This is a genomic window from Microcoleus sp. AT8-A3, from assembly GCF_036705675.1.
In the GTDB taxonomy this organism is placed as follows: domain Bacteria; phylum Cyanobacteriota; class Cyanobacteriia; order Cyanobacteriales; family Microcoleaceae; genus Microcoleus.
The window spans coordinates 67,526-125,196 of the sequence record NZ_JAUBVD010000008.1; the positions used below are offsets into that span (position 1 = coordinate 67,526).

Annotated in this window: 50 protein-coding genes and 1 other RNA gene (1 of these 51 cut by a window edge); 19 read left to right on the top strand and 32 right to left on the bottom strand. The window is 45.5% G+C overall.

The annotated features are described in order from the left end of the window. The coding region (locus tag QUB51_RS06910; RefSeq protein WP_333392994.1) for a hypothetical protein at positions 1-187 on the bottom strand (187 nt) is incomplete at its 3' end. A gap of 174 nt (positions 188-361) precedes the next feature. On the opposite strand from QUB51_RS06910, the gene QUB51_RS06915 reads away from it, so the two are divergent. Further along, positions 362-808: a transposase gene (locus tag QUB51_RS06915; RefSeq protein ID WP_333259402.1), complete on the top strand. Its 447-nt coding sequence runs from the start codon at positions 362-364 to the stop codon at positions 806-808. A gap of 669 nt (positions 809-1,477) precedes the next feature. Next, positions 1,478-2,329 (top strand): hypothetical protein, encoded by an 852-nt coding sequence (locus QUB51_RS06920; RefSeq protein ID WP_333057067.1) that lies wholly within the window; start codon positions 1,478-1,480, stop codon positions 2,327-2,329. Between the two features lie 538 nt (positions 2,330-2,867). On the opposite strand, the gene QUB51_RS06925 is transcribed toward QUB51_RS06920, so the two are convergent. Both QUB51_RS06925 and QUB51_RS06930 read right to left on the bottom strand, forming a co-directional pair. After that, positions 2,868-3,812: a glutathione S-transferase C-terminal domain-containing protein gene (locus QUB51_RS06925; RefSeq protein WP_333057075.1), complete on the bottom strand. Its 945-nt coding sequence runs from the start codon at positions 3,810-3,812 to the stop codon at positions 2,868-2,870. A 434-nt stretch (positions 3,813-4,246) separates the two neighbouring features. Further along, positions 4,247-5,146 (bottom strand): hypothetical protein, encoded by a 900-nt coding sequence (locus tag QUB51_RS06930; RefSeq protein WP_333057066.1) that lies wholly within the window; start codon positions 5,144-5,146, stop codon positions 4,247-4,249. Between the two features lie 283 nt (positions 5,147-5,429). Here QUB51_RS06930 and QUB51_RS06935 point away from each other — a divergent pair, with 283 nt between their 5' ends. Together QUB51_RS06935 and QUB51_RS06940 are read left to right on the top strand one after the other, a co-directional pair. Beyond that, positions 5,430-6,365, top strand: a complete 936-nt coding sequence (locus QUB51_RS06935; RefSeq protein WP_333057065.1) for a class I SAM-dependent methyltransferase — start codon at positions 5,430-5,432, stop codon at positions 6,363-6,365. A gap of 404 nt (positions 6,366-6,769) precedes the next feature. Next, a complete protein-coding gene (locus tag QUB51_RS06940) occupies positions 6,770-7,093 on the top strand; it encodes a hypothetical protein (RefSeq protein WP_333259406.1) in 324 nt (107 codons plus the stop codon). Between the two features lie 125 nt (positions 7,094-7,218). On the opposite strand, the gene QUB51_RS06945 is transcribed toward QUB51_RS06940, so the two are convergent. The 8 genes from QUB51_RS06945 to QUB51_RS06980 all read right to left on the bottom strand — a co-directional run bounded on the left by QUB51_RS06945 (position 7,219) and on the right by QUB51_RS06980 (position 17,949). Next, a complete protein-coding gene (locus QUB51_RS06945) occupies positions 7,219-8,571 on the bottom strand; it encodes a cytochrome P450 (protein WP_333232958.1) in 1,353 nt (450 codons plus the stop codon). 343 nt (positions 8,572-8,914) lie between these two features. Next, a complete protein-coding gene (locus QUB51_RS06950; protein WP_333240568.1) occupies positions 8,915-9,421 on the bottom strand; it encodes a MogA/MoaB family molybdenum cofactor biosynthesis protein in 507 nt (168 codons plus the stop codon). Positions 9,422-9,607: 186 nt separating this feature from the next. Next, complete coding sequence (gene psb28, locus QUB51_RS06955; RefSeq protein ID WP_333240570.1) at positions 9,608-9,943, bottom strand: photosystem II reaction center protein Psb28; 336 nt, start codon at positions 9,941-9,943, stop codon at positions 9,608-9,610. Between the two features lie 338 nt (positions 9,944-10,281). Next, on the bottom strand, positions 10,282-11,745 hold the full coding sequence (locus QUB51_RS06960; protein WP_333057053.1) for a DUF1565 domain-containing protein: 1,464 nt from the start codon (positions 11,743-11,745) through the stop codon (positions 10,282-10,284). Positions 11,746-12,198: 453 nt separating this feature from the next. After that, positions 12,199-12,795: a Uma2 family endonuclease gene (locus tag QUB51_RS06965; protein ID WP_333057052.1), complete on the bottom strand. Its 597-nt coding sequence runs from the start codon at positions 12,793-12,795 to the stop codon at positions 12,199-12,201. Positions 12,796-13,089: 294 nt separating this feature from the next. Continuing rightward, the gene (locus tag QUB51_RS06970; protein ID WP_333210238.1) at positions 13,090-14,817 is read right to left on the bottom strand and encodes a hypothetical protein; all 1,728 of its coding nucleotides are present in this window, start codon (positions 14,815-14,817) and stop codon (positions 13,090-13,092) included. A 159-nt stretch (positions 14,818-14,976) separates the two neighbouring features. Continuing rightward, positions 14,977-15,957: an SMP-30/gluconolactonase/LRE family protein gene (locus QUB51_RS06975; RefSeq protein WP_333210240.1), complete on the bottom strand. Its 981-nt coding sequence runs from the start codon at positions 15,955-15,957 to the stop codon at positions 14,977-14,979. 267 nt (positions 15,958-16,224) lie between these two features. Beyond that, the gene (locus QUB51_RS06980) at positions 16,225-17,949 is read right to left on the bottom strand and encodes a zinc metalloprotease HtpX (RefSeq protein ID WP_333057049.1); all 1,725 of its coding nucleotides are present in this window, start codon (positions 17,947-17,949) and stop codon (positions 16,225-16,227) included. A gap of 226 nt (positions 17,950-18,175) precedes the next feature. On the opposite strand from QUB51_RS06980, the gene QUB51_RS06985 reads away from it, so the two are divergent. The 3 genes from QUB51_RS06985 to folB all read left to right on the top strand — a co-directional run bounded on the left by QUB51_RS06985 (position 18,176) and on the right by folB (position 21,741). Continuing rightward, positions 18,176-19,459 carry a glutamate-5-semialdehyde dehydrogenase gene (locus tag QUB51_RS06985; RefSeq protein ID WP_333259411.1) on the top strand — a complete coding sequence of 428 codons (1,284 nt, stop codon included), beginning with the start codon at positions 18,176-18,178 and terminating at the stop codon, positions 19,457-19,459. 396 nt (positions 19,460-19,855) lie between these two features. Next, positions 19,856-21,223, top strand: coding sequence for a serine/threonine-protein kinase (locus QUB51_RS06990; RefSeq protein WP_333259414.1), 1,368 nt, complete (start codon positions 19,856-19,858; stop codon positions 21,221-21,223). Positions 21,224-21,384: 161 nt separating this feature from the next. Beyond that, positions 21,385-21,741, top strand: a complete 357-nt coding sequence (gene folB, locus QUB51_RS06995; RefSeq protein WP_333057046.1) for a dihydroneopterin aldolase — start codon at positions 21,385-21,387, stop codon at positions 21,739-21,741. A gap of 105 nt (positions 21,742-21,846) precedes the next feature. On the opposite strand, the gene nuoK is transcribed toward folB, so the two are convergent. The 11 genes from nuoK to QUB51_RS07050 form a co-directional block, all read right to left on the bottom strand. After that, positions 21,847-22,152, bottom strand: coding sequence for an NADH-quinone oxidoreductase subunit NuoK (gene nuoK, locus QUB51_RS07000; RefSeq protein WP_228042566.1), 306 nt, complete (start codon positions 22,150-22,152; stop codon positions 21,847-21,849). A gap of 79 nt (positions 22,153-22,231) precedes the next feature. After that, positions 22,232-22,855, bottom strand: a complete 624-nt coding sequence (locus tag QUB51_RS07005) for an NADH-quinone oxidoreductase subunit J (protein WP_333057044.1) — start codon at positions 22,853-22,855, stop codon at positions 22,232-22,234. Between the two features lie 116 nt (positions 22,856-22,971). Then, complete coding sequence (gene ndhI, locus QUB51_RS07010) at positions 22,972-23,547, bottom strand: NAD(P)H-quinone oxidoreductase subunit I (RefSeq protein ID WP_193975265.1); 576 nt, start codon at positions 23,545-23,547, stop codon at positions 22,972-22,974. 110 nt (positions 23,548-23,657) lie between these two features. Beyond that, on the bottom strand, positions 23,658-24,776 hold the full coding sequence (gene nuoH, locus QUB51_RS07015; protein ID WP_333057040.1) for an NADH-quinone oxidoreductase subunit NuoH: 1,119 nt from the start codon (positions 24,774-24,776) through the stop codon (positions 23,658-23,660). Positions 24,777-25,228: 452 nt separating this feature from the next. Further along, positions 25,229-25,619: a transfer-messenger RNA gene (gene ssrA, locus QUB51_RS07020) on the bottom strand. A gap of 174 nt (positions 25,620-25,793) precedes the next feature. Further along, complete coding sequence (locus QUB51_RS07025) at positions 25,794-27,554, bottom strand: serine/threonine-protein kinase (RefSeq protein WP_333259418.1); 1,761 nt, start codon at positions 27,552-27,554, stop codon at positions 25,794-25,796. A gap of 60 nt (positions 27,555-27,614) precedes the next feature. Beyond that, positions 27,615-27,851, bottom strand: a complete 237-nt coding sequence (locus QUB51_RS07030; RefSeq protein ID WP_333259421.1) for a type II toxin-antitoxin system Phd/YefM family antitoxin — start codon at positions 27,849-27,851, stop codon at positions 27,615-27,617. Positions 27,852-27,954: 103 nt separating this feature from the next. Then, positions 27,955-28,566, bottom strand: a complete 612-nt coding sequence (locus QUB51_RS07035; RefSeq protein WP_333232970.1) for a hypothetical protein — start codon at positions 28,564-28,566, stop codon at positions 27,955-27,957. 27 nt (positions 28,567-28,593) lie between these two features. Continuing rightward, positions 28,594-28,842 carry a hypothetical protein gene (locus QUB51_RS07040; protein ID WP_333057034.1) on the bottom strand — a complete coding sequence of 83 codons (249 nt, stop codon included), beginning with the start codon at positions 28,840-28,842 and terminating at the stop codon, positions 28,594-28,596. Positions 28,843-28,990: 148 nt separating this feature from the next. Beyond that, entirely contained in the window at positions 28,991-30,991 is a 2,001-nt protein-coding gene (locus QUB51_RS07045; protein ID WP_445243042.1) for an ArnT family glycosyltransferase, read from the bottom strand. Positions 30,992-31,443: 452 nt separating this feature from the next. After that, on the bottom strand, positions 31,444-32,022 hold the full coding sequence (locus QUB51_RS07050) for a hypothetical protein (RefSeq protein ID WP_333057033.1): 579 nt from the start codon (positions 32,020-32,022) through the stop codon (positions 31,444-31,446). 364 nt (positions 32,023-32,386) lie between these two features. On the opposite strand from QUB51_RS07050, the gene QUB51_RS07055 reads away from it, so the two are divergent. Next, positions 32,387-32,719 (top strand): DUF565 domain-containing protein, encoded by a 333-nt coding sequence (locus QUB51_RS07055; protein ID WP_333057032.1) that lies wholly within the window; start codon positions 32,387-32,389, stop codon positions 32,717-32,719. 75 nt (positions 32,720-32,794) lie between these two features. Beyond that, complete coding sequence (locus tag QUB51_RS07060; RefSeq protein ID WP_333057030.1) at positions 32,795-33,955, top strand: glycerate kinase; 1,161 nt, start codon at positions 32,795-32,797, stop codon at positions 33,953-33,955. 226 nt (positions 33,956-34,181) lie between these two features. Here QUB51_RS07060 and QUB51_RS07065 read toward each other — a convergent pair whose 3' ends face one another. Further along, positions 34,182-34,547 (bottom strand): hypothetical protein, encoded by a 366-nt coding sequence (locus QUB51_RS07065; protein ID WP_333057028.1) that lies wholly within the window; start codon positions 34,545-34,547, stop codon positions 34,182-34,184. A 327-nt stretch (positions 34,548-34,874) separates the two neighbouring features. Between QUB51_RS07065 and QUB51_RS07070 the strand changes: the two genes are divergently transcribed. Continuing rightward, a complete protein-coding gene (locus QUB51_RS07070; protein ID WP_333057027.1) occupies positions 34,875-35,402 on the top strand; it encodes an orange carotenoid protein N-terminal domain-containing protein in 528 nt (175 codons plus the stop codon). Positions 35,403-35,708: 306 nt separating this feature from the next. On the opposite strand, the gene QUB51_RS07075 is transcribed toward QUB51_RS07070, so the two are convergent. Further along, on the bottom strand, positions 35,709-37,577 hold the full coding sequence (locus QUB51_RS07075) for a PAS domain-containing sensor histidine kinase (protein WP_333259425.1): 1,869 nt from the start codon (positions 37,575-37,577) through the stop codon (positions 35,709-35,711). Positions 37,578-37,974: 397 nt separating this feature from the next. Here QUB51_RS07075 and QUB51_RS07080 point away from each other — a divergent pair, with 397 nt between their 5' ends. Then, positions 37,975-38,694: a response regulator transcription factor gene (locus QUB51_RS07080; protein ID WP_333259428.1), complete on the top strand. Its 720-nt coding sequence runs from the start codon at positions 37,975-37,977 to the stop codon at positions 38,692-38,694. A gap of 645 nt (positions 38,695-39,339) precedes the next feature. Then, positions 39,340-40,992, top strand: a complete 1,653-nt coding sequence (locus QUB51_RS07085; protein WP_333057023.1) for an alpha-amylase family glycosyl hydrolase — start codon at positions 39,340-39,342, stop codon at positions 40,990-40,992. Between the two features lie 347 nt (positions 40,993-41,339). Here the strand turns inward: QUB51_RS07085 and QUB51_RS07090 are convergent, their stop codons facing one another. Together QUB51_RS07090 and QUB51_RS07095 are read right to left on the bottom strand one after the other, a co-directional pair. After that, entirely contained in the window at positions 41,340-43,991 is a 2,652-nt protein-coding gene (locus tag QUB51_RS07090) for an EAL domain-containing protein (protein WP_333259431.1), read from the bottom strand. Positions 43,992-44,393: 402 nt separating this feature from the next. Beyond that, complete coding sequence (locus tag QUB51_RS07095) at positions 44,394-45,197, bottom strand: DUF2267 domain-containing protein (protein ID WP_333259434.1); 804 nt, start codon at positions 45,195-45,197, stop codon at positions 44,394-44,396. Positions 45,198-45,741: 544 nt separating this feature from the next. Here QUB51_RS07095 and QUB51_RS07100 point away from each other — a divergent pair. Next, complete coding sequence (locus QUB51_RS07100; RefSeq protein ID WP_333259437.1) at positions 45,742-46,200, top strand: response regulator; 459 nt, start codon at positions 45,742-45,744, stop codon at positions 46,198-46,200. On the opposite strand, the gene QUB51_RS07105 is transcribed toward QUB51_RS07100, so the two are convergent. From QUB51_RS07105 to QUB51_RS07120, 4 genes are all read right to left on the bottom strand, one after another. Further along, entirely contained in the window at positions 46,169-46,585 is a 417-nt protein-coding gene (locus QUB51_RS07105) for a DUF2294 domain-containing protein (RefSeq protein WP_333057019.1), read from the bottom strand. The two genes, QUB51_RS07100 and QUB51_RS07105, sit on opposite strands and share 32 nt — an antisense overlap. A 112-nt stretch (positions 46,586-46,697) precedes the next feature. After that, positions 46,698-47,075, bottom strand: coding sequence for a BON domain-containing protein (locus QUB51_RS07110; RefSeq protein WP_333057018.1), 378 nt, complete (start codon positions 47,073-47,075; stop codon positions 46,698-46,700). A gap of 265 nt (positions 47,076-47,340) precedes the next feature. Then, positions 47,341-47,670 (bottom strand): alpha amylase C-terminal domain-containing protein, encoded by a 330-nt coding sequence (locus tag QUB51_RS07115; RefSeq protein WP_333232980.1) that lies wholly within the window; start codon positions 47,668-47,670, stop codon positions 47,341-47,343. An 85-nt stretch (positions 47,671-47,755) separates the two neighbouring features. After that, positions 47,756-48,175 carry an alpha-amylase family glycosyl hydrolase gene (locus QUB51_RS07120; RefSeq protein ID WP_445243041.1) on the bottom strand — a complete coding sequence of 140 codons (420 nt, stop codon included), beginning with the start codon at positions 48,173-48,175 and terminating at the stop codon, positions 47,756-47,758. Between the two features lie 832 nt (positions 48,176-49,007). On the opposite strand from QUB51_RS07120, the gene QUB51_RS07125 reads away from it, so the two are divergent. Next, on the top strand, positions 49,008-49,256 hold the full coding sequence (locus QUB51_RS07125) for a hypothetical protein (protein ID WP_333145102.1): 249 nt from the start codon (positions 49,008-49,010) through the stop codon (positions 49,254-49,256). Between the two features lie 281 nt (positions 49,257-49,537). Here QUB51_RS07125 and QUB51_RS07130 read toward each other — a convergent pair whose 3' ends face one another. Together QUB51_RS07130 and QUB51_RS07135 are read right to left on the bottom strand one after the other, a co-directional pair. After that, entirely contained in the window at positions 49,538-50,383 is an 846-nt protein-coding gene (locus QUB51_RS07130) for a cyanophycinase (RefSeq protein ID WP_333259440.1), read from the bottom strand. Between the two features lie 344 nt (positions 50,384-50,727). Then, a complete protein-coding gene (locus tag QUB51_RS07135; protein WP_333057913.1) occupies positions 50,728-50,925 on the bottom strand; it encodes a hypothetical protein in 198 nt (65 codons plus the stop codon). Between the two features lie 394 nt (positions 50,926-51,319). On the opposite strand from QUB51_RS07135, the gene QUB51_RS07140 reads away from it, so the two are divergent. From QUB51_RS07140 to coaBC, 5 genes are all read left to right on the top strand, one after another. Further along, the gene (locus QUB51_RS07140; RefSeq protein WP_333057914.1) at positions 51,320-53,230 is read left to right on the top strand and encodes an ATP-binding protein; all 1,911 of its coding nucleotides are present in this window, start codon (positions 51,320-51,322) and stop codon (positions 53,228-53,230) included. Positions 53,231-53,707: 477 nt separating this feature from the next. Then, complete coding sequence (locus tag QUB51_RS07145; protein ID WP_333259443.1) at positions 53,708-55,795, top strand: CHASE domain-containing protein; 2,088 nt, start codon at positions 53,708-53,710, stop codon at positions 55,793-55,795. Positions 55,796-56,387: 592 nt separating this feature from the next. Then, the gene (locus QUB51_RS07150) at positions 56,388-57,011 is read left to right on the top strand and encodes an alpha/beta hydrolase (protein ID WP_333057916.1); all 624 of its coding nucleotides are present in this window, start codon (positions 56,388-56,390) and stop codon (positions 57,009-57,011) included. Between the two features lie 45 nt (positions 57,012-57,056). Beyond that, positions 57,057-57,269, top strand: coding sequence for a protein IsiD (gene isiD, locus QUB51_RS07155; protein ID WP_006632739.1), 213 nt, complete (start codon positions 57,057-57,059; stop codon positions 57,267-57,269). 255 nt (positions 57,270-57,524) lie between these two features. Then, on the top strand, positions 57,525-57,671 hold the 5' end (the start) of the coding sequence (gene coaBC / locus QUB51_RS07160; protein WP_333259446.1) for a bifunctional phosphopantothenoylcysteine decarboxylase/phosphopantothenate--cysteine ligase CoaBC. 1,053 nt of this gene lie beyond the right edge of the window; the window shows 147 of its 1,200 coding nt (coding positions 1-147); it begins with the start codon at positions 57,525-57,527; its stop codon lies beyond the right edge, outside the window.

Below are 57,671 nucleotides of genomic sequence, written 5' to 3' on the forward strand. Positions count from 1 at the left end.
GATTTGGGTAAGAAACCCGGTTTCTGACTCCCCGACGCGCGCCCCTCAGCCTCAGCCAAGAAACCGGGTTTCTGCGACAATTTTGGCATCCTACCGAAGATTTGGGTAAGAAACCCGGTTTCTGACTCCCCGACGCGCGCCCCTCAGCCTCAGCCAAGAAACCGGGTTTCTGCGATACTTTTGGCATCCTCACGCCCGATTTGGGTAAGAAACCCGGTTTCTGAACCCCACGCGCGCGCCCCTCAGCCTCAGCCAAGAAACCGGGTTTCTGCGATAATTTTGGCATCCTCACGCCCGATTTGGGTAAGAAACCCGGTTTCTGAACCCTCCCCTTCCGCTAGCCACTCACCTATCCTCTGATATGCCACGTCGCCAAATTATCTTCCAAGCGGGTAATTACTACCATGTTTATAACCGAGGTAATAACCGTCAGCTTATCTTTTTTGAGCGAGAAAACTATATTTATTTTTTACGTCAATTAAGAAACCATCTGATTATTCATGGTGTCGATATTATTGCTTATTGTTTGATGCCGAACCACTATCATTTATTAGTTTACCTGCAAACGGATGATTTTTCCAAGCTGATGCAGTCATTTACTCTGTCTTATGCTAAGGCTCTCAATAAACGCTATCAAAGGGTGGGTTCACTATTTCAGGGACGGTTTCAGGCGATTCATGTGGATGGAGAAGACTATTTATTACACTTAACTCGATATATTTACTTAAACCCAGTCTGTGCTAATATAGTTGAAAAAGCAGAGGATTGGGAGTTTTCCAGCTATCAGGAATATATTGATTTGCGTTAGGGAAGTTTACCTAAAATAGATGGAGTGCGATCGCAATTTTTTTCAGCCGATGCTTATCGTGACTTAACATTTGAAGAATTGAAGGCTTTAAGAAACCGGGTTTCTGGGATAATTTTGACATCCTCACGCCCGATTTGGGTAAGAAACCCGGTTTCTGAATCCCCACGCGTGTTCCCAGAAACTCCAAGAAACCGGGTTTCTGGGATAATTTTGGCATCCTACCCAAGATTTGGGTTTCAAACCCGGTTTCTCAACCCCCCACGCGATCGCGCCTAACCCTGAGCCAAGAAACCGGGTTTCTGTGATAATTTAGGCATCCTACCCAAGATTTGGGTTTCAAACCCGGTTTCTGAGCCCCACGCGCGACTATATCTAGTTGTTATAATAAATAAACCTGAGCATTTTTTCTTCTAATAGAATAGCTTGTATTAATTGCCAGATGAAGATTAAGCGCGATCCCCCCCCGGAGAGTGACAGAAGAGGGATATAGGGTTTAATCTTCAATATTGCGATCGCAATATAAACGCATTCTTAATATTCTGTTTATTCCTTGCTATTGAAACTGTTTCAGAGTAATCTAGTAACCATAAGTCAGTTATAATATTTTCATAAGTTGGATTCACGAAAAATTTCTGCAAGTTTAACTCACATCTCTTGCGCTCAAATCATATGGACACATCTGAAAAGTTTTGTTTTTGTACTCTAGCTGTAGGTGATAGGTATCGTGCTCATGTAAAGATGCTAGCTCAAGATATCCAGACCCATATGCCTTCCACAACTTTATGTATCCTAAGCGATCAACCAGAGCAGTTTAAAAATTTCCCTCATGTTCTGGTGTTCAAGCACCACCTCCAGAGTGTGAAAGGGTATCATGACAAACGTTTCGTTCTTGAAAAAGCTCTCTCACTATTTGAGAGTTGTATGTTTTTAGACTCTGATGTTAGATTGCTAGGCCCTCTAGTAGAAGAAATGAATTGGTCTCCTGGAATTACAGCAAGAGCAGGTACTGATTTGGTCAAACACATACAAAACATTAAAAATCCGAAAGAAATTGAAGTTATAAAAGCAGCAGGGCAAAAACTAAATATCGATCTTCAACAAGTGAAGTGGCTTCACGAGTTTATGTTTGTCATGAAGAGACAGAATGGATTAGAAGGGGAATTTTTTGAACTTTGGCAGACAATTTCTTACTTTTTTGAAATGCAAGAAATCTATCATGGTGAGGGTTATGCTATGGGGCTAGCTGCGGCTCGAATTGGGATGACATTTGATTTTTTCCGCGAAGACAAATTTCCATTCTTTAAGGATAATATTGAACGAGTAAGAATCCAAAATGGACAAGCAATTATTCAGGAGAAACAAATTTACTTCGACATCCATAAACAGATTGAATATCCCAAACGTTCTCTTTGGAAGAAAATCAACAACAAACTAAGTAAACAGGTTGTGTTTTATTATCGATTATTTAGACTGAGAGTTTTTATTAAAAAAGATCCTAATTATTATAAAATCTTTGGATGAGTATACAAAAAATAATGGCTCTTCATTACTTGGTATGCCAAATTGTATAGAAATGTAGTCAAAACCTTTGCGGAGCAAAGGTTTTGACTATTTATTTAGATGAATTGGGCTAGAATGAGCGATATTTCGTTTAATCCTTATTTAATATTGTTTCCGGTTGCATCGGAATGATTTAACCACAGAGAACGCAGAGAACACAGAGGGAGATAAGAGAGATGAATAATTCCGATGCTACCGGATTTGATATAACAAGGTTTACAGCTTGATTTTGGGTTGTTTAGCATACTACGTACTGAAGAACCAAATATTTCAACCTGAAAGCAGATGATGCAGTAATTTGCAGTATAGAAAATGGAAAAATAGTCATAGAGCCTGTAAATCAGAAAGTTTCCAAATATACCCTAGATGAATTATTAGCAGGCGAAATAGAACCGGGCGAAGAAATCTCTTGGGGAAAACCAGAAGGAGAAGAATTTTGCTAAAATATATCCCCGAACGAGGTCATTTTATTCGCTTCAATTTCGATAATCACAGAGATTTATGGAGAAACCCGGTTTCTGAACCCTGCCCGATCGTGAGCTTTGAGCAAACTCGCCGGATCGGGCCCAGCCGGGATAATGCAGCCGGGATTCAGCGGGAACAAATTGCCGTAATAATCGCGCTTGACAGCCTCCAAATCGCAAGTGCCGGCAACTCCCGGTAACTGGTACAAATCGCGCAGATAAGCTCCCAAATGCTCGTAATCTTGAATGCGGCGCAGATTGCATTTGAATAAGCTGTAGTAAACGGCATCAAAACGGAATAGAGTAGTAAAAAGCCGCACGTCTGCTAAAGTCACCCGATCGCCACACAAGTAACGACTCCTCAAGAGCGAGCGATCGATCTCGTCTAAAACAGCAAACAATTCACTGCAAGCCGAGTCATAAGCAGCTTGAGATTGCGCGAAACCGCAGCGATAAACGCCGTTATTCACCGATTGGTAAATCTTCTCATTCCACTCGTCAATTTGTTCTCGCAAATCCAGAGGATAAAGATCCATTTGAGGATTGCTAGCAAACTCGTTAAACTCCGAGTTTAGCATCACAATAATTTCCGAACTCTCATTATTGACGATCGCCTTTTTCGAGTCATCCCACAGCACCGGCACCGTACACCGCCCCTGATAGCCCGGTAAAGCCAACTGGTAAAGTTCCGGCATCGTGTTGCAGCCAAAAGTCTCCGACTCCATCACCCACATTCCCCCTTCCGAGGGATAGACAATAGATACGGATATCGCATCTTCAAGCCCTTTGAGCGCCCTCGTCACCAGAGTGCGGTGCGCCCAAGGGCACCCTTTACCCACGAAGAGGCGATACCGTCCCGTGGCGGGCCCGTGAGGGTTGTCTGGTGCAGTGCTGACAAAGTTCCGGAAACTGCTGCTGGGGCGAATGTATGCTCCCGTGCGATCGGGCGGCGCTAGTTTTGACATCATTAATTGCCACATTGATGTCCAGACAAATTTACCTAGCTTGACTGTTACGGATGAAGGAAGCGATTTGTTTTTCACGGCGGCGATTAAAAGAGGTTTGCTAAACATAATCTGCTTATTTTAACTCACAGCCGAAGGAAGAAGGAAGAAGGAAGAAGGAAGAAGGCAAACTAAGCAATGGTTTCAGCAATTAATAATGCACTCCCGCCTTCCGGGCGGGCTAGGAGCAACGGCCCACAATAAATTTAATTTTTGTAGAACAGGCTTTTCGGCCTGTTCTTTAAAATGATGAGCGACGAGGTTTGTTCCCTTTATATCTTGGATCATTTGCAATAATGCCCTTCAGGGCGGGCTAGAAGCCCAACCCCTACTCCCCACAATAAAATTTAATTTTTGTGGAACAGGCCGGAAAGCCTGTTAAGCGAGAATGATGAGCGACGAGTTTTATACTATCTATCCGAGGCTATTTCGCCATAAGCTCGATCGATCAATCGGCGAGCAACCGTCTGAATTCCGGTATGTTCGTAATAATTGGTACTCATGTCTAAAAACGCCGCCACATAATCCAATTTGTCATCGGTAACATCAATGTATTGCTTGAGATGGCCTAAAACTATGGCGGGAGTTAAGCCGCGAGACTGTACTAAATTGTTCATCCAACCTTGCGCTGAGGCGAAAGTTGTTGTCACGAATCCAAATTTTGCTGCATTATTAGCGCCGGGAATTAGGTTGCTGATATTTTGGAATGTTGAGTTTTGCTGCAAGGTTGAAGGATTCAATCCGCCTAGGGTATTTTGTGCTACTCTAAGGAAGTCCGGGCCAAGGGGAATTAAACCGTCAGCACAAACTAAAGCAGCCATCCGCATCAGAGATTCGTCTTTGTAATGGGATAAATAATTACCAAAGCTTCCCACATTGTTAAGGGAAATATTGTTAAGTTTGCAGTAGGCAATTAGCTCGATCGCCACTTTGACGCACAAGTCGATCGTTTGAGTTGTGTCAGCTTTGGGAGTGAGGCGGTTGAGAAAGGAAAGAAAGCCGATGTTTTCGCCGATTTTATTCGCCATAGCCGTTGCACCTAACGCACTGTCGGCGCTGTCTGCTAACTGGTAAAGCCTGACTACGCCTTGATATGGCTCGTTGGGGTTAGCGTAAAGCTCGATCGCGCGATCGCGAATTTTCTCAACTAATTTGCGCTTTGTTTCCCCTGTCAGCGCTTGAATAGTATTATCAAAACCCGTGAGATTGTTCCACTCCCCCGGAACCACAAAATCGAGAGATTTTAACATCATCACAGTGACGCCACCCGACGGCAAATTGTCAACCAATTCAACAATAGACTTGCTCATCAAAAACTCCTGAATAGCCCGATTTAAAGTGTTCTTCCAAATACTCCAACTTCAGCAAATCCGATTCCCGATTCCCGGTAAATTCCCCAGCACTAACTAGGCAAGCACAAATAAATATTATACCACCCGATCCACTTTTGCCCTACTCCGATCTTTTCTCTCTTCTCGCTCCTCTGCGTTCTCTGCGCCCTCTGCGGTTCATTAAAAAAAGTCTTTATATTGACCAACTCAAAATCGCCCAAACGTGTTAAAATAGAGGGCGCAAAATAGAAAAACCTAAAAAATGACTGTTGCAGTTAACAAAACTCCCGGATTAGCCTCGCGTTTAGTAAATGGCGTACTCTCCATCAAGCCTTTAGCTAATCTAGCCAAGCACCAAGCGCGGGAAATGATGATAACAAGAGCCGAAAAAATTGGAGTGCATTGGCGACAAGAAGCCCAAGCACTTTTAGCTCGAAATTGGGATGCAGAATTGCTCAGCGTTCAAAATCCCGATCTGGTTTACCCGAAATATTATCTAACTTCATTCCACGCTTACGAACAAGGTAATATGAGTTGGGAAGCTGCTACAGAAGTAGAAGTTGCCGCCCGTACAGTTCACGCCACAATTTGGCCGGAAGCGGGTGCAGAAGGCGATGCAAAACTCCGCGCCAGCTATCACGAAGTCATCAAATCTCAAATTGCTTCTTCGCCGCGAGATATTGTTGATTTGGGATGCAGTGTGGGAATGAGTACCTTTGCTCTTGGGGAGGTTTACCCGGAAGCGAAGATGACTGGAGTAGAGTTATCGCCTTATTTCTTAGCAGTGGCTAAATACCGTTCCCAACAGCGAGAATCCCAATCTTTCAATCAAAAATCTCCGACTTGGGTTCATGCTGCTGCTGAATCTACAGGTTTGCCTGCGGCAGCTTTTGATTTAGTTTCTATTTGTTTAGTTTGTCACGAATTGCCGCAGAAAGCTACTAGAGAAATATTCCGGGAAGCGAGGCGTTTGCTGCGTGTTGGCGGACATTTGACAATTATGGATATGAATCCTCAGTCGGAAGTTTATGCCAAAATGCCTCCTTATATTTTAACTTTGCTCAAAAGTACGGAGCCTTATTTGGATCAGTATTTTGGGTTGGATATTGAGCAAGCTTTGGTTGATTCTGGTTTTGCTGCGCCGACGATTACTTGTAATACAGTCCGACACCGAACTATTGTTGCTGAGGCAAGATAGCGGTTTTCAGTAGAGTGAAGTACAGATATAGCAATCCTTGCAGGAGTCGTAAATTTTTGACCCCACCCCAACCCTCCCCTTATCAAGGGGAGGGAGTAAGAAATTCACAAATGATTGAGGATGGCTAGATCGGGTAGGACACGGCACTGCCGTGTCTAAAGTTGTATTTATTTAATTCGATTGAAAACTGCTATAAATGGTAAAGTTGCAGAGATATTATTCGATCCTTGGGGCGGTGCGTGAGTGTAAATAGTCTAATCTGTGGATTTAAAAATTTCTGCGATCGCGCCCCCTACTGATAAATAATTCCGATGCTACCGGATTTGATATTAGACAGCCGTAGAAGCTATTCACAGCGCCATTTGTTAGACATTTTGATAGCACCCTAAAAGAAGGACATCTTCATGAACCCGACAGCCCCCTCTCAAAACGTCATCGATTGTTTGCAGGTTATCTTGGATGCCACTGCATCGAAAAATTACGAGCTTTTTACCACAGTGGGGGATGCAGGCTACAAAGCGAGCATTACACAAAAAATGTTTGACGATGTTAGCGAGCAGCTCGCTTCACGTATGAAAAAGGGATACTCATTTAATTATTTTGGTGAGATCAAACAAGGTAATTGTCCGATTTATTTGTGGAAGCTGAGTTTTGAAGATGGTGGAGATGAATTTGTGGCACACATGACTATGAATGGAGACAAAGTTGCGGGGATTTTCATCGAATGACATACAGCATATTCCATGTATATGTAGTACACACAATCTTGAGATCGCCCGTGTAAGGTGCGTCGCCATCAACAATCTGCAAGTTTTATCCAATATCTCGCAGCGACGCACCCTACAGATTAACACTACAGCCGATCGCCCACAACCGTTAATCGAAACCGATCGGGCGGCACAAAGGTGATTCCCCGGCGCGCCGGACGAATTGGCCGATCGAGATTCGATACAAACTCACGGGAAGACAGCACCGTGGCTAAAACCAGCTTCATTTCAAACATCGATAACGCCATCCCGATGCAGCTTCGACTCCCGCCTCCAAACGGTAAAAATTCAGAGGCGGAAAACTTGCGATCTAAAAAGCGATCAGGGTTGAACCGGGCGGGATTTTCGTAGGTTTCAGGGCGACGGTGGGCCAAATAGACACAGGGGATTAAAATCGTTCCCGGTTGATATGTATAGCCTTCGAGTTCGATCGTCCGTTTCACCTTGCGCGGCTGCGAAATTAAGGCAATTGGATAAACCCGCAGCGCTTCCTTGCAGACTGCTGTTAAGTAGGGCGACTGCGAAAGCGCAATCGGATCGGGATTCTCGCCTAATTCATCCAATTCCTGCCGCAACCTAGCAAGGCATTCGGGAAACTGATGCAGCCAGTAAAACGCCCAAGTCAAGGCCGATCCAGTCGTTTCATGTCCCAATAACAACAGCGTCATCAACTGATCGCGCAATTCTCGATCGCCGAGGGATTCGCCGGTGTCGTCGCGGGCCATCATCAACACCGACAGAATATCCGTGCGAGACGAATCGAGAGATTGCGATCGCCTCTCGGCAATTTCCGCATAAATCAGCGAGTCAATCTGGGCCATCTGCTGCAAAAACTGCCCCCACGGGCTCCAAGATCCCAAATTTTGCTGCAAGGGTTCAAAGAAAAATTGTAGGGAGTACAGCTCAGAGGTAATCGCCTCTAAAAGCCTGCTGAGCAAGTGTTTCAGGCGTTCGTAGCGCTCTCCCGGCACTAATCCAAACACGACTTGCAAGATTACTTGCAGGGAAATTTCTGACATTTCTTCGCGGACTGCGATCGCATCTGGGGCTTTCCAGTCGATCGTCTGCTTTTTCGTCAAATCAACAATCAAATGCCCTTGACTCTGCAACTGTTCCCGATGCAGCGCGGGCATTAATAGCTGTCGCTGTCGCAGATGTCGCGGCCCTTCATTCATAATTAGGGATTCATTTCCCACCAGGGGGCGAAATACGTTGGTCACTTTGCCAAACTCAAAGGCATCGGCTAAGGTCGTAAACACCGCCTGAATCGCTTCTGGAGAGCCCAGAAACACTACGGGGGGCGAAGCGGGCCCCAACACGCGGGCGGTAAATGTATCGCCGTATTTGGCCGAGTTGCGATCGAAAAATGCGATCGGGTCAGCTACCAGCGAAAGCGTTTGGAACAAAGCAGGAGAACGAGATCCGGTAGGCAGCGTCATTCGATTTTAGATTTTAGATTTTAGATTTTGGATTGACTTGCGCGAGATAAATTCGGGGGCGTGAGGATTTTAGATTTTAGATTTTGGATTGATTTGCGCGAGATAAATCACGTGGCGGGTAGCACATGAAGAAATTCGCTTGTCATTGCAAAACTGGCGATACACAATCTTTCTAGTGTATATCGATCGACCTTGCACCCTGAAATTTATCTGCGAGCGATCGACGGTAGGCTAGAAACCGGGTTTCTGAGCGTAAGTCCTGATTAACTTACCAAAAGGCGATCGAGTCAAAGCTCGATCGAGCGCCCATACCGGATGCCAGCACAAAAACCAACTCCCGCCCTCACCCTCCGCGCAACTGCGTCACCAAGTGAACTAATTCCGGTAAAATTAGCTTTTCGACAGCTAGTTTCACGCCATTGCTAGAGCCAGGAAGAGAAAAGACTAACTTGCCTTGATACACGCCTGCAACTGCGCGAGAGGCGATCGCCCTCGAACCAATTTCTTGATAGCTCAAAAACCGAAATATCTCCCCAAATCCTGGTAAAATCCTGTCTAGCAAACTTTCCATCACATCATAGGTCGTATCTCGGGGAGCGATGCCCGTGCCACCGTTAAAAATGATTGCATCCACATCTTCACGTTGGGAAAAAGCCTGCATTTGCAATACAATTTTGGCCGCATCATCTTTAACAACAGTGTAAGCTACCACAGAGTGACCCGAATCTTTTAGCAGCTTCTTGGTTAACAAGCCACTCTTGTCTGTTTCTGCCGATCGCGTGTCGCTAACAGTAATGATAGCACAATTTACGGTTATTTTAGATAAGTCGGGGTGAGGAATTTGCGTCATATAACAGATATTTAAGGAAAAAGAAAGCAGCAAGAACGAAGAGGAAATCAGGAAAAGGGAAGAGGGAAGAAGTCATCAGTTAGTTGTGATTTGTTCGTTGTTAGTTATTCATTATCAAATAACTAATAACCAATAACCCATGCCCCATGCCCCATGCCCCATGCCCCATGCCCTATTCCCCATCAATTATGCCTTGCTAAATCCTAAACCGTTGGCTTCCGAGTAGCGTTCCATGAAACGCATAAATCGATCCCATTCTGCGGAACTTTTCATTAAATAAAGAGCTTCCAAACCCGCAGGCTGACCGTTGATGAACTTAGCCTTAACCTCACGAGTGAGGAGTTCGCCTTCGTCGTCGATCATGTACATTCCAGTAATGTCTTCGGTACTGGTGCTGCTGAGAGCTTTGGGATTTTCAAAGATAAACGTGGCAGTGCCTTGCTCTCCGCTTTTAGAACGGGTTAGGCGCACTTCGGGCACAGCATCTTCGTCTATACCCCGAGAGAATTGAATTTTAGCCATAATCTGACAGTCGAACCTTAAGGATTGCTTAATTTCTTAATGTTTAATCATAAAACGATTCGGGTACTAGCAAATCAAGACTTGGGAGAGGGGAAGCGGGTGAGAGTGGGTGAGAGTGAGGCAATCGGAGACAAGGGGGAGGGGAGATAGGTTGGTTCTTCTGAGATATTGCACCATTCTCCATAATCATTTCAGGGCGGGATCTCCTGCCCAACCCCTACGCCCCACAAGAAAATCTACTCTTTGTGGAACAGGTCGGAAAGCCTGTTGAGCGAGAATGGTGCAAGATTTGAGTTATTTGTACCCCAAGTTATCCTCTCCCTTGTCTCCCAATTCCCTTAGACGATGTAGGGAGAGTTTATAGGATCGGCCCGCTTTGTGGCTACCAGAGTTTGGTAGATGAGGGCGGATATCTCGCCACGGGTGATGTCGTGGGCGGGGGAAAGCTTTTCGCGCGCGGGATAGTTGACCACGATTTTACGCTCTGTGGCGGTTGCTATCTCGTCGGTGGCAAAACTGGGAATCTGAGATCGATCGACATAAACGCTCAAAGAATTGGGGTTGCCGCCGCCCAACTGCAAGCCGTTTACCAAAGATACGATCGCCTGAACTCTAGTCAAATTCTGCTCCGGGCGAAACGTGCTGTCTGGATATCCAGCCAAAAACCCAGCTCGATTAGCTTGGTCGATCGCTCCTTTGGCCCAAAAATCCGCCCCCACATCCTTAAAAACCGTCGCCTCACGGCGCGGCACCAATTCAAACGCCTTCGCCAACATCGCCGCATACTGAGCTCTAGTTACAATCTCGTAAGGTTGAAAAGTGCCGTTGGGAAACCCGCTAACAATATTCATCTTTGCCAAGCGATCGATAAAATCCTTAGCCCAATGCGTGCTGATGTCGCTAAATTTTAGCCCTCCAGGAGTCGGAGTTGGCGTCACATTTCCCAAATCAAATAAACCTTTCACCCGCGAAGAATTGAGCTGATTTCCCACCGCATAAATCTTAACCCCAGTCGCATTTTGCAAGTCGAATTCGCCGTTATTCTGAAAGATATTGCCGCCCAAATCTTTAGCATTCCCCATATCTGGCAGGGACTTTTCCTCCGCAGTCAAACCGTATTCCGTATTTTTTTCAATGCGATTATTGCGTAAAATCGGCTGAGATTCTCCTGCTAAAACTATACCGGAGCGATTTTCCAAAATTTGGTTATCAGCAATCAAAGGAGCCGACTGAGCTTCCAGAGAAATGCCGAAATCCGTCTTTTGAAAAATATTGCGCCGTATTACTCCCTTAGCAGTTCCCGCCATAATCACCCCAGCCGCAGAGTTTGCCATAAATATGTTGTCGAGAATCGCAGGATTAGCGCTACCCGTGGCAAAAACGCCTCCGCGCTTACAAAGTGTGAAAGTGCAGTTAGCCACAGTCGGAGAAGTTGACTCAATCCAGACTCCCGTGCCGCGACTATCGAGATTCGTAACAGTTACTCCCCGCAATTGGGAATTACTTGCTAGCAGTATGGTGATATTTTGGCCCGCAGCGGTGGGACTGACAAATTTGCCGCTGCCTTGAATTAGAATGCCTCTACCTTTGTTAGTTTCATTGCCAATAACTTTTACTCCCGATGGAATTTCCAAGGGGAATTTTTCACCACTAGCAGCGCTGTAAGTTCCCGGTGATAACTGAATCGTAGTTCCCGATGCAGCGCGACTGACGATCGCGCGGGCTATAGTTTTGAATGGAGCCGATTGAGTGCCGGCCGCGGAATCGCTGCCTGTTAGCGGGTTGACGTAAAGTGTTGTCATGTTTTTGTTGAATAGATAATTGGCGATCGAGCTTTTGTGCAATTTTCATTGTCTGTGAACTTGACCCCGAATCTATATTCAGCTTTGATTGCGGGGGTTATTTAATTGCACGATATCTGCAATATTACCAATTAGGAGTTGCAACCACAGAGGGATTCCCCCTACAAAAGACTGTATTTCTCGTTCCCAGCAACAGCAGAACCAGACTTATTTAAGAAGTGCCGGATATAGGGATGCTATTTTTTCCAGATGTTGCCAAAACCACTAAAATTTCGATCGCCTCCACCGGAAAATCGAAGGTTTTGCTGTCATATTATGTCCGGTAGATTCCCTCCGCTTCGCTTCGCCCAAAATCAGGTAGGGGCGGGTAAACCTGCCAATATCTGCCAATAATTGACAATCTCAAAAACCCGCCCCGGCTGGGATATTATGGTCAATCGATCGGACATGATATCATGTACGATCCATCGAGATTCCCTGCCCAAAAACCTTAACCGCTTCAGCCAAATCAGTTTCACCCATTAAAATGCAGCGTCTTAGCAAATCGATATCCAGCGTTTCCAATCCTGACAGTTGACTCTGAATTACTTGCTCGTAGCCATCTTCCCGGAGATGATAAAGCCGCAGCGTGCCATCTTCCCAAAACCAGATTTCAGGCACGCCCAAAGCTCGATATTTTGGCAACTTGCTCAGTCCACCGCTAGTATAAACCACCTCGATCGACAAATCGGGAATCAACTTAGGTTCTCCCAAACAAAACGATTTGTCTGCTTGAGTAGAAGCTTCTGGCGTCTTCTCCTGCGTCATTGAACCAGAAGGGTAAAACTTAATACCTTGTTGCAGCAGAAAAGTAGTCACCAAGTAACCAATGATTTCAGAAAAATTTTCGTGTTGGAATCCCGGCATTAGAATCTCGATCGCCCCTGCAAAAAAAGACAACTTTATGCCAGGGGAATCTTCCGAAACCTTCTGGATTAACTTGAATTGCTCCCAAGTGCCGTTGAGCACCACTCGCCCATCAAGAATTTCGCGATCGAGAACTTGTGTCATTGACTCGCACCATTATCTCTTATCGGCATTATAACTGAGATGTTGGCACCATTCTCAATTATTTGTTTAGGAACAGGCCGGAAAGCCTGTTCCTAAAATTCACTCTTTGTGGAACAGGCCGGAAAGCCTGTTCTTGAGAATGGTGCAATATGTGAGTTATAACGCATTGGGCGATCGCTCCTACAGAATATCCATGCAGCAATTGTAGCTTCAAAATCCGAACAGTTATCTCTAGTTCCCAGGCTCTTCCTAAGAACACATATCCCAAGGCTCTGCCTCGCCTTAACTCCCAGCCTATTTCACAATACAAGACGCATCCAAAACCACTAGAATTTCATTCTGAAAAACCGCACAACTTGTCATTGCTGAAGCTAAGGCGGGAATTTTCCCTTGTTCGAGAGAAAGGCTCGCCTCCGGTATAGAATCAAATTGATTTAGCCAGCCATCATCCTTTATATACTGAAGACTCAAAGCATTGCGATCTATCATCCAAAAATCAACTCCATATTGATTGATAAAATTTTGCAATACAGCTCGATCGGGAGTGTATTGAGCGCGAATTAAATCGTTAAGTCGCTGCAGATATCTGCTGTAGTAGCCTTTCTGATACGGCACTGCATATTCTTTTGCCACCAGAACCGAACGCTGACTAAAGGTTGGCAAATGATCCGTATCGGTGGCGATCGAAGCAATCAATATATCTTTAGGTTGTTGCTCAAAAAATTTGTACAAAGCTGGCATTTTACCTTCTACATACCCGACAGTTGGGAATTTTTTGACCAAGGCGGGATAAAGGACAACGGCGATAGCGATTGTCGCTGTCGTAATTAGTGCCACGATATTTTTTAAATGAAATATTGTTGCTGTTTTTGATGCCCAATGACCGACTCCATCGATAATTAAAGTGAGGGCGATCGCAGTTATTAAAACAACAATAAATCGCAAGCTGTAAGCTGTATATCTACCTGGTTGATATAGCTTAAAAATGGTAGCGTGAGCCGCAAAAAACATCGCAGATGATGCTAGAAATAGCTGAAGCAAAAGCCAGATTTTGCTTTGAATCTGATTTGCTAAGGGAAAAACCGATCGCAAAAATAGCAGCAGCGGAAATAACAGCGCGACACAGTGAGTTACAGGCGTAAACAGCGACTTGGGAAACATCCCGCTACCCCGCCCTGTCAGCCAATAATCTACCGGATTTGGACGAAAAAAAGCATTTCTGCCACCTGGTGCAAATTCGGCCATTTGCTTCGCTTCTGCTGCGGTATAAGTTGGGCCAAATTCAGAGTTATCTAAAGCATAGGGCAGCATTACTAAAAATATTAATCCCAAACCTGTACTGCAAAATAGGTAATTTGTGCGATCGCCCGACAAACGCAAACCGCCGTTTTTCCAGCATAGCAGGCGCAAAACTAAAATTCCGGCAGCAACCAAGGCGTAAGGAGGATAGAATAGTCCGATCAGCGCGATCGCCCCCAAACAAGGCAGCAACGAACTGCGCGACAAATAATATAAAAAAGCAAGAAATATCGGATAGATAAAAGCTCTTGGCGTTGTGGAAGCCAAATCATCGGTCATCCACATATGCTGATTTAGCAGCAAAGATGCAATAAATCCAGTCATCGGCACTGGCAACATTTCTAGGCAAAGACCAAAACAGTAATAGGTGGAGATTAAGCCGAGAAATAGTGGCAATATTTTGTGAAATAATAGCGGGTGAATGCCAACTGTTGCTGCTAATTTGTAGAGCGTGCTGTATCCTGCGGGGGCGACAGATTGAAAATAATTAGCAATGAAATCGTTGGGGAATAATTCAGGATCGACAAACCGCATCATCCAGAAAACGTGCTGCCTCGCATCGTCTTGCACCATATACTCGGCGCTAAAGACTTGCTTGAGTCCTAAAACAGCATAAACTGTGGCAAATGTCAAGCTCAGAGTCAACCAAAATATTGTGTGCGATCGGGATGTGCGATCGACTGTAGCAGTCAGAAATTTGTGCAACCGAGCTATTAATACCATTTTAGATTTGAGATTTGAGATTTGAGAATTGGGAATGACTGATTTTGACAAGTAGGATTATATTATGCCAGGTCAATTACCCCTAATAAAAAGTGTTTGCCGTAAGGACTTTAGTCCTCACGACAAACCGCTTTATTTTCAACATCGCCCGATTTTAGATTATTTTCCAGCCCGCACGCCCGCAATTTTAAGGCGAATCCGATAAAGACTTGTACTTCCGGTAATATAAAGCGTTTTGCGATCGCTTTCTCCCCAAGCCAAATTAGTCGCCGTCTCAGGTACAGAAATCTTCCCCAAAAGCTTGCCATCCGGCGAAAAGATCCACACTCCCCCCGGCCCGGTGCTGTAAACATTCCCCTCTACATCAACTTTTAAACCGTCGGGTACTCCCCTTTGACTGGCATCTTTTAACTCCGCAAAAAGCTGCTGGTTAGTAACAGTTCCGTCCGGTTTTACATCGAAAACAGCAATGTATCCCGCTTCCGAATTGTTGACATAAAGTTTTTGCTCGTCTGGTGAAAAGGCGATGCCATTCGGCAGCACCAAATCCTTAACCAGCAGAGTTAATTTTCCGTCGGGTGCCAGTCGGTAAACACCGTAAAAGCCCAATTCTTCCTGCTCTTTACTAACACCGTAGGACGGATCGGTAAAATAAATACTGCCATCGGATTTAACAACTAAATCGTTCGGACTGTTGAGCCGCTTACCCTCGTATCTATCCGCCAAGGTGATAACTTTTCCGTCCTTTTCTGTACGGGAGACGCGGCGATTTTCGTGTTCGCCAGTAAGTAAGCGGTTTTCTTTGTCTAAAGTATTCCCGTTGGCTTTTCCCGAAGGGCGGCGAAATACCTCAACTTGCTGATTTGAGCCAAATTTATAGATAATATTGGCGGGAATATCGCTGAACAGCAAAAAGCCGTCTGGATGCCAAATCGGGCCTTCTATAAATTGGAAATTGCTAGCTAGTTTTTCTAGTTTGGCGCTGTCATCGAGAATACTTTGCATGGTATTTTTTGTGTTCTGGTTTTCCGTTTGAGCGGTCATTTTTGTGAAGTTTCCGCTAACTATTTCGCTAGGACTGCTGACTGCTAAAGTTAATACCATCAACAACAAACTAATTGTAGCAATTTTGATTGTCATGTTTGCTCATAAATAAATTATTTCCTTCCCGCCATAAGATTAACTATCTCCTTCTTTACTTCTTCCTTTCTTCTTTCTTTTCTCCAAGAGCGCTATCGCGCCCCTTCGCTAACAAATCTAAAGCGGTTCGTAAACTCACTCTTTTGTCCAGCAAAAAAGATGATTGAGAGCGGTATTAAATTTAATAGTACCGTATGGAGCAAAAAAAATAAGCTCTAAAATGCGAGCTTAATTATATTTAACTTAAAAGGTTTTACCTGTCAACTGTTAAGCTGGAAATGAAACAAATAGCGCCGCAATACCAAGAACGATCGCACCGATACCCATCACAAAAGACCAGAAGCGGTGATAACTGTTAACCACCGTACCGCTATCGCTTTCAAGCTGAATCAAATCCATCCAAGGTGCAACACCCCGGCGGAACCAACCCAAAGTCCTAACATCCATCCCAATCAAACTTTCAACCCGTTTCATGCCAAACATAAAATTACCAATTGGCCCAAAACGAGAAGCATAGCGCAGATAAATCATTCCCGTTCTATCTTGCAATTTCAGATCGGAACCGAAGGTATAACCCGCATCGCCGCGACCAATTAATTCGCCTTGTAGTTGCGCCGGTTGACCCCGCAAAGGACTTGCGTAAGGGTCAGACATTAAGGTTAAAACATCCAAATGTTCTGCTTGTTGGTAATTCGGGAACATCACCAGAGTTTTGAGCAAAATTCCTGCACCCAAACCGATCAAAGGACAAGCAACCATCATCATCGGGTTTACAGCATACAGGGAAATGCCGATCGCAAAACCCACCGCTAAGCCCAGAGTTTCTGCACTGTACAGCAGCAAATCGAACACAAAATTGCCGTACAATCTCCGCTTGCTCAAATCGTTGCCTTCGCCGACAATTCGCCCCATGTCAAACTCAATATCTAAGCCTAATTGTTCGGCATAAGTGCTCAAAGCGCGAACTCGTTTACCAGTCAGCGGGTGAGTCGAGTTCAACTCCATCCACCAACCCCACGGATTAAACATATCCCACAAAAACACTCGCCCAATCTTTGCTGGTTCCGAAGAAATCCTGTAAGCAGTGCCAGTAGAGGTGGCAGCTTTGGCATCGTAAATGCCTAAAGCGCGAGTTCCTTCTAATAAGCTGCTGGGTTCTGTTGCTCTTTGTCCTTCTTCCAAAATACCGTAAGCAATTTTTACCAAAGCGCGGGACAAAGCATTGGGATTTCCGGTTGTTTCGGCAGCAAAATGGTCGGCAAAATATTCTCGCGTCCGCGACAAATACAGCAATAAATAAGTGCCAGCGATGTAAAACAAATAAGCAACAGCAGCTACCGTACCGGCCGCATCTTTAGCTTTTTCCCCACCACTTCGACCCATCCTTTGAGTTGTAGTGTAAATTAAATAAGTAATCTGCACCAAAGTCGAAGCTAAAGTCATTACTGCAAAGTCCCAGTGGACGATGTGACCGAGTTCGTGGGCGTAAACAGTGGCAATTTCCTCGTCGTCTAAATAGGTAAAAAGACCTTGACTGACGACTAACCGAGCGCTGTTGGGAAATGAACCGTAAGTAAAAGCAGTAGGGTTTTGGTCGTCGATAATTCCTAAACGCGGACAAGAGAGTTTTTTCTGCTTGCAAACCTTCTTAATAACTTTAGCTGTTTCTGGACTTAGGCTTTCAATTTCTGCTAGGGAAACCCAGCGAGTATGGTATAACCAATTTTGGCTTAAGTCCATCAAGTAAGGTGATAGGAAAAAGGCAGCGATGTTAAAAATCAGAGTTATGGGAAGTGCGATCGCCAATCCGGCGACTGGATCGGGACTGCTGAGAATCAAAACTGAGGCTAAGGATAGCGCTAACACCATACCAAACAGCAGGCTGATGGTGACGCCGGAAGCTAAAACGAGATTTCCCCCAGTTTTCTGTATCAGTTTAACGCCGGCTTTGGCTGCTCGCCCTGCCTTGCGTAAAGGGGCATGAGATGACATAATAATCTCCAAAGGTTATTGACAAAAGGAAATGACCGTGGGATTTTATCTATACTTCACTGTTTTAACCTGTTAATGCGGATTACTGTCAGGGGTCTCAACAAAAATATAGAATTTTCTCTAGAATTGTTAAAACTGAAAACCGCCCCGAAATTTATTTGTGCGGATTCAATTCCCAACTCAAAATTCAAAACCCAACACTCAAAACTATTTAAAAGTTACTGCCATGTCTATTATTGAAATTGCCCAAAAAACGCGCGGATCTGCTAGAAAATTGGCAGTTTTGTCCGCTGAGGCCAAAAATCAAGCTATTGAAGCTATTGCGAAAGCTTTAGAAGCTGCTGCGCCGGATATTGTGGCGGCGAATGCTGCTGACTGCAAGGCGGCTGAGGCTGATGGAATTGCGAAACCGCTGTACGATCGCCTCAAGTTGGATGAGAGCAAGTTGAAAAGTGCGATCGCGGGCGTGCGAGACGTTGCGAAACTCCCAGATCCGATCGGTGTCGTGCAAATCCACCGTGAATTGGATACAGGATTAATTCTGAAGCGCATCACCTGTCCTTTGGGCGTTTTAGGCATTATTTTTGAAGCGCGCCCAGAGGCGTTAATTCAGATAGTATCATTGGCAATAAAATCTGGAAATGGCGTCATTCTCAAAGGTGGCAAAGAAGCAGTCCGTTCCTGCGAAATCTTGACAAAAGTGATACATCAAGCCTTAGCAGAAACAGCGGTTAATCCAGAAGTCGTGCAGTTGCTGACGACGCGGGAAGAAACAATCGAACTGCTGAAAATGGATGAATATGTAGATTTGATTATTCCCAGAGGTTCTAATTCCTTCGTGCGGTTCGTGCAGGAAAACACGCGGATTCCCGTGTTAGGACACGCCGACGGAATTTGTCATTTGTACGCAGACAAAGCGGCGGATATTCAGAAAGCAGTAGAGATTTCTGTAGATGCAAAAACCCAGTATCCCGCCGCCTGCAATGCCATTGAAACTTTGTTAGTTCACAGGGCGATCGCCCCCAAATTCCTGCCCGCAGTGGCCGAAGCTTTGCAGCAGAAAAAAGTTGAATTGCGGGGAGACGAAAAAACTCGCGCCCTCCTCGAAAATATTGCCGAAGCAAATGAAGCGGATTGGTCTACAGAATACAGCGATTTGATTTTGTCAATCAAAATAGTAGATTCTGTGGAAGAGGCAATTAATCACATTAATACTTACGGTTCCCGACATACAGATGTCATTGTCACCGAAGACAGCGAAGTCGCCGAAACATTTTTAAATGGAGTCGATGCTGCCGGAGTTTATCACAATTGTTCAACTAGATTTGCCGACGGTTTCCGCTATGGTTTCGGTGCAGAAGTGGGGATTAGTACGCAGCAAATGCCACCTCGCGGGCCTGTTGGTTTAGAGGGGTTAATTACCTATAAGTATCGAGTTGTTGGAAATGGCCATATTGCGGCTAGTTATGTAGGGAAAGATGCTAAGGAATTTACACATCGGGATTTGTAAATCCTCGATAGCCGATCAAACCCGACAATAAAAAAGCCTGTAGGGGCGGGTTTTACCAACAATATTTGATGTTCACGAACAATTTATATAAACCCGCCCCTAGACAGCCGATAATCCAAATTAACCTGATGTTCGATCGCAGGCGAAAAATGTAGATTTAGATTGGTCGTTGGGTGGGGGCGGGTTTATTATATTTTTGGTTGATAACATAGATGGTTGGTAAAACCCGCCCCTACGATATCCTGTAGATACTGAATCTTAACCAAAGTGTCGCTTCTCCTTCATCCATCCCAAAAAAAGCGATCGCCCTTCCTTCCCTCGCATTCAAACAAACTTAGCTACAATAAGCTATACTGTGCTCGGCGACTCCCCACATCGAACAATTTGCCGTGGTTTATGTCTAACTCCTCCCTCCTCACCCCAGGTTCAACTCTAGAAAAACGCTACCGCATCCTCCGCGAATTGGGCCGCGGTGGCTTCGGGCGCACTTATCTCGCCGAAGATATCAACCGCTACAACGAACACTGCGTGCTCAAAGAGTTTTCTCCGGTGGTTCACAGCCCGAAAGCCGCCGAATTGTTCGATCGCGAAGCGAGTATGCTTTACAACCTCCAACACCCGCAAATTCCCCGGTTTCGAGAACTCCTGCGAACCGATTTGGCCGGGAATCCATCTTTATTTTTAGTCCAAGATTATATCAAAGGTCAAACCTACGAAGAAATATTGATATCGCGTCAGCAACAAGGTAAAAATTTTACCGAAGCTGAAGTTACTCAACTGCTATTTCAGCTTTTACCAGTTTTAGAATACATCCACTCGAAAAATTTAATTCACCGCGATATTTCCCCGGATAATATTATTCAGCATCATGCTGACAAATTACCCTTTTTAATTGATTTCGGTTCTGTTAAACAAATCGCAGCCAATGCCGTACTTCAGTTTAACGGACAATCGGATACGGCGATCGGCAAACAGGGTTATTCCCCAGCCGAACAAATGCGACTGGGGAAAGTTTCTGCCGCTAGCGATTTGTATGCTTTAGCCGTCACGGCGTTGGTACTGCTAAGCGGCAAAAAGCCTCAAAAATTGTACGATATCAATCATAAAACTTGGGATTGGCGATCGCACGTCAGTGTCAGCCCTAATTTAGCCACGGTATTGGATCGGATGTTATCAGAACAACCGGGCGATCGCTACCAATCCGCAAAAGCAGTCCGCGAAGCACTCAAAGATCCAAAACTCTCTCAAATTGGCAGTATAATTTCCCAAATGGTGACAATGAACTTTGTCGGCCGCCCTTTCAAAAACGCCACTCAAACTGCTACTAGCAATCATACTCCTGTTCACCAAACTCCTCAAGTTGTTAACCACAACAGCACATTCAAGTTAATTCCTTGGAAAACCCTAGGGAGTTTAAGTGTGATTTTGGTACCGGGAATTTTAGCTTTTAGTGTAGTCAAATCTGGTTTCACATTGCCCAAGTTGCCGGATTTACCTAAATTTTCTTCGCGCCAACCGCCTCCCGATACATCTTTAGAGGAAGCAGAGATAATTCGTCAAGAAAAGATTGGGAAACGACGCAAAAATCTCAACATTGAGCAAGATATATTCTATCAAAAAGTTGATGAATTATATTACAATAAATATCCTGAATTCCAAGGTCGTACCTTGACAGAAAAGCCAGAAGATGCTGAAGTTAGGCGGAAATGGTATGAAGTTGCTGAGGATTTATTGGACAAGTTGGAGAAAGGAGGACGGTTGTGAAATTTAAGATAGAATAAGAGTGATTGAACCGCAGAGGGCGCAGAGGGCGCAGAGGGAAGAGGAAGAGGGCAAAGGGCAAAAAAAGAGAGGGAAGAGAAAGAGAACTTTATCTGGTTTAATACAAATTGGTATAGAACAACGCACTTTTAGTTTATTGCAAAATGGATTCTATTCAACTTACAGGAATTCGCTGTTACGGATATACGGGCTATCTGCCGGAAGAGCAAGTTTTGGGGCAGTGGTTTGAAGTGGATGTTACTCTCTGGCTGGATTTATCGCAAGCTGGAAAAAGTGATGATATTCAACATACTCTTGATTACCGCAGCGCAATTACTCTGATTCAAAAGCTAGTCAAAGAGTCGAAGTTTTTATTAATCGAACGCCTAGCAGATACTATTGTTCAAGCGCTTTTACAACTACCGTTAGTCGAAAAAGTTAAACTACAACTCTCGAAACCTGCTGCCCCCATCCCTGATTTCGGGGGTAGAATTACTCTAGAAATTACTAGAAGTCATTAGTCCTTAGTCCTTAGTCCTTAGTCCTTAGTCCTTAGTCATCAGTCTTTAATCTGCATTAGTTTGTCGCTAATGACTGATGACTGATGACTGATGACTATTGATTAATTACCACTTCAGCAAGTTAAATTCTTCCATGTCTACTGTATTGCGGTTGCGATAAATCGCCAAAACAATGGCCAAACCCACCGCCGCTTCAGCCGCCGCTACCGTAACTACAAACACGGTAAATACTTGGCCCTTAATTTGTACGGGGTCGAGATAATTGGAGAAACCCATCAAATTGAGATTGACAGCATTCAGCATCAACTCGATCGACATCAACACGCGCACTGCATTTCTGCTGGTAATCAAACCGTAAATGCCAATACAGAAAAGTGCGGCGGCTAATAACAGGAAATACTGGAGTTGCAGTTGCATAAATTTTGCGATTTTGTCTCAATCTAAAGTTACTACAAAACTAACACTATGGTGCGCTCAGCGCACCATAATATTACTTAGATTCTGGCGAAGACACATCTCCGGCCGAAACTAATTCGCGAGGTCTTTCCGGCAAACTAAAAGCTGGTGTTTCAGATAGCTTGTTGGACAATTCATCTGGCAAGAAATCGCGGCGCGCCAAGACAATGGCTCCTACCATTGCCATTAACAAAAATACTGATGCTAACTCGAAAGGCAGCAAAAAGTCGGTGAAGAAATGTTTGGCGATTGTGACGATCGAACTTTCGGCCGGTGCTCCTGTCGTCGCGACAATAGTCCAAGGAGTAGACACCACCATCGTACCCAAAAGCGCAAACAAGCCTACGCAAACTACTGCTGTTGCTACTTGACGCACCCAAGCGTTGGGAATTGTGCGGAAATCTTCGCGCTTGTTCACTAACATAATCGCAAACAAAATCAAGACGTTAACAGCGCCCACATAAATCAATACCTGTGCTGCTGCTACAAAGTCGGCATTCAGCAACAGGTACAAGCCGGCAATGCTGGTAAATACGCCGCACAGCAAAAAGGCTGAGTAAACGATATTTGAGAACAGCACTACTCCTAGTGCTCCTGCAATCATCATTACGGACAATATTCCAAATGAAACAATTTGAACCCCTTCAGCTAGATTCACAATTTTTTATCCTCAATTATTAGTGTTCTATTGTTCGTTTTTACTCATTAGTTAGCAGTCATTAATAATTGGTTATTTCACTAATGACTGATGACTGCTGACTAATGACTAATGACTTACTTTTCGATAATTTCCTCTGGACGCAGACCGGCGCGGCGATCGGTGTAGGAAACTTCATGGGGGTCGATCGCACCTTTCGGCAAATAAGCGAATTCCCGCATCGGTGTCACCATCGGGTCATCTGTAACCTTGTAGGGCAAACGTCCCAGGGCCACGTTGTCATAATTCAATTCGTGACGTTCGTAGGCGGCTAACTCATACTCTTCTGTCATGGACAAACAATTAGTCGGACAATATTCTACGCAGTTGCCGCAGAAGATACACACTCCGAAATCGATACTGTAGTGCTTGAGTTGCTTCTTCTTAGTTTCTTTGTTAAATTCCCAATCCACTACAGGTAAGTTGATCGGACACACCCGAACGCAAACTTCGCAGGAGATGCACTTGTCAAATTCAAAGTGAATTCTGCCCCGGAAACGTTCGGAAGGAATTAATTTCTCGTAAGGATACTGCACCGTAATCGGGCGGCGTCTCATGTGGTCAAAAGTAACAGATAGCCCTTGACCGATATACTTAGCAGCTTGAAGAGTCTCTTTGGCGTATTCGCCTACTTGATTGAGGAATTTTAGCATCGTGTTCTCTCTCTGTACTTGAGTTTTTGGTAATTGCTAATTGATAATAGGTCATGAGAGTTAACAGCTACTCTAGGTTAGCTATTATCTGTTCTGTTACCTATTACGAATTAACCGCCAAAAGCAAAGGGAAAGGCAAGCTTCAAAGCTGCGGTCAACAGCAAATTAACTAAAGCAACGGGAAGTAAAAACTTCCATCCCAAATTTAGCAATTGGTCGATCCGAACTCGCGGCAGAGTCCAGCGGAGCAGAACAGCCAGAAACAAGAAAAAGTAGGCTTTCAGCATGGTCATTGTAATGCCCAGCAAGCCGGTAATTACCTGCAACCAAGGAGTCGTTTCGCTCAATCCTAGGGCATTTGTCAGGACTCCGACAGGAATCGGGGACTCCCAGCCGCCGAGGTACAAAACTGCTACTAACAGGCAAGAAAGGACGAGGTTAACGTAGGAAGCGATATAGTACAAAGCAAATTTCATGCCTGTGTACTCAGTCTGATATCCTGCTACCAATTCTTCTTCTGCTTCTGGAAGGTCAAAGGGTAAACGTTCGCATTCTGCTAGTGCTGCGATCCAGAAAATCAGGAAACCTGCTGGTTGCCGCCAGATATTCCAGCCGAGAATGCCGTAGCCGGCTTGCTGGTGTACGATGTCGATCGTACTGAGGCTGTTGGACATCATTACAACTGCCAATACTGCCAAAGCTAGGGGAATTTCGTAGCTGAGGGATTGAGCGGCGGCTCTGAGTCCTCCGAGGAGGGCGTATTTGTTGTTTGAAGCATAGCCGGACATCAGCAAGCCGATCGGCTGAATGCTAGAAAGAGCAATCCACAGAAATATTGCTGTCCCCATATCGGCGATCAGCATATGCTCTCCGAAGGGCACGATTAAGTAAGACAGAAAAACTGGAATCACCACAATTACCGGGCCTAGGGTAAATAGCAGCGCGTCAGCTTTTGCGGGTACGATGTCTTCTTTGAAGACCAACTTCAAACCATCAGCAACGGGTGCTAGCACTCCCAGAGGGCCGATGAATTCCGGGCCTACCCGCTGTTGAGCGGCGGCGGAAATTTTCCGTTCTAGCCAGACGCTAGTCAGTACCCCGAAGACGGCAGCGACAATCATCAGCAACATTGGCAGCGGTAGCCAAAGCACTTGGGCGATGTCCGCCGGTAAGCCCAAATTCATCAGGGCTTCTACAAAACTTCCTTGTAAGTCAATTCCTGGGTTCATTTTTCCAGCTTTTGAGCGCTCAGCATATAATTTTTCACCCGTCCTTTGTAGGAGTAGGCTTAGAAATCGGGGTCTTTGTAAAGATTTTTAATGCTTTACCGCCTAATAGTATATCGCCCGACAGGCTCCAAGAACGCACAGACAGGGTGAAGTTCTAATTATATGAGCCGGCAGCGTAGCTAATGGGTGGGTAACTTATGGTTGATGGTTGACTGTTGACGGTTGACTGTTGACGGTTGCAAGGCGGTGAGAACGCCAATTGAAAAACGACCAGCAAATATTTCAGTCCCCTCGCGGGGAAAAGGTAGAGCACTGCACGGATTTTGACACGGATACACGGATGAGTTGAGCTATCTGAGCCAAACAAAAGGGCCCAGAGTTAACTCTGAGCCCTTTTAATGCTATAAAGTGGCTTTCAAATGGCTTAAACCATTGATTTTACGTCACTTCTTTTATGGAACTGGGCAGAATCGAACTGCCGTCCAAAGCGGGTATTTACCTTCCGATCGTTCACAGGTTTATCCCCTCTAATCCTCGGGGCGGGAACCATCTTTATCCCAAATGGGGGGATTTTCTAGTGATTGCTTTCCTAGCTAGCCGACTAGAAACGTTTAGCTAGGGCATCCGTTGGGGGTTGTTATGCTACCTTTAACGGAGTGAGGTGGCATACACTCTAAACCAAGCTCAAGAAGTTTTTAGGCTACAGCTACGGCTTTGCGAGCGAAAGGAACGATGTTGTTCGCATTTACTATTTTTTTTGAGCCGATATTAACGAGAGTAGACTCCCTCTCGACCTGCATCACGGAGCAGCTTTCGCCACCCTGTCGAAACCATTACAGCCCCTCGTGCGTTCTCTAATTATAGACAATATTTCGTGTTGCGTCAACCGATTTTAGATTTTAGATTTTGGATTTTCGATTGGGGATTAAAGAAACCGGGTTTTTTGCGGTTTTTGTCTGCTTTAACGAAGTCTTGGAGCAAAAACCCGGTTTCTGACCACCCGTGCGTAATTCCTAATTAATGCAAATTTTCGTCCCAGACGCCGATGTAAATCCGATCGCGCTCATTGCGTTCGATTATCCCTTCCAGCGAACCTTTCCTAAACGTAAAGCGATTACTCCGGCGCTGCTGCACGTCGCGGAATCCCTGCAAAATCTCCCGGTTTGCCCCGCCCACCATGCCGTTTAAGGCGGTTCGCACCACCAAATCGTCCACAGACTGAGCAAAAGAACCCTCTGTTTGTACTAGCTGGGCCGAATCGCGATCGTAAATGTAACCCAGAGTAATCCGATTTGGCAATATTTCGTAAAGTGCGGTGCGAGTATTTGGCCAATAGCCCCGCGCTTGAGAGTCAGTGGGTTCTCCCAATTCGGCTAAAATCTGACTTTCCGGCGTACCAACGGCATACCCAGGGATTGTGGGAGTCTTCTGATAACTGGTTCCCGGTTGTTCGCTGGGTGCGGGCGATCGATCGGGCGGCAACTCTTTGTCAACAAGTTTTTCTGTTGGTGTAGGTTCGACAGCTTCGGGAGAAGGCGCTGGTGTTGGTGCTGGGGCGGGTGTTGGAGTTTCAGCAGCAGGCGCTGGAGTTTCAGCAGCAGGCGGCGGAGTTTCAGCAGCAGGTGGCGGACTTTCTCTGCGAGTCGGCGAGAAAGGCGTTGGTGTCGGCGCGGGAATTGGTGCGGGGTTCACGCGCGCGTCTGGATCTGCAGGGGCCGAAGTGCGATCGTCCTGGGCCACCGGTGCGGGTTCCGAAGACGGCCGGTTGAGGAAAACCCTAGCAATACCGACAAAACCTGCCACAATAAGTGCGATCGTCACGAACCCCAAAATCCACCAAACCTTGCGGCTGCCTTGCCCAGAAGACACCACAGCAGGCGCTGTTCTGGAACCCGCCGGCGACTGAGGCCCGTGTCCCGGCATCACCGCCACCGTCGGCCCGGTGCTCGGCGACGCTGCACCATGAGGCTGCCCGTGCAGCAGCGACAGCCACTCATCCACGCTAGCAGGGCGATTTTGAGCTTCTACTGTCATCCCCCGCATCACTGCAGAACTGACAGCCGCACTTAGCTGAGGCCGCAAGTCGCGGGGTGAAGGCATCGGCTGACTGGTACGCAAAATTGCAGCCACCGGCACCTGTGCTGTCAGTAAAGTGTAAAGCGTCGCCGCCATACCGTAAACATCTGTGGCGGGCGTATATTTTCCTTGGGCGAAATACTGTTCTGGGGGCGCGTAGCCGTCGGACACCATATTAGTGTGACTTTGGGTTGCACCGGGAGTAAACTCGCGGGCAATTCCAAAATCTATCAGCACAACTTCTTGGGTGTTTTGGCGCAGCAGAATGTTTTGCGGCTTGACATCTCGGTGCAGCAAACCCTTTTGATGAACAACTTTTAAAGCAGCGCCAATTTGAGTGATGTAGAGAATTGCGAGATTTTCTGGTAGCGGATTATTTGAACCGACTACATCGCCCAAATTCTGACCCGGAACGTAGTCCATCACCATGTAAGGCTGCCCGTCTTCCACAAAGAAATCGCTGACGCGGACAATATTCGGATGAACGCAGGAAGCCAACCGCCTCGCTTCGTCTTGAAACTTGCGATCGAACTCAGCAAAATTAGGTTGCTGCCGCAGAGATTCGTTGAGGGTTTTTATGACTACAGGCTGTCCTAAATAGCGGTGATTTGCCCTGAAAGTTATTCCAAAGCCGCCGCGTCCCAGTTCTTGTTCGAGGGTGTACTTTCCACCCTGTAAAGTTTTGCCGATTAGCGCATCCATATTTCCAGGCGATCGCGTACCAGATAATATGGCTGATTATGGCACGTATGGTCGGCCAAGTTACCAGTCTAAAGGGCGATCGAGAAGTGCGATCGGCGTTGCCATTCCTTCCCGAATTGATTCCCGCATTCCCGGCACTGAGAGAAGATATAGTGTTTCCTCTACAGATGCGGAGTCAGATTCAGATAATAATACTGTATTGCTAGTCTGTCCTGCGATCACAATAGGTTGGTGCGACTGACTCACCGAATCGATCGACTGCTGTAACTGCTGTTGAGCTTCATTGATTGGGATCATAATTTTCCACTTGTCTAAATACACTTTTCTAGATGAAATTGGCTGGTTGTAGACACTCCCTTAATTATGAGCGATCGTTCCCTTTCTGGCTTCTATATCCATTTTATTTTAAGGTTAGGTCAAGACTTTCTATTTGTTTCTGTGTGTCGGGGTGCACCTGAATATTCAATTGCTCAATTTGTTCTCGCAGATAACCCTCAGAAATGATTACATCGTCCCATTCTTGCGAATAGTAAATCAAGCTCTCACCCCAAAAATCCTGAACTATATAATCTAAAACTTCCAAAGCAAATTTTAATGTCTCTGTGGAAGCTTCGCAATCAGGAGCGGCAGAAAAATGGACAATGATGTTTCGCAGATAGCCAAATTTTTGATATCTATCTAATTCCTTGATTCTATAACCAGTTGTCGCCCAAAGAACTTCAGGTAACTCTGAATAAATTAAAGTTCGACCGTACTTAAAGAGTTCCTTGATACTCAATACATCCTTAGTAGTATTTGATTTAGGGTAGGACTTGAAGATTAAAAGCGGATGCTCTTCAGCAATGCGTGCCTTGATAAGTATTTCTGCTCCATGTGCTGCATGAACTACCGACAACATATGAGCAAAAGGCCTCGTGATCTCGCTAAATGTTGCATCATAAATAGCTCTCCCAAGAATATGAAGCCCAAATTCTTTCATGTGCTGTGATACTTGTTTTGTCTCAGGATTCATCTAATCTACTCCGTAACGCTAGTTAACTCACGATCGCTGATTGACATCTTGAGCCGCCATCATTGCATTGATGTGGGTAAAGATACGATCTAATTCCCCAATGGCATCGAGTTCGGCTGCCTCTTCTGCTATTAGTCGATCGTCCTTCTTCTTCTCTAACAAATTTTCCATACGCTGTTGGAGCGATTCACTAAATTTGAACAACTTCCACCGATCGACTTTTTCAATGCAAATCTCATGGATTAATGAGGAGGGTTTGTTGAGAATTGAAACCATTGTAGGCTCCCAGCTTCGGGCTTTAGGTAGTGACTAGATTATAGCTTTTGCAGTCCTGGACGCACCATATCCAAATTCCGGGGCAACCACGGGGGGATTGCCCCTACTTTCACACCATATAGGTCGGCTCACACCGCAGTACAATCCACTATCGAAATGCTGTTCTCGGAACCCTGGCGAGTTGGTAAGCGCCGCGACTTTCCAACAATTGATATTGATTTGGCTGCAATCCTAATTCCACAAATTTCTCTGGATATCCCAGCAACAAAATAGAGGGAGAATTTGGGTTTTTTGATTCCTTAATGTAGTCGATCGCCCTTCTGACAGCTCGGTAGTAAGTCACCGGCTCTTGGGTATAAAAAACCAGACTGGGTTTCCAGAAACCAACCATAATAAACTCTTCCCCCGGCAGTTTTTGTTGAACCGCAACCTGCGCTAACTGTCTCAGAGGTAACTGGCGGTTGATATCGACCAATTTGTAGGCGGGAGTAAGACCAAAGATGATAAATGCTACTAACCCGATGAAGTTAGCAACCAAAATCCAGCGCTGTTGCCGCTGCCAAAGTAAAAGTCCGATCGCCACCGCTGTAATTATCCAAATCGTACCGCCTACAATCAGCAATCCCGACTGCTGAATTGCTTGGGGAAAATTGGGCATAGCCGGGTCGTCTCCGAGCCAGTTGTAGCAGTAGAAAGTTGCTCCGGCTATAATCAGTAAAAATATGACATTGAAAATGTATGTAACTAACAGCCCTCGCGGTAAAGAATTAGGTTTTTTTTCTAACTTTGCCCGCCTATTTTCTGGTTCGTTGCCTGCAATAATATCGCTCCACAGCAGCGTTACCAAAATCGCAGCGGCGGGGATTAAAGGCAATACATAACTGGGCAATTTGGTCACGGCGATCGTGAAAAAGCCAAAGATGCACCCGAACCAAAAGATGGCAAATAAACTCAACTGAGCCGATCGCGGTTGACGACGCCAGTAACTGCGCTGCCAAAAACGGGTACGGGCGATCGCCACCGGCAAATAAATCGACCAAGGTGCAAAACCAACTAGCACTACAAAAAAGTAAAAATACCAAGGCGCGGAGTGCTTGTTGACTACTCCAGTAAAACGCTGGAAATTGTGATAGCCAAAAAAGCTGTCAATATAAGTTTGACCGTTGTCTAAAATAACCAAAATGTACCAAGGCAAGGCGATCGCCAGAATAATCAAGATTCCCGACACCGGACGCATTTCGCGCCAAAGTTGCCAAAAATTTCCCAAATAAAGCCCGAAGCAGCCAACAATCAGCGCTGGCAAGACAATTCCCACAGGCCCCTTAGCCAGAATTGCTAAGGCAATTAGTACGTAAAAAGTCAGATACCACTTATTGGGAAATCGGGAAGCGGAAACAGTGGAAAATTCGGCTTTTTCTCTCTGTTCTTCTAGAGTGTAACCGAGAAAAAATGCGAATAGTGCCGAACACATACAACTAACTAATAGCATATCTGAAACGCCAGTCCGTCCCCAGGCAATAGTTTGGGGATTTAAAGCTATTAGGGCAGCACCAATCCAGGGAGTAGAAAGAAAAATAGGAATACTAGGAGAAGGGGAGAGTGGGGGAGTGGGAGAGTGGGAGAACGAGGGAGAAAAGACAGTTACATTCATCCGTGTATCCGTGTCCGAATCCGTATCGTGCCCTTCTTCCTTATTCCTGACATCCGTTAAATCCGTTACAGAATCCGTTGCCGAACTTCCTCCTTCCTTCGATAAGGTATAGAATCCGAGGCAAGTCAGACCGATCGCACACAAGGCCGAGGGAAGACGCACGGCCCATTCGTTAACACCCAGCGTGCGGTAAGCCACCGCCATCAGCCAGTAAATCAACGGTGGCTTGTCAAACCTCGTTTCGCCGTTGAAATAAGGAGTGATCCAATCCCCTGTCAGCGTCATTTGACGGGCGGCTTCGGCAAACAACGGTTCGGTTTCGTCAACTAAACCGATGTTGCCGAGATTCCACAAGAAACCTACCCAGGCGATCGCGCACAGCCATAAAAGCGACAGCAGCTTTGGTGCGATCCTCTTCGAGGGCTTTCCTTCGGATCGCTTCGCTAACGCTAACGGGCGCTTCCTAAACTCTGACAAATTTTTAATAACTTCCTTCACGCAAACTTCCTGCGATTTTAGATTTTAAATTTTAGCTCGCATAGAGAGTCTACCGAAAGATTCGCATTCTCGAAACTCCCCATTCGATCGAATCTGGTTAAACTCAGATGTTACACCATTCTCAAGAAGGCTTTTATGAACAGGCTTTCCGGCCTGTTCCACAATAAAATTCACTCTTTGTGGAACAGGCCGGAAAGCCTGTTAAGCGAGAATGGTGCAAGATATCAGTTAAACAGAGATGTTGCACCATTCTCAACAAGCCTTTCAGGGGCTGGCTCTCCTGCCCAACCCCTACTCCCCACAAGAAAATTCACTCTTTGTGGAACAGGCCCAAAAGCCTGTTAAGCGAGAATGGTGCAAGATATGTGAGTTTAACCTCCCATAGCCCATTCTCAACAAGACCGGATCGACCGGAATTCTCGACCCAAATTTCCGCACCTGCAGCTAAGCGTTCACGGCTGCAAAATTAATTGCCATTCTCCGGCTGTGCTGTTCCAAGCCGGCGAGGGTGTCTCCCCGGCGACGAAAGGCCCCCAGTAGCGGCGAGAACCATCCTGAGCAAAAACCACTAAAATGTCTCCCCGTTTGACTTGTAACTTTCCCTCCGGCAGCGATAGCATCAGTCCCTTGCCGCCACCTTCCCCCGGCGCAAAATCCCAGTGCGCCGGTTTGCCGTAGGATTCCTTGGCTTGCCGTTTCGACAGCAGGGCCACTCGCACTGGGTGTTCGCTGCGGTTGCTGACGCGCAAACGGCCGGAGGCTTTAGCATCTACAGGGATTGAGGAAAGCACTTCCTCCTCTGGATCTGGGGGGGTTGGTGTTGAGTCGGGTTTGGGCTCGCTAGCGGTGTCTGCTGAATCTGTCGCAACTGGAGAAATGGGGGGTATGGGGGGGAGTGCGGTGGCTTGTGAGGGCCAATCGCTCGACTGATTTGAACCGTTGGAGATAGTGATTTCAAAACGTCCTAGAAACATTCCTGTAATTAGGACGATCGACACTCCAATTACGAGCTGGTAAATTTTAAGATTCATAAATTTTAGGCTTAAAGGATAGACTGCACCCGCAATGAGTCTTAACTATTTTTAATGTAAAACCAGGGGCTGCTGTGACACAAGATACAGTTACACTTAATGACTTAACCGTTCTCTGCTATAATTCGCCAATCGCTTAATACCATCTTAGATGTTAAATTTTATATTTTAGATGGCGACATACTGACCGCGGTAAGAATTTGGATTTAGCCTGGAGGGGCATTTGTTGACTCATCGTTATAGCTTTTAATAGCAGTTGAAAAAAAAAGTGCTACTCTATGCCCGTACTCCAAAACCCAATATTCATCAGTAATTCCGCATCTCAAATCTCCAATCTCGAATCTCCAATGGTATAACTTTTTTTATGCAGAATACCCGAATTAACAGATTGATTGATGTTCTGGGCGAGCGATTCCGAGGCTGGCTGAGCAATCCTTGGCGGCGGATTTCGCTACTGCTAATTAGCCTGCTTTTCGGCACTTTTTTGGGAACTGCTATTTCGACTATCGCCGGACAATCAGCAGATTGGGATATTATCGCGGCCGGGCTGTTGGTGTTGTTGACTGAGTTTGCGAGCTGGCTGGTTTACGGCAGCCCGCGGCCTGTAGCCCGTTCTTTTTGGGTGGATATGCTCTATGCTCTGAAAATTGGCGTGACTTACAATTTATTTGTGGAGGCTTTCAAACTTGGCTCTTAAAAGGAGGGGAAATATTTGTCGGTTGTAGATAGTAATTGGACAAAACCAGCCCCCGCTAGCGAGAGTTTTTAGGATATGGATCGATCGACTGTAACCCCTGTTGAAATTTTACATCGATGGCAAGCCGGCGATCGCCCGATCGCTCCCGACTTCGATCACCTGGCTTTGTGGGAACTTGCGGATGATGTGCGATCCTCTTCGAGGGCTTCGCGAACGCGCGCTTTTGGGATTACTCCTGACAGTGTAGCCGATGTTGTCCGCTGCAAAACCGATTTATTCTTTTCTCTTCTTGACGAACTGCATACTTTCCCCCTAAAGTCAACTGTTTTCCTCGAAACTTTGTGGAATCTGTGGCTGCCGCTGGCAATGCAATTATCGACTGCCAAACAAAGTTTAAACCGTCCTTTAATTCAAGGAATTTTAGGAGGGCAAGGAACGGGAAAAACTACTTTATGCCAAGTTTTGAGGCTGATTCTGGGAAAATTGGGATATTCTACTGTCAGCCTTTCTTTAGACGATCTTTACAAGACTTATGCCGATCGCCAACAACTCCAAAAAGCAGACCCGCGTTTAATTTGGCGCGGCCCCCCCGGCACTCACGATATTGACTTGGGAATCGCAGTTTTAGACAAGTTGCGCGGTTCTCAAACTCATAATTTAGCAGCATTTGACAATCCCAAATCAGATGCCCTCAAACCGGATATAATTAAAAATATAGAAATTCCCAGGTTTGACAAATCAGCCTATGGAGGTGCAGGAGATAGAAGTCAACCCGAAATTATTTCCGGTGCGGATATTGTACTTTTTGAAGGTTGGTTTGTCGGTGTGAATCCGGTGGTTGATGCCAAATTAAACGAGTTTTTGGCGGCTGCACCGTTTCCGATTTCCACAGAAAGCGACTGTCAGTTTGCGCGCGATATGAATGCGAAGCTGCACGACTATCTGCCCCTGTGGAACCGATTAGATCGGTTGATGGTTTTGTATCCCCAAGATTATCGCATTTCTCAAGTGTGGCGCAATCAGGCGGAACGGGAAATGATGGCGACGGGGAAGTCGGGAATGTCAGAAGCGGAAATTAATCGGTTTGTCGAATATTTCTGGAAAGCGCTGCATCCCGAGTTATTTATTAAGTCGATGGTTGAGGAGGGCGATCGCGTGGATTTAGTAATTGAAATTTTGGGCGATCGCACTGTCGGCCAAATCTGTCGGGCGATCGACTTAAAATTAAGCGATTAGGGAGAGTTAAAATTAACGCTTTAAGGACACAAAAATGTTGTGTCCCTACCCTATTGCAGCTTTTAAGGACAAAACCTTGTTCCGTCCCTACTGTATTGCAGCTTATCGTACAGTCACTTGCAGGACTTATATAAAAAGTGGTTTGACGCGCGAATTATAGGGGGAAGGCGCGTCATAAGCACCCTACAATACAGAGGTTGTCCGTCGAGGATGGAGAATTTCTAAATTAACTGCCGGGAGTACCAAGATCGATCGCTTTCTGCATCAAATCGTCGGTAACTTCGCCCGGTGTACCTGCAGGCTTAATTTCCTGAGCCATCGAACGAAAATCAGCGGGATTGCCGCTTGTATCTGCCGGCTTTGCGATATCTTTAGGAGCGGGAATAGGAAATTTAGGTGCAGTTGCAGCGGCGGCAGCTTGAGCGCCGGCACCCGTGCGATCGATGTCACTAACACTAAATTCTTTTGAAGCTTCGTAGTCTGCTGATACATCAACTGTCGGCAACTTTTGTTCTCCAGCTTCCACGCTTTCAGTTATCTGCTGAGCGTCAAAGCTTTCAGTGTTATTTGGTTCTGTATTGATTTGAGACATAGCCGACTCCTTTCTAGTTTTATTTAACAATTTACTGTATTTATTGTGATTCTATTTCGTTAATTTTTCATCTACCCGTAGATATATCGCGCGCTTCTATCTCAAGGCTGATTTATTCTCATGTGGCTGGTCAACATTACACGAGTTTCCTAAACTAATCCAACTATATGCAAGCTTCAAACCCATACCTCATCTGTCATTCTCAATTCTTTCATCTAAAATCTAAAATTTAAAACCTCAAATCGTATTACCTCTTCGGGATGGTGACTGGCACTTACAAATGTTGATATTTATATATTCTGAAAGCATTTTTAAGGAATTTTGTTTATGAACTCACCCGCCGCCACCAATCCTCACTCTCTCTCCAACGACACTCAAAACATCGTTCAGACAATCAACGGGTTGGGTACAGATGAAAAGCTGGCGCTGCTCTACTTTGTTTATGAAAAAATGGGAGATTCAATTACACCAGCCGCTCCCGCCGCCGCCGAACCAGAATTAGCTCCCATGCTGCTGGATGATTTTTACAAGCTTTCGGCCGATCAACAACTGAATATCATGCGAGGTATTGTCAACCGCGACGACACGCCCTATTCTCACGCTTACGGAGCTTTAACTGCTAACAATCAGTTGGTGGTTTGGTATGCTTGGGCGATTGGTATGGGTGAAACAATTGTCGATATCCCCGACGGATATGAGGCAACTGAGGCTGTCAATGGCGTGTTGGGTCAAATTGAAGGTCTTGATTTTGAACAGCAAATTTCGGTGCTGCGCGACGTAGCTAATAATATGGGCTACACCGATGTTAAACCAATTGCTACTCAGGCAGAAGTAGGGAAAACTTCTAGTCTTTAGATAAGAGTCTGCTGTTGCAACCTATCCTACACAAACTCTCCTCCTAGCAGAGAGGGACTCAAGAATAAAGGAATTACCCAAAACCTCTATATGTAGGGTGCGTCTCGGCGCACCCTACCGCTATAATTAGTAGGTAACACCTTTTTTTGCTCTTAGTCCTATTTATTTTTTCGTCTATTAAGCTGTTGTGCATTTAAAGCACTAAGGAATGAGAATTAAATAACTTCCACAAGTTTGTGGGACGGGCGGGACGCCCATCCCACAATAACAATTAAAATTGTAAGTTATTTAATTCGCGATCCTTAGTCAGGAAGTAAGTTTTTTAGGATAAACTTTTCGCGGAAATTCCATCCGAAATATCGAACCTTTTTTTGGTTGACTTTCAGCAGTAATTGTGCCGTCGATCATCTTGACTAAAGAGGCACAAATAGCTAGTCCTAAACCAGTGCCTGGATATTGGCGAGTTGTGGTTTGGTCGCCTTGGTGGAACTTGTCGAAAATGTGGGGAAGAGCCTTTTCACAGATGCCGATTCCTGTATCCCGAACGGTGATAATTAGCCGATCGCGATTTAATTCCCGCACCTCAATATAGATGCTGCCCTCATGTGTGAATTTAACCGCGTTGGAAACGAGATTGACCAAAATTTGCCGCAGGCGCAACTTGTCATTAACTATAAACTGATGCTGCAAGCACACGCTGACGGACAATGCCACATTCTTATCGGTGGCTTGATTTCCGAATTCCAAGGCGACATCCATTACTAAATGCGCTAAATCAAATTTTTCAATTTTTAATTCTGTGCGGCCACTCTCGATTTTGGAGAGGTCGAGGATATCGTTAATCAGCAGTAGCAGGTTTTTGCCGTTATGTAAAATGCGCCCCACCATTTCTGTTTGCTGGGCGGTCAGCATTTGTTTGTGCTGGCGCAGCAGCAATTGGGAAAAGCCGATAATCGAATTCATGGGAGTTCGCAATTCGTGGGACATGATGCCCAAAAATTGCGATTTTAACTTGGCTGCTTCTAGCAGTTCCAATTTTTGCTGTTGAATGCGTCGCCCCTGATTTTCCAGTTCTTCCTGCTGGCGAATTAGCAGCTCGTTTTGCAAGTCTAAAAGCTGTTCCTGCTTTTTTAATTTTTCGATCGCCAGTGCGTTATTAATGGCCATCGCCGCTTGTTTTCCCATCACCGCCAGCAGTTGCTGAGTATGCCCGTCCATCGCCGTGCTGTCTTTCCCGTTGCCGATGGCGAGCACACCCAAACGCCCGCTTTGCCCCGACTCGATCGCGACTGCACAAGCCGCCGCCGGCAGCAAGCCTTTGCGGCACTCCGACCGCCACAGTACAGACTCTCCCGTCGCAAATGCTTTCCACAGCAGCTTGTTTTGCACGTGCGGGGTTTTGCCCCCACCAAAGTTTTCCGTACCCCCGACAGCGCTGAGTTTGAGGCCGCTGCAATCCGACTCCAGGAGAGCAACTAGGCAAAATTCCGCTCCCGCGATCGCCTCTACAGTCGCGTCCGCGATGGCTTGCAACAACTGGCACAAACTGCCCGCGCGCTGGCTCAATATATTTGTAAACTGCTCTATCACCTGTAACTCCCGCCCAGCCTCTATTACCGTCCGGGCTTGGCACAATTTTTCTACTTTGAAATTAGCTTCCGAGCACGCTTGATGCGGCCAAAACTCTGGTTCTGCTTGGGGCTCGGCTTTAGTTTGTTCGATCGGCTCCATATCTGTGTAGGTTCCCACCCACTCCAAAACTTCCTGACTGTCGGGGTTAGCGAGCCTTCCTTTGGCCACGTTCCAGCGGTAAGTGCCCTCTCGCGTCTGCAGGCGAAATAGAATTTCGTAGCTTGGCGGTGGGAACTTAGAACTGTGCGATCTCGCCAATAGACGAGGGCGGTCTTCTGGGTGGACGCGCGCCAGATAGCCGAAACCCAAAGCTGCTGCTGCTGGTACGCCTGTGTACTCCTCCCAGCGCTGACAGAAATAAGTAGCCCAGCCGTCGGCCTTTGTTTTCCAAACTATGTGAGGAATTGCCGACCACAGGCGATCGTCCTGAGTTTCGCGGTCGCCAACTTGCGGTTGGGGGGATGTTATTTCAGATACTTTGTGTAAGATTTCCGAGTCGGAAAACTCCGAGGGAAAAGACTTATTGCCGTGATACTGAGTCATAACAGGTTATATAAATAAGCATTGGACTAGAGCCCTAACATCGGCTAAAGACTCGTGCGGCTAGCTTTATTGATTTTGACCGCCCTGGTGCATCAAAACTTTTTATACTTTAAATTTATCTGGGTAGTGGTATCTTTACCTCTATCAACGGGCGGACAAGGAGATAATTCAGTTAAACTGTTAAAACATTGAGAGCTTACCTGTCCCGATCCGGATAGTGCAGGCATCGTCGCAAAATAACTTAAAAATTAACTTGCATTCTTGGCTGCTGCATGAGTATGCTTAACAATGATGTGCGACCTGTAAAACCCTAAATCAGGACACATTCTCAAATTTACTCAGTTTAGCTGAGTCAGTTGACGATATTTTAAAAGTTTAGCGGACTATTGGAAGAAAGATGAGTAAAATTCGCGTTGCTTTGGTAGAAGACCATGACCTGACAAGAGTCGGCATCCGCACAGCTTTACAACAGCGTGACACGATAGAAGTTGTTGGCGATGCAGCTAACGCTACAGAGGGATTGAAACTGCTTCAGTCTTCAAAACCTGACGTGGCAATTGTAGATATTGGGTTGCCGGATTTTGACGGCATTGAACTGACACAAAAGTTCAAAAAATCCTTAGAGGAGTCCGATCCAGATACAAAAATTTTGATTCTGACTTTTCAGGACAATGAAGAAGAAGTTCTGGCAGCTTTTGCCGCCGGAGCTGACTCTTACTGCATGAAAGATATTAGCTTCGATCAGTTATTAGATGTAGTAAAAGTAACTCACGAAGGTAACTCTTGGATCGATCCGGCGATCGCCCGTATCGTCCTCAAACAAGCTCGCACTCAGGAACCCGCGCCGGAAGAACCGAAGGCTGAGGGCAAAAGAGTCACCATTAAGGCTGCCGAACCAGAGTTTAGTCACATCATTGAGACTTACCCTTTAACCGAGCGGGAATTAGAAGTTTTGGAACTAATCGTACAGGGTTACAGCAATGCTGCAATCGCCGAAAAGCTTTATATTACCGTCGGTACAGTCAAGACTCACGTCCGCAATATTTTGAACAAGTTGTGCGCTGATGACCGCACTCAGGCAGCCGTTCTCGCCCTGCGTTCTGGCTTGGTTGGATGAAGCCCGATCGTCAGGCAAAATCAAGTTAAAAGTAGGGTGCGCTGGGCGCACCTTACGGCCAATCGATTTGAGATTTTAGATTTTAGATTAAAGAATTGAAGCATTGACTTGCGCGAGATAAATTCGGGGGTTCCTTTATCGGATACACGTTTTTTATTTCTGGGTCCTGAGTCTGCTTTTGGAATGAATCACGGGGCGGGTATCCTGGAGGCTTTCGGTCACTGATTAAGGGTGTGCAGTGCACACCGAATGACTAATTGTTATCAAAAAATTAGGGCAGGCAGTGTGTACCAGCCGAGCAATTGTTTCTTGTTAAAAAAAAGATCGAGTTTAAATCCGCATCTATCCCAGTACAGATATTTTTTTCAAAATTTTAAAAAGTAAATATACCTTAAGATAGATGCTAAAAAACTATGATATTACTAATACTTATTGTTGAGCGATCGCCAGTGAGATAAATTTCGATCGCACTGCCAATACTGCGCGATTTCACTTCATAAAAGGCAGAGACAGAGACTAGATTACGATACTTTTAGGAAGAGTTAAGCCTTAAATAAATTATATCCGTAGAGTGATGCTGAGTTCGCTTAAATTTGTAAAATTAAAAGTATCAACTGCTACTGAAAAATTTTAGAAAGAGGTATTATGGCTGCCCCAATTGAATTCAAGTTATTTGCTCCCTACAACAAAGGAGCTGCCGTGATTGGCTCTTTTTCTAATTGGGAAGATATTCCGATGGAAAAGGACGAAGAAGGTTTTTTTCGCACGCGAGTTGAGTTGGAGGATGGCGTTTATCAATACAAATTCCGCGTTCAGTCGAAAAGCTGGTTTCTGGAACCCGATCAGTGGGTAGATGTGGTCGATCCCTACGCGACTGATATCGACGATCCTACTCAAAACGGCATTGTTCGGATCAAAGATGGCTCGCGCATTGTCGATACCTACGTCTGGAAACACGATGACAAACCGCTACCAGCCGATCGGGAATTAGTGATTTACGAAATGCACGTTGCCGACTTTTCCGGTGGCGAAGACGATCCCCTAGCCCGCGGCAAGTACAAGCACGTCGTCGAAAAACTCGATTACCTAGTCGAACTCGGCGTCAACGCGATCGAACTCATGCCCCTCAAAGAATACCCAGGCGACTACAGTTGGGGCTACAACCCTCGCTACTTCTTCGCTACCGAGTCCAGCTACGGAACCACAGAAGAACTCAAAAACCTGATAGACGAGTGTCACGGGCGGGGGATTCGCGTCATCATCGACGGTATTTACAACCACTCGGAATCATCGAGCCCCCTCACTCAAATCGATCACGATTATTGGTATCACCACGAACCCCGCGATCCAGATAACAATTGGGGCCCGGAATTTAACTACGAATTTTACGACGAAAATTTAGGAACTTTCCCGGCGCGCAGATTTGCTGGCGATACAGTCCGCTATTGGGTTCAAGAATATCATCTCGACGGCATTCGTTTCGACGCGGCGCGACAAATAGCTAACTACGATTTCATGCACTGGGTAGTTCAAGAAGCCAAAAATGTCGCCGGCCCCAAACCGTTTTATACCGTTGCCGAATACATTCCCGACGATCCCAGCATCACTAATCTAGAGGGGCCGATGGACGGCTGCTGGCACGACAGTTTCTATCACTCGATAATTCCACAACTGTGCGGGGACAATTTTGATTTAGAACGGCTCAAAGAGGTAATCGACTGCAAGCGGCAAGGTTACTTGGGTGCTACGAATGTAGTCAATTATTTGAGTAATCACGATCACGATCGCATTTTTGCCGAATTTGGCGATCGGGGAATTTTGGATGAAGCCGCCTTCAAGCGGGCAAAGTTGGGAACCGTGCTGTTAATGACAGCAGTTGGCGTGCCGCTGATTTGGATGGGCGAAGAATTTGGCGAATACAAAGGCAAAACAATTGAGCAATCTAAAATTGACTGGACGCTGCTAGGAAATGACCTGAATAAAGGTTTGTGGGAATACTACAAAGGCTTGATTCACCTGCGTAAAAATAACCAAGCACTCTACACAGAAAACATCGAGTTTTTCCACGAAGACCCCGACTCGAAAGTTTTTGCTTACACTCGCTGGAACGATGAAGGTTCCAGAGTTGTAGTAGTCGCGAATATGTCGGAAAATTATCTGGCAGGTTACAGCGTTCCCCACTTTCCGGCAAACGGAACTTGGCACGAATGGACGGGGAATTATGATGTTGAATCTGGCGATGACAATATTATGATTGACTTGCCGGAATACGAAGCAAAAGTGTTTGTTTGGCAGTAAGGCAACGGAGGACAAAGGCTTTCGCCGTTTCCCTAGCCCAAAATAATCATTATGTAGGAAAGGGCACTGCCTTTCGTCGTGTCAACTTAATCTATCAGTCCGCCAGTCCTCCCACCCGGCAGTCCGCCAGGGACTGAAGTCCCTGTCTAATAGCTGAAGTCCTCGCTATGAGGACTAATGAGTTTTTCAGTCCTCTTCAGAGGACTTCGGCTTTGAGGCAGGGGTTTCAACCCCTGCCGGACTGCCGGAGTGCGGGTTTAACGCTAAGTTGACACCTATGGGCATGGCGCCGTGTCCTACTCCCCGCGCCGGAAACGGCGAAAGCGTTTGTCCCTATCAGATATCGCTCAAAAGAGAAGCTTTTGTTTGTTCCCCGATTGATTTTCTAAGCACAATTGGGTGATGGCCGCCGCCGGTATTGGTTTGCTAAAGAAGTAACCCTGACCGATATCGCACTGATGCGATCGCAAAAACGCCAACTGTTCTGCTGTTTCCACACCCTCAGCAATCACCTGTAAATTCAGGCCCTGTCCCAAGGCGATCGCCAGTTTCACAATAGTAGCACCGCTGCTGCCAGTCACCAAATCGGCCACGAAAGATTTGTCTATTTTTAAATTATTGAGGGGAAAGTTTTTCAGAGACCACAGCGAAGAATAACCGGTGCCAAAATCGTCCAGAGAAATGTTAATTCCCATGTCCTGCAACTGCTGCAATACCGACACCGTAAAGCTCACATCTGTCATGGCAATGCTCTCGGTAATTTCTATTTCTAAATATTCGGGATTTAACTTGGTTTCTGATAAAATTTCAGCGATGGTTTGTACCGTGTGAGGTTGCAGAAACTGGCGGGCTGATAAATTCACTGCTATCCGCATCGGCGGCAATCCCAGTAACTGCCACGCTCGATTTTGCAAGCAAGCAGTCCGCATCACCCATTCGTCAATTTGGCAGATTAATCCTGTTTCCTCAGCTAAGGGAATAAATCGATCGGGAGGAATCAAACCGCGTTCGGGATGCTGCCAGCGAATCAGAGCTTCCATGCCCACTATTTTGCCAGTATTTAAGTTTATTTGCGGTTGATAGTGCAGGACAAATTCTGAATTTTTTAGAGCTTTGTAAAGATGATTTTCTAAGTTAAGATCCTCGGAGACTTTACTGCCGATCGCCTGCGTGTAAAACTGATAATTATTGCGACCTTTCTGTTTAGCTTTGTACATCGCAGCATCAGCATTTTTCAGCAAAGTTTCTGCATCTTCTCCGTCGTAAGGAGCCAAAGCAATTCCCAAGCTAGCCTTAATATAAAGTTCCAAACCCTCAAAATCAAAAGGAGTGCTTAAACTCTGGATAATTAGCTGGCAAATCTTAGTTGCTTCCTCTGGGGTGTTGATATTGTACAGCAGCACAGTAAATTCATCTCCGCCCCAACGAGCCATCGAATCCCCCACGCGCAAACAGTTAGTCAAACGCCGAGATACACTTTGCAGCAACAAATCGCCCACTGGATGACCGAGAGTATCGTTAACATTTTTAAATCTATCTAAATCTAGAAAGATTACCGCCAGCATTTCTCCATTTTGGTGAGCGCTAGCTAAAGCCAAAGACAGCCTTTCATTAAACAGTAATCTATTAGGTAAACCCGTTAATGGGTCGTGAGAAGCTTGATGTCGGATCATCGCCTCGACGCGCCTCTGCATTACAGCCATGTACAGGTGAGTTCCTAAAGATTGTGCTAGCTTCTGTTCTTCGCTAGTCCACTTTTGAGCTTCGCCTGTTTTGATTTCTTTCCAAGCTGCAAAGGATTGTCGGGGACGATCGTTCCGGGCGTCCGAACTGCAACGGCCCGCCCACAAAATTTCGGTTTGTATAGGGCTGCGAAAAACGGTGAGACAGCCGATGCACTGTTGGCGATATTGCAGCGGTACTGCCAAAAATGATCGAATGGAAGCTGCGACTAAATTGGCAGATACAGATTTGAGTTGAGGTTCTTTAGAAATATCGGAAATCGCGTACAAGTGCGGTACGAGCAAACTGGAAATATTGGTGTCAATTGAGCTGTAATGCTGGGAATAGAGATTTTCAAAAATACCTAATTGGCTTGTATGGTTAGCAGTTTGTGATCGATCGTCTTGGTTTGCCCTCCCCATAATCTGCTGCCAAAATGGGCTGAGTTCCAGGTCGATGTCCGCGGGCTGCTGGCCACAGGTATAAAGCAAAGCGGGTCGATCGCCAAACTCGGCTGCAATGTAGAGTCGCCCTCCTGAACCACGCAAATGCTTGACAGTTTGTTCGAGAACTGCTTTCCGAATTTCGTTGAGTTCCAGAGGAGAATGCAGCAAACTGGTAATTTGGTTGATAACGGCTTCGTCACGCGCTTGCTGTCTAGCTTGACTCAGCAGAAAAGATTGGGCGATCGCAATTGAAAGTTGATCCACAAGCAACTGCACCATTTTCAATTCTCGATCGCTAAACCGTTTCGGTTGGCTATGGTGAGACACCAACAGCCCCCAAAGGTGATTTTGATGCAAAATCGGCACTGTCAGAGAAGAACGTGCCCCCATAGCCTTCAGATATTCAGCGTGACAGGGGTCTACAGGACGATAGCTAATATCTTCAACTGCTAAAGTTTGGCCGGTGTCGGGACAATCTAACCTATTAATTGTTTGATGCTTCAATTCCACATCTACAATCACTCGCTGCCGCGCTTTGAGAAACATTTCCCGAGCACTATGGGGAATGTCGCCTGGTGGAAAGCGCAAACCCAGCATCGATGGCAACTTGTCGCCGTTGATCGACTCAGCAATTACCTCACCGCTACCGTCGGCCTCAAAGCGATAAACTTTTACTCGATCGCTCTCTAAAAAGCTGCGGATTTCTCGCGCAGTTGTCGTCAAAATCTCTTGCAGTTCTAAAGAGTTGCGGATGCGATTGGTAATTCGATTGAGTAAAATCTCTTGTTCTAAAGTCGATCGTGACATTTGTGTAACTTTGGTGCGAGTCATGCCTTTTGATCTCCCGGGCTGTTGACAGCATTTTTGCGAGCCACAGTCTTAACTTGCCCTGTATTATACAATACAATACTTTCGCGCCGTCTAGGGGCTTGACCCTACCCCAGAGCGCGAAACTCGGTTTCTGGGGATATTTCTGGTTTTTAGACAAATTCGGGTGATAAACCGGGTTTTTCACAGCACTTACAAGGCAAGGCAAGAGCGATCGGACAATTAGTGAGGACGAAAGTTCGATCGAGTTGAATCAGGACTCAAGTCCTCACTACAAAGCAATTGCAGAGCTACAACACAAAAAGTATAGAGAAACCGATTTGAGCAACCAGTATTCTGCCCTCTGGAGGGAGAATACTGATTGCTCAAACCGGCTAGTAAGTATTTATACTTTAAAAGGCCTCATTAAGCCGCGTCCCAAATTTCCCGAATTCTGTCCGGCAAAAAGCCAGCTATTTCCTGAATTCGCTCCTGGGACAGCTCATCCTTTGTTGCCGAAAATACAGCCGCGATCGCAGTTTCCGGTTTTACTCCCGAAGGAAGGGCGCCTTCTAGTTCCACCCTCCGTGCAAACAAATTGCCATCGATCCCCGCAGGTGCAGGCGGGCCGGTCAAAGGCTGACGTATCCGGCTGAGCAATCCCACCAGCGGATTGGTATCTTTCCAGAGGTCTGCTATTTCTTGTTGCAGGGTTTTGTCATCCGTAGGCAAAACTTCTTTGTGCAATTCAGATTCCACGTGCTCGATGGCGTCTTTTGTCATCACATCGCGCATGACCCGGTACACTACTTCGGTAATGTCGCGGGCATCAAAAATATCCTCCATGTTACCGTTTACCATCACTTTTTCCAAAAACGGCATATCCTTTGAAGCGATAGGAACTGCCGATCCTTCGTGGTGGAGCGAGGTCGGAGGATTAGTCTCCATTTTGTGTAACAGTTTGCGACCTTTGTCTGTTAAGTCAGCTTCTTGAAATGCCACTAAAGGCGGCACTAACTCAGCTCCTCCATAAGGCTCGCCACTAAACTGAGCTTTGATAAATTCCCTTTGGTTGAGGTAGTCCAAATGACCGAGCAATTCCGCTTCCGCCACCGGGTGACCGACATATTCTTCCGCTGCGTTCCTAATTTCTGACTCTCCCCTGCCGTTGCCGCTGTCAATCTTTTTGAGCAAAATGTAAGTCAGGTCGTCTCTGATTGGAATTGTCATTAAAACCTCCTAGGTTAATATCCGGTAAAGCTCAGGTAAAAAATGATTTTTTTTACTGGCTTAAATTGTGATTATTACTACTTAAAAACATTGAAGTCTAAAGTAGAGTAATCAAGTATCTCTCAGCAGGTGTAAGTTATTCAAATAAAGTAACGGTTAGAATATTCCTTTAGGTAGATCCAGGTAGGGAAACCCATGTTTAATGTGGTTAATATCCGAAGAAGCTGTCGCCACTCTTCAATGCTATTAAGCGAGAATGCTTTATTGGTAAGAGTTTTCGTATTTATTGCGTATTTTTACCATGGCTGACGCACCAAGAGGGCCTCAGTTGGTAATTGGCGCTGGGAGAGGTAGAATTAAGCAGATGCTATGGAATCAATCAACTGCGGTCGTTTTGCCCGCAGCTTGTAGCGATATTGTATCGGGTTAGACCAAAAACTGGTCATGGGAGAGCTAAAAATACGAGCCAATCTGTGTCAAGTGCCGCAGCGCCACTTGAAGAATGCCTCGGTAACAAATTTTTTGATCGTTGCGATCGGCATTTATGAACTACCCTAATTGGAACAATAAATTGGAATCCTCGTCTCTCATTAGCGGTCAACCCCCGGTTGAAAAGCGTCCTTTAGTGTTGGCGGTAGACGACAATCCTGACAACTTAGAGCTGCTGACACAAATACTCGATTTATTCGGCTGCGAGTGCGTGGGAGCAGTTGACGGGTACGCAGCTCTTTCCGCAGCAGTCGATCGACAGCCCGACCTAATCGTACTCGACATTTGCCTGCCGGATATAGACGGTATGGAAGTAGTAAAGCGCGCCCAACAAAACCCCGAGATCAGACATATTCCGATTGTTGCTGTCACAGCACTAGCAAAACCAGAAGACCGTGCTCGAATTCTTCAAGCAGGCTGCGTGGAATACCTTTCCAAACCTTTTAACATCAAAGATTTAGAAACAGTTATCCGCCAGCACCTCAACTCTCCAATGCTTTTGGTTGAGTTTTAGATTTATAGTTAGAATCACGAACTTGAGGTGCAGAGTCCAAAATTGCGATCGTTCCAGTGCGGCCTGTCTCCAAGGTCGCATCGCGGAGCAAATCAGTGACTCCCACGCCCAAAACCTTTTGGATTAATTCTTTCAGTGGCAATTCCAGAAGTGATTCTAATTCTGTCCGTACCTGCAAGGCCAAATCTTGCTGACCGTTCTGAGCCAGCAGTTTTTCGGGTTGAGTAAGCCCATTTTCGACAACAATTATCAATTTGTTATCCAAAAGATTGCACAGCGCCTGACTCGTTGGGTGTCCGAGTTGAGAGCGGTACAAAGCTTGAATTCCCTGCGAAAGAGTCCGTTCTAATTTACCACGAGTAGGTTCTAAGGTTTCCCCTGTCATATTTTTTATTGACACCATGATAGATAAAAAATACTGTTAGCAGCAGTTAACAGTTACAGTAAACTTAACTACTGCTAACAGTCAACTGCTAACTGTTAGAAATAAAGTCGCTTTAGCCGACAGTAACTTGATTAGTTTCCACCCCAGTTGCACCCTTAACGCCTTTAGCAATTGTCACCAATTTGTTGACAATTTCCTGACTGGGAACTGTACCTTTGAGAACCACAGTAGAGCCAAGTTGAGCCACATAAACAGTCTCAATATCCGCAACATCGGGATTTGCATCGAAAGCCTGAGCTACCCGTTTAGCTAAACCGCTTTGATCGTATTCTCCGTTCAAGCCCATGCGTTCCGGCGGGATTGTCTGAGCGCTCGCAGCAGGTTGAGCTTGAGCTTGAGCTTGAGCTACAGGTGCTTGGTAAGCAGGAGCGTCAACAGTTTCTTGATTTTCTTTTTTTTCTAAACCAAACAATCTTTTTAACCAGCCCATAGAGTTTTTCCTCCGACAAAGTTTGTGTTTATTGACCTGTTAATTCGCGATTGGCACGTCACCCTGTAATTGTTATTCTCAATACCAGGAATTACGATCGCACTCTTGGATGCAGAAACCGAGTTTTTTTACAAAAAAGTATCGTTACAGCCATCCACCTAGGTAGAAAAACCCGGTTTGTTGAGCTTGGTGCGCCCGTCCTAAATACAATTTACTGTTGTACAACTGCGCCGATCATCTGCCTGGAGACATAATTCTCCGGCTCTCAAACAAATACTTGCGCTGACCATTCCGACAAATCAAACTTAAACCCTTCTTCCCCAACTTCTACTATTTTGTTAGACATCCACTCGTGCCAACTTCCTGCCGCCGGAAAGTTAGGAATGCTGTTACCAGATAGATAAGTATCCGAAAAATTAGCCACAACTACTGCCCGCGTTCCCTCATCGCTCCAGCGGTAATAAACCAGCACTTTGGCTTCTGGATTTTCGTGGATGAATTCAATATTTTCGGTATAAAGTGCAGGCAAATCTTGCCGCAGCCGAATCACGTGTTTGTAGTATTGCAACAACTCATGATTGGGCGGATTTTTCAACAAATACCATTGCAGTTTATGCGGCTGGTTGGGAGTTTGCCGAAGCGATGAGTTCGGGAATTTCGGGAATGTGTTCTGCTATGTTCTAGAATGGCTTGTCGCCGGCGGTTTTTTTCGCTTCATGAGTTATCCAGTGTAAGAAATTTCGATATGATATTCTTGCACTCCAGAAATTAACAACATCGCCGATGAATTTCCAAGCGAGACGAATGCCGAGTTTTGGGTCGAAATTTTCGTAGTTAAACTCCGGGATCCAGTAGTTAGCCGGATATTCGGGATAGTGTTTGTCGCGGTAGTACCAATAATTGCGATCGACTAGCAATAAGGGACAATCTTCATCGCAGTGGTTGTAAATCCCGTCCAGAATCACCCGAATGCCCCGTCCGTGGCACTCGTCAATCAATTGCTTCAAATCTGCGGTTTCACCGTAGCTGGACTCTACAGCAAAGAAATCGCGGACTTTGTAGCCCCAGCTATAATCGCCCGGATATTCATTAACTGGCATTAGTTCGATCGCATTTATAAGTGTGATTAGTATTGATTTTTACAATTTTGCAAATCTGTCGCCATCGTTCTTAAGAGTTAAACCTGTAAGTCTTATGTTGTAAGGTGCTTGGGGGCGCACCCGGAGGATTTAGTAGTGCGAACCCTAGCGAGTAAGGTGCGCCCCTAGACACCCGGAAACCTGATTTTAATCAAAAATGTAGTTAAAGTAACTAAACATTATTAAGTGCTATTTATGAAAAATAGTCCGGACTGCTTTGAGTTGGTAGTCTGAAACCCTAGATTTTCCGTTGGTAGCGAACGTGCCTTGGAGCCTTGAAACCCTTATTCTACGGTTGTCTATCAAAAACTGTCCGAAGTATTGTATGAAAAGTAATTTAACTTTTGATAACTAGATAAATCGTGGTGAATATTTAAAATTTGTAACTAAAGAAACATTTTTTAGCGGACAGGAATAATACCGTAGAAAGATGTCATTTTATGCGGAAACAGGGAGGATGAGCTTGTAATTATAGGGCAAGGGAAACCAGAACCATGAATCTTTTATTCAACTCGGTTTTCCCGCGACGTTAAGTCAAGTTTGAGCAGAGAATAGCAATAATTATTTTTGCTTATGTCTTGGCATCACTTGTTTTATAGTTTTTGACTTGCAAACTTTGTAGAACCTTTCATCAGCTTTAACGACTGCTGCTACCTCAGTAATTGGTAATTGGTGAAAATCTCATTCGTCCCTATTACCCGTTAGATATTCCGAGCAGTGGCTCTAAGGCTCTAAAAGTTTAATGTGGGATGTTGGCGAATTACCGTTACTGTAAAACTCTGGAGTGTTAAAAATGCTAAAACAAATGTGTTGGTTGCCCAGATTGGGACGCAATGGAGAAAAGATATTGCACTTACGCACCGATGCCCGTCAAGGGTGGCGGCCTTATACAGCTTTTCCGCAGTTCGCTGTATCCGACTACCGGGAACCGGGCGGTTCTAAGGGATGGGCAACATATCAGAAGCTGAGAACTCAAGGGTGGAATTTAATATCGACCGCAGAAGGGCAGCAGTCGATTTTTGGCGAACAGAAAAGTGCTTAAAAAACCCGAAACCGCAGCAATAAAAGAAGAGGTAAAATCCTCTTCTTTTTATTATTTTTGGGGTGCTGCTGAATTCAAGTATGATTTTGCCTGATGAAGTAATTCTAAGTCAGCGGTGGGGCAACCACGGGGGGATTGCCCCTACAAATTTCATACCCCAATTAAGCAACGCCATTTTTGGATACAGAAACTGGGTTTTTAACCATCCTACTTGGTAGAAGGGGTAAGGTGTGCAGTGCTCACCTTACATAATTTTGAGATGTTTGCCAGTTGCAAGTAAATTAGGCGATCGCCCTTTCTCTCTCTCCTGTAATTGCTACGTTATGGAGCACCGGCTGGTGAGTTTTCAAGTTAAACCGGTATCCGTGGGGGAGGATGTGCAACTTGGCCCCGCAAATCGCCAAAGCCTCATCCTTCAACAGTCCCTCCAGATTGTCGTGGAGTTGTTCAGACGAGTCGATGACAGTTACAGAGTTTTCGCCAATGACTTCCAACTCGTCACCGTGGACTAAAATAGCTGTATTTTCGTCAATACCAAATCCCAACACGGCAGGTTGCAGCAAGAGTGCGGAAACTAAGCGTCCCAGACGACCTCGCTGGGCGAAATGTTGGTCGATGACAACTCCTGGAAGGAAACCCATTCCCGGCCCCATTGCTACCACATCAACGCGGGGATTTGTCTCCGAGTCTCCTTCAATAATCATCACGTCTGGCATCATCGCCGCGCCGGCACTGGTGCCACCAATGATAATACCTTCAGAGAAGCGTTTGTGCATAGCTGCGTCGAGTATGGTGTCTTTCAAGCAGCTAATAATCCGCGCTTGCTCTCCGCCGGTAAAGAATATGCCGGTGGCTTGTTCGATCGCTTCTAAATAATCTGGATTGTTGGCATCTTCCGGTTTCTGGGTGTCAACAACTCGCACATCTTCAGCGCCAAGTCGCTCAAACACTCGGATGTAATTATCTCCTACTTCTCCCGGCAGGCTAGTGGCAGCAGTCATGATCGCAATGTGGGCTTTAGTGCCTCCGGCGCACCGCAAGAATTCCCGCAGAATTTTGCAGTCCCCCTCTTTGTCTTCCGCGCCACCAATAATTAGCAACTTCCCCTGAACTTCGTTGCTCGCCATATTATCTCTACTTTTAATTTATTTAATTTCACTAAAACACAAACTTATTTTTTCCGAAAACTGCCAAAAGGTATATATAGATACAAAAAAAGCTCAGACTTTTACCACTTTAGAACGCACACAGCAAGGGTGATATGGGAGTTTACCGATCTTCGACGATCGACAAAACAAACTTACCCCCCCTAACAGGAGATAGGAGGGGTCAAGAAATGAGCTTAAACTACAGGGCCCACGCGCGCGCGGTGATCGATCCGGTTTCTGATCCGATGCTTCGCTAATCCTCCTCTGATTGCTCGTAGAAATCCGGTTGATGAGCGTAAGTCCTTAATTAGTCCGATCGCTCGTTAGTGGGATCGATCGATCAAATTGCTCAATATGGTACTCGCCCGTTCTAAAGGTAGGTGTCTGGGTTTGCCGTTCCAGACAATCTGATATTCGTTGCTGTTTTGACCATCGCCGTAGCCAGAAATTAGCTTCCGGTGAAATGCTTCCTCAGCTAAGTGGTGAACTTTTTCTCTGAGAGCAGTTTGTGCGATCTTCATAATTTGCTGCCTCTTAAATTTTCTTTCACTGTCATAAACAATTATAAGTACACAGTGTACCTCTCAAAAGTTATAGCTTTTTTTGGGAGGGGGGAAAGAAGTAGTCATTAGTCATAAGTGCTTAGTCATAAGTGCTTAGTTATCAATGCTTAGTTATCAATGCTTAGTCATCTATACTTAGTCAGATGTTAAAGGAAGAAGGAATACTTTCCTACTCTCACCCACTCCCCCTCTCCCCATCCCCCCATCTCTCCCAATCCCCCTATTGGGCAATACTGAAGGCAGAATTGGTCGGAGTATTTGTCTGACTGCTGGAATATCTATGCCCCCAGGTAGTATCCCCTGCACCAACTATAAAGTTACCGTAAAAAATTAGCTCAAAGGAGGTTAGAAAATGCTGCAAGAAAAAAGCACAGAAACAGCGCGCGTCAATGCTCGAAAAACCGATATTTTCGATGTGTTCAACTTCAAACACTATATCGGGCCCAACCCTTATTTAGACACCGCGGCTTTAGTTTTTGATTTAGCGGTGACGGGGGGGAGCGAACCTTTGCCGATCGCACATTACCATACAATTATTAGCGATCGCTACCCGCAACTGCTGCACGAAACTTTCTCGAACCATGCCCAACTGTTCGGTCGTACCGCCTCAGAACTAGCAAAACTCGACATGGGTTTGCACTTCCAACACTGGAACATCAAGCCATTTTCTTACTTTAACAGAATCAGCATAGAAGCACTTCACGCCCGCACCGCCAGAGCCGTAGTTTACGCAGTTTGGGATTGGTTTGAAGCCATTAATCAAAATCAAGACTTTCCCTTAGAAGCACAAATGGGCGCGCTGCAAAATATGTTCCGGCAGTCAGTTTACGGAGGGCCGACAGTTTATTCGTTAATGCGATCGGCATCCCAAAAAGGCATTCCCACATTTTATTTGTGGGATGAAGGACTAATGCAATATGGGTACGGTAAAAAACTGGTTCGTGGCTCTGCAACTACTTTTGATTCTGACAGCCATTTAGACTCAGATTTTACCACGCGCAAAGACGATTGTAAAGCTTTTCTCGCTACATTAGGATTTCCTGTTCCCCAAGGCGATATCGTCTCCACAGAAAACGGAGCTCTGGCAGTTGCTAGAGAAATTGGCTACCCAGTTGCTATCAAACCCGTAGTCGGTCATAAAGGAATTGGCGTCACAGCAGATGTCCGAGATGGTGAGGAATTGCAGGCGGCTTTTAAAAGAGCAGTTAAGGCAATTCCCGAAACAGATCCGGTGCGAGTAATTGTGGAAAACAGCATCAAAGGATCGGATTTTAGGCTGCTGTGCGTTGACGGCAAATTTGTTTCGGCAACTGAACGCCGGCCCGCTTCGGTAACAGGTGATGGCGACTCAACAATTCGCGAATTGATCCGCCGTGAAAACCGCAAACCAGAACGTTTGGATACGCCTACTTCGGCGATGAGCAAAATTCAGTCCGACGAAGCGATGGAAATGTATCTGGAAGAACAAGGGCTGTCATTAGATAGTGTACTAAGTCGCGATCGCACTGTGTCTCTACGCAAAGTCGCTAATCTTTCCGCAGGCGGCGTCAGCATCGATGCTACCCGCAATATTCACCCGGATAACATTGTTTTAGCTCAAGATATCGCCCTACATTTTCGGTTAACTTGTTTGGGAATTGATGTGGTAACAGAAACTCTCGCCAAATCTTGGAAAACCGGGAATTTTGGGATTATCGAGATCAATGCCGCGCCGGGAATTTTTATGCACCTTAACCCTGCTGTCGGCGAAGGAGTTGATGTACCTTCCCATATTATCGAAACTTTCTTTGAATCGGGAAAATTAGCCAGAATTCCGATTATTACTTTCAACAGAATTTCGGTACATGACCTACAAGAAACCATCGACCATGTTCTGTTGCAGCATCCCGATTGGACAATCGGTGCTGTTTGTCGCGGTGGACTTTTTGTTAACCGTTCTGAAAAAGTTTTGAATAAGAATTACCATCTGAACTTGCAAAGTTTGCTGCGGAATCCCAAGCTCGATTTGTTAATTGCTGAATATCCCGAAGATATTTTGGAAGCTGAGGGAATGTTTTATCGGGGCAGCAATATGGTGGTGCTGGACAATCCGGGGGAAACTGAGATGATGTTGGTCAGAGAAAGCACTGATGACGATACTGTTGTGATGAGGGAAGGAAATAGTATTTCTATTCGCCGCCAAGGATTGATCGAACAGTATACTCTGGGGGATGATGAACCGTTTACACGGGTTTATTTGAAGGAAATAGGGACTGTTTTGTAAGCGGTTCCACCTTTAAGTTGGCTTTGTGGGGCGGGTATTGAGTACCCGCCCCACCAGATCGAGGCTTTTTCTTGTTCCCGGGTTCTTCCGGGGCAGGAACTTGGGAGCGCCGAGATGGGAACTGACTTCGTTACACTTAGTTACAATTGGTTTTAATTCCTCAGTAAGCTGTTCTCCATTTAAATTGTGTGTCAAAAATCACTCAAATTATTGTGGGATGGGCACGCGAGCCCGTCCCGAATATGCAATTTAAACGCGCAACAGCTTAGTGGATGGACTATTCGGAAGAAACCGGGTTTCTTCCCAACTTTCTCGTTACACATTAATATTTTCGTAGAAATTGGGTTTCTCAAGGTAAGTTCTATTTCTGCGATCGTAAGTTTTTAGACAATCTTGTTTGTCGGCTGTCGATCGTGCTATCAAGGACTTTTACAAGTCTTTAAAAAATAGCACTTCGGTGGCAGAAGGTGTGGAAATATGAATTTTGCGAGCAATTGGTTTAATTCGCTGACCGAAAGTTTACAGTCGCACCGTCGCTACATTCCAGCAGCGCTGACTCTTTGCACAGGTACGAGTTTGTCCTTGGCAGCCGCAGCCGTTGTGTGGCATTCGGAACACCAACGAATGCAAGCGGAATTTCATCAGCAAGCCGATCGCCTGAATGTGACTTTGCAGCAAAGCATCAACAAAAATTTAGAAGTTCTGTACTCACTGGAAGCATTCTACAGGGCGTCTACTGAAGTTAGCCGACAAGATTTTAAGCAATTCGCTCAACCTGCACTTGCCCGAAATACTGCTATACATTCTGTTAACTGGATTCGGCGCGTGCCTGCTGCCCAAAAAGCAGCTTACGAAAAGACAATTCGAGCCGAAGATTTTCCGGCATTTCAAATTTACGAACGAACTCCTGACAAAAAGCAGGTCAAAGCAAAAGTGCGATCGGAATACTTTCCTATTATTTACAGAGAAGCATTAGAAGAAGATAACAAAGTGATCGGTTTTGATGTTGCCTCCAGCCCCGATCGCAAAACAGCTTTAGAGAAGTCGGCGAATACCGGGAAAATAGCGGCTTCCGCGCGGATTAGATTAGTCAGCAACAATCAACCAGGATTGCAAGTATTTCTACCAGTACCCCGCCCCACAAATTCTCCAGATAATTCGGTCAACGGCCGCCAAAACCTCATGGGAGTGATTGCGGGTCTGTTTCAGATCACGAGTATGGTCGATTCCTCTTTAGAATCGCTGAATTTAGACAAGATTAATTTTTACCTCTATGACAACTCTGCTATAGAGAAAGAACACTTTCTGGTGCGCTACGACTCACAAGCTAAGCAGTTGATAGATAACCCAAAACACGAAAAGCCAGAGTTAGCTAATCTGCGGGGAAAAATCTGTAAAAATCCTAGTGCTTGCACTCGCCTATTTAACGTAGCAGACCGCCAGTGGAGGCTGCTAGTTTTGCCAGGGAAGGGGTACAACAGTCTGAGGACGCATCAGGGTTCGCTGGCCATTGGGGCGATCGGGCTATTGATGACTGGCAGCTTGACGATTTACCTGTTGATGTCTCTAGAACGTACTGCAAAAGTAGAACAGCAAGTGTACGATCGTACAATTCAACTAAAACAGCGCACCGCTGAACTAGAAACAGCACTAAAAAATTTGCAGGAAGCTCAATTTAAACTAATCCAAACTGAAAAAATGTCCAGCCTGGGGCAGTTGGTGGCTGGAGTTGCCCACGAAATTAACAATCCTGTCAACTTCATCTCTGGCAACCTGATCCATACAGGCGCATATACTAGAGACTTGCTGGAACTTGTGGAAATATACCAGCAGCAATATCCCAACCCAACGCCCGAAGTGCAAGCGAAACTAAAAGATATTGATTTGGATTTTATCAGTGAAGACTTGCCTAAAATCCTAAAATCTATGAATATGGGAGCTGAACGGATCAGCCAGATCGTGCTTTCTCTGCGTAATTTTTCGCGCTTGGATGAAGCTGAAAAGAAGTCGGTTAACATTCACCAAGGCATTGACAGCACCTTGATGATTTTGGATAGTCGGCTGAAACCCCAACCTGGTTTTCCGGGCATTAAACTTATCAAAGAATACGGAAAATTGCCATTGGTGGAGTGCTGGGCGGGACAATTGAATCAGGTATTTATGAATATTTTGAGCAATGCTATTGATGTTTTATCTGATGCAGAAAATCAAAAAAAGCTCGAAAACAACGCCTCGAATTCTGCCTTTTTACCTACTATTCGGATTCGCACTGAACTTTTAAGTTCTAATTGTGTATGCGTGCGAATTGCTGACAATGGAACGGGCATGACGGAGAATGTCAAAAAACGTTTGTTTGATCCGTTTTTTACTACCAAGCCTGTAGGCCAAGGTACTGGCTTGGGATTGTCTATCTGCTATCAAATAGTGGACAAACATCAAGGTTCGCTCAGGTGCGTGTCGGCTCCGGGGGAGGGAACTGAATTCTGGATTGAGGTGCCGGTGCGACAACAGTCTAAGCAATCTATTTCTAAGGTTTTACCTGCGGTAGGTGTCAATCGATTTTAGATTTTAGATTTTAGATTTTAGATTGACTTGCGCGAGATAGATTCGGGGGGGCAAGTTTCATCGGATACAGGTTTTTTATTTCTTCATTAATTAATCTGGGGGCTTGTATCCTGGATGCTTTCGGTCAATTGGAATTAGCGGAACAAATCTCGCTTCTAGCGGAGTCTTGCTGGGAGCATCTCAATGAAAGCAGCCCAGCTATAAATTGGAGACAGAAGGCAGGAGGGGGCAGGGGGCAGGGGGCAGAAGGCAGGAGGGGGCAGGGGGCAGAAGGCAGGAGGCAGGAGGAAAGAGGCAGAAGGAAGGAGCCAGAAGGAAGGAGCCAGAAGAAGTGTTTTTACAAATATGAGATGCTCCCTAATTCCTGTTTATAAAACGTAAAATCTCCGCATTTTACTTGGGAAAGTTTCGGATTTAGCACTCTACTTTCAACGGTTAACTGTCAACTGTTAATTGTCAACTGTCAACTGTTATAGTTATTAGCAAACCTGTGGTAAGTTCAGTGGAATATTGCCGAAAAAAATATCTGGGGTTTTACCCGTCGTAACAATTTATAATTGTAGCCAGGCCAGATTACCAATTATTAACTACGATGTCTTTACAATCTATTAGCATACCGCCCACAACGGATCGCAAACCTGTCGCTTTGATGGTCGCTTTACATGGATGGGGTGCTAATGCTCGGGATTTGACTTCCTTAGCACCCTTTTTCAATTTGCCGGATTATCAGTTTGTGTTTCCCTATGCCCCCTTTCCCCATCCCCAGGTAACGAGTGGCAAAGCGTGGTATAACCTTCAAACCAAAGACGCTCAGGGATTGGTAGAAAGCCGGCAATTGCTGAGGGAATTTTTGCTGTCTTTGGAAAGCACCACGGGCGTGCCTTTGTCTCGCACGATTTTAAGTGGCTTTTCTCAAGGCGGAGCGATGACTCTAGATGTGGGATTGACTTTGCCCCTAGCTGGTTTAATTTGTCTGAGCGGTTATTTACACCAGATTTCGCCAGTTGCGGGGAGTGTTTTGCCACCTGTTTTAATCGTACACGGTACTCAAGATACTATTGTGCCTGTTAGTGCTGCTGTGCGATCGCGCGAGAGTTTGACGGCTTGGGGAGCTGCGGTGCAGTATCGAGAATTTAACATGGGACACGAGATTCTGCCGGAAGTTATAGAGGTAATGCGAAGTTTTGTTGTAGAAACTGTGTCGAAATCTGATTAAAGGTTTAGTATATAGTATGGCGGAAGTCTCGGGCAGGGGAAAAAAATGAAAACTTTAACCAAAGCATCGCGCGATATTGCTGTACTTACTTCTCAGGACGTGGCAGAATTGGCTGTCCGTTTGGAAGTTGACGATTATACAGATCCTTTTGAGGGATTGAATGATTGGCATTTGTTGCGATCGCTTGCTTTTCAGCGGCCGGAGCTGGTTGAACCTTATCTCCACCTTCTGGATATGGAAGCCTACGACGAAGCATAGACTGAAAAATCTAGCTCAAAATTTTCGACGGAATTGAGGAAGAAGTTAGCAGCATATTTTGTTGCAGATTAAACAGATGAATTAGAGATTTGAGTCTGTTTTTATCTTAATTTCTTTCTTGATTCTTTTTTATGGAAAAATGACACCAGTTTCAAAAAAGAATGTGAATGTAGGCCAGCTCTCAACCCTGGTATTCATCAGTCATTCCCAAATTAAAATCTAAAATCTAAAATCTAAAATCTAAAATGGTATGACATGAAAGGCAGACGAATTTTAATCGGCGTTAGTGGCGGGATTGCGGCTTACAAAGTTTGCGAAGTAGTTTCAACTTTAGCGAAAGCTGGAGCGGAAGTTAAAGCTATTCTTACTGATGCTGCCGGGGAGTTTGTAACGCCTTTGACT

Excerpts from the sequence above, each read along its gene's own strand:
- QUB51_RS06915 (WP_333259402.1), top strand. The coding sequence starts at position 362 with ATGCCACGTCGCCAAATTATCTTCCAAGCGGGTAATTACTACCATGTT.
- QUB51_RS06920 (WP_333057067.1), top strand. The coding sequence starts at position 1,478 with ATGGACACATCTGAAAAGTTTTGTTTTTGTACTCTAGCTGTAGGTGAT.
- QUB51_RS06925 (WP_333057075.1), bottom strand. The coding sequence starts at position 3,812 with ATGTGGCAATTAATGATGTCAAAACTAGCGCCGCCCGATCGCACGGGA.
- QUB51_RS06930 (WP_333057066.1), bottom strand. The coding sequence starts at position 5,146 with ATGAGCAAGTCTATTGTTGAATTGGTTGACAATTTGCCGTCGGGTGGC.
- QUB51_RS06935 (WP_333057065.1), top strand. The coding sequence starts at position 5,430 with ATGACTGTTGCAGTTAACAAAACTCCCGGATTAGCCTCGCGTTTAGTA.
- QUB51_RS06940 (WP_333259406.1), top strand. The coding sequence starts at position 6,770 with ATGAACCCGACAGCCCCCTCTCAAAACGTCATCGATTGTTTGCAGGTT.
- QUB51_RS06945 (WP_333232958.1), bottom strand. The coding sequence starts at position 8,571 with ATGACGCTGCCTACCGGATCTCGTTCTCCTGCTTTGTTCCAAACGCTT.
- QUB51_RS06950 (WP_333240568.1), bottom strand. The coding sequence starts at position 9,421 with ATGACGCAAATTCCTCACCCCGACTTATCTAAAATAACCGTAAATTGT.
- psb28 (WP_333240570.1), bottom strand. The coding sequence starts at position 9,943 with ATGGCTAAAATTCAATTCTCTCGGGGTATAGACGAAGATGCTGTGCCC.
- QUB51_RS06960 (WP_333057053.1), bottom strand. The coding sequence starts at position 11,745 with ATGACAACACTTTACGTCAACCCGCTAACAGGCAGCGATTCCGCGGCC.
- QUB51_RS06965 (WP_333057052.1), bottom strand. The coding sequence starts at position 12,795 with ATGACACAAGTTCTCGATCGCGAAATTCTTGATGGGCGAGTGGTGCTC.
- QUB51_RS06970 (WP_333210238.1), bottom strand. The coding sequence starts at position 14,817 with ATGGTATTAATAGCTCGGTTGCACAAATTTCTGACTGCTACAGTCGAT.
- QUB51_RS06975 (WP_333210240.1), bottom strand. The coding sequence starts at position 15,957 with ATGACAATCAAAATTGCTACAATTAGTTTGTTGTTGATGGTATTAACT.
- QUB51_RS06980 (WP_333057049.1), bottom strand. The coding sequence starts at position 17,949 with ATGTCATCTCATGCCCCTTTACGCAAGGCAGGGCGAGCAGCCAAAGCC.
- QUB51_RS06985 (WP_333259411.1), top strand. The coding sequence starts at position 18,176 with ATGTCTATTATTGAAATTGCCCAAAAAACGCGCGGATCTGCTAGAAAA.
- QUB51_RS06990 (WP_333259414.1), top strand. The coding sequence starts at position 19,856 with ATGTCTAACTCCTCCCTCCTCACCCCAGGTTCAACTCTAGAAAAACGC.
- folB (WP_333057046.1), top strand. The coding sequence starts at position 21,385 with ATGGATTCTATTCAACTTACAGGAATTCGCTGTTACGGATATACGGGC.
- ndhI (WP_193975265.1), bottom strand. The coding sequence starts at position 23,547 with ATGCTAAAATTCCTCAATCAAGTAGGCGAATACGCCAAAGAGACTCTT.
- nuoH (WP_333057040.1), bottom strand. The coding sequence starts at position 24,776 with ATGAACCCAGGAATTGACTTACAAGGAAGTTTTGTAGAAGCCCTGATG.
- QUB51_RS07025 (WP_333259418.1), bottom strand. The coding sequence starts at position 27,554 with ATGGATGCGCTAATCGGCAAAACTTTACAGGGTGGAAAGTACACCCTC.
- QUB51_RS07030 (WP_333259421.1), bottom strand. The coding sequence starts at position 27,851 with ATGATCCCAATCAATGAAGCTCAACAGCAGTTACAGCAGTCGATCGAT.
- QUB51_RS07035 (WP_333232970.1), bottom strand. The coding sequence starts at position 28,566 with ATGAATCCTGAGACAAAACAAGTATCACAGCACATGAAAGAATTTGGG.
- QUB51_RS07040 (WP_333057034.1), bottom strand. The coding sequence starts at position 28,842 with ATGGTTTCAATTCTCAACAAACCCTCCTCATTAATCCATGAGATTTGC.
- QUB51_RS07050 (WP_333057033.1), bottom strand. The coding sequence starts at position 32,022 with ATGAATCTTAAAATTTACCAGCTCGTAATTGGAGTGTCGATCGTCCTA.
- QUB51_RS07055 (WP_333057032.1), top strand. The coding sequence starts at position 32,387 with ATGCAGAATACCCGAATTAACAGATTGATTGATGTTCTGGGCGAGCGA.
- QUB51_RS07060 (WP_333057030.1), top strand. The coding sequence starts at position 32,795 with ATGGATCGATCGACTGTAACCCCTGTTGAAATTTTACATCGATGGCAA.
- QUB51_RS07065 (WP_333057028.1), bottom strand. The coding sequence starts at position 34,547 with ATGTCTCAAATCAATACAGAACCAAATAACACTGAAAGCTTTGACGCT.
- QUB51_RS07070 (WP_333057027.1), top strand. The coding sequence starts at position 34,875 with ATGAACTCACCCGCCGCCACCAATCCTCACTCTCTCTCCAACGACACT.
- QUB51_RS07075 (WP_333259425.1), bottom strand. The coding sequence starts at position 37,577 with ATGACTCAGTATCACGGCAATAAGTCTTTTCCCTCGGAGTTTTCCGAC.
- QUB51_RS07080 (WP_333259428.1), top strand. The coding sequence starts at position 37,975 with ATGAGTAAAATTCGCGTTGCTTTGGTAGAAGACCATGACCTGACAAGA.
- QUB51_RS07085 (WP_333057023.1), top strand. The coding sequence starts at position 39,340 with ATGGCTGCCCCAATTGAATTCAAGTTATTTGCTCCCTACAACAAAGGA.
- QUB51_RS07090 (WP_333259431.1), bottom strand. The coding sequence starts at position 43,991 with ATGACTCGCACCAAAGTTACACAAATGTCACGATCGACTTTAGAACAA.
- QUB51_RS07095 (WP_333259434.1), bottom strand. The coding sequence starts at position 45,197 with ATGACAATTCCAATCAGAGACGACCTGACTTACATTTTGCTCAAAAAG.
- QUB51_RS07100 (WP_333259437.1), top strand. The coding sequence starts at position 45,742 with ATGAACTACCCTAATTGGAACAATAAATTGGAATCCTCGTCTCTCATT.
- QUB51_RS07105 (WP_333057019.1), bottom strand. The coding sequence starts at position 46,585 with ATGACAGGGGAAACCTTAGAACCTACTCGTGGTAAATTAGAACGGACT.
- QUB51_RS07110 (WP_333057018.1), bottom strand. The coding sequence starts at position 47,075 with ATGGGCTGGTTAAAAAGATTGTTTGGTTTAGAAAAAAAAGAAAATCAA.
- QUB51_RS07120 (WP_445243041.1), bottom strand. The coding sequence starts at position 48,175 with ATGCCAGTTAATGAATATCCGGGCGATTATAGCTGGGGCTACAAAGTC.
- QUB51_RS07125 (WP_333145102.1), top strand. The coding sequence starts at position 49,008 with ATGCTAAAACAAATGTGTTGGTTGCCCAGATTGGGACGCAATGGAGAA.
- QUB51_RS07130 (WP_333259440.1), bottom strand. The coding sequence starts at position 50,383 with ATGGCGAGCAACGAAGTTCAGGGGAAGTTGCTAATTATTGGTGGCGCG.
- QUB51_RS07135 (WP_333057913.1), bottom strand. The coding sequence starts at position 50,925 with ATGAAGATCGCACAAACTGCTCTCAGAGAAAAAGTTCACCACTTAGCT.
- QUB51_RS07140 (WP_333057914.1), top strand. The coding sequence starts at position 51,320 with ATGCTGCAAGAAAAAAGCACAGAAACAGCGCGCGTCAATGCTCGAAAA.
- QUB51_RS07145 (WP_333259443.1), top strand. The coding sequence starts at position 53,708 with ATGAATTTTGCGAGCAATTGGTTTAATTCGCTGACCGAAAGTTTACAG.
- QUB51_RS07150 (WP_333057916.1), top strand. The coding sequence starts at position 56,388 with ATGTCTTTACAATCTATTAGCATACCGCCCACAACGGATCGCAAACCT.
- isiD (WP_006632739.1), top strand. The coding sequence starts at position 57,057 with ATGAAAACTTTAACCAAAGCATCGCGCGATATTGCTGTACTTACTTCT.